This window comes from Pseudomonas sp. GW456-L12, assembly GCF_059424045.1.
The window spans coordinates 1-55,739 of record NZ_JBWKZA010000029.1 but is presented as its reverse complement, the minus strand read 5'-3'; the positions used below and the strand labels follow the sequence as shown (position 1 = coordinate 55,739).

53 protein-coding genes (1 of these 53 running past the window's edge) are annotated in these 55,739 nt (G+C 63.7%); 29 read left to right on the top strand and 24 right to left on the bottom strand.

Annotation, left to right across the window (positions count from 1 at the left end):
• Nucleotides 1-526, bottom strand: partial view of an N-carbamoylputrescine amidase gene (aguB, locus tag AC07Y9_RS26340; protein WP_102679872.1) — the 5' portion only. It extends 353 nt beyond the left edge of the window; 526 of the gene's 879 nt are visible here — the first part of the coding sequence; its start codon is at nucleotides 524-526; its stop codon lies off the left edge, out of view.
• On the opposite strand from aguB, the gene AC07Y9_RS26335 reads away from it, so the two are divergent.
• Nucleotides 525-788: a hypothetical protein gene (locus AC07Y9_RS26335; protein ID WP_146021762.1), complete on the top strand. Its 264-nt coding sequence runs from the start codon at nucleotides 525-527 to the stop codon at nucleotides 786-788. The two genes, aguB and AC07Y9_RS26335, sit on opposite strands and share 2 nt — an antisense overlap.
• Before the next feature lie 49 nt (nucleotides 789-837).
• Here the strand turns inward: AC07Y9_RS26335 and AC07Y9_RS26330 are convergent, their stop codons facing one another.
• Nucleotides 838-3,750: an aminotransferase gene (locus AC07Y9_RS26330; protein WP_102679873.1), complete on the bottom strand. Its 2,913-nt coding sequence runs from the start codon at nucleotides 3,748-3,750 to the stop codon at nucleotides 838-840.
• A 223-nt stretch (nucleotides 3,751-3,973) separates the two neighbouring features.
• Between AC07Y9_RS26330 and rfbB the strand changes: the two genes are divergently transcribed.
• From rfbB to AC07Y9_RS26295, 7 genes are read left to right on the top strand one after another with little or no spacing between them, the layout of a single operon-like run.
• Nucleotides 3,974-5,056: a dTDP-glucose 4,6-dehydratase gene (rfbB, locus tag AC07Y9_RS26325; RefSeq protein WP_102679874.1), complete on the top strand. Its 1,083-nt coding sequence runs from the start codon at nucleotides 3,974-3,976 to the stop codon at nucleotides 5,054-5,056.
• The gene (gene rfbA, locus AC07Y9_RS26320) at nucleotides 5,053-5,928 is read left to right on the top strand and encodes a glucose-1-phosphate thymidylyltransferase RfbA (RefSeq protein ID WP_102679875.1); all 876 of its coding nucleotides are present in this window, start codon (nucleotides 5,053-5,055) and stop codon (nucleotides 5,926-5,928) included. The genes rfbB and rfbA overlap by 4 nt, the downstream gene beginning before the upstream one ends.
• Complete coding sequence (gene rfbC / locus AC07Y9_RS26315) at nucleotides 5,925-6,470, top strand: dTDP-4-dehydrorhamnose 3,5-epimerase (RefSeq protein WP_009041723.1); 546 nt, start codon at nucleotides 5,925-5,927, stop codon at nucleotides 6,468-6,470. The genes rfbA and rfbC overlap by 4 nt, the downstream gene beginning before the upstream one ends.
• On the top strand, nucleotides 6,467-7,348 hold the full coding sequence (gene rfbD, locus AC07Y9_RS26310) for a dTDP-4-dehydrorhamnose reductase (RefSeq protein ID WP_102679876.1): 882 nt from the start codon (nucleotides 6,467-6,469) through the stop codon (nucleotides 7,346-7,348). Before rfbC ends, rfbD begins: the two co-directional genes overlap by 4 nt.
• 36 nt (nucleotides 7,349-7,384) lie before the next feature.
• Nucleotides 7,385-9,193, top strand: coding sequence for a sensor histidine kinase (locus tag AC07Y9_RS26305; RefSeq protein WP_009041721.1), 1,809 nt, complete (start codon nucleotides 7,385-7,387; stop codon nucleotides 9,191-9,193).
• Entirely contained in the window at nucleotides 9,190-10,590 is a 1,401-nt protein-coding gene (locus tag AC07Y9_RS26300) for a sigma-54-dependent transcriptional regulator (RefSeq protein ID WP_085533406.1), read from the top strand. Before AC07Y9_RS26305 ends, AC07Y9_RS26300 begins: the two co-directional genes overlap by 4 nt.
• Nucleotides 10,591-10,640: 50 nt before the next feature.
• Nucleotides 10,641-11,096 carry a YiiD C-terminal domain-containing protein gene (locus AC07Y9_RS26295; RefSeq protein WP_009041719.1) on the top strand — a complete coding sequence of 152 codons (456 nt, stop codon included), beginning with the start codon at nucleotides 10,641-10,643 and terminating at the stop codon, nucleotides 11,094-11,096.
• 132 nt (nucleotides 11,097-11,228) lie between these two features.
• On the opposite strand, the gene cysQ is transcribed toward AC07Y9_RS26295, so the two are convergent.
• Entirely contained in the window at nucleotides 11,229-12,056 is an 828-nt protein-coding gene (cysQ, locus tag AC07Y9_RS26290) for a 3'(2'),5'-bisphosphate nucleotidase CysQ (protein WP_062823984.1), read from the bottom strand.
• Between the two features lie 11 nt (nucleotides 12,057-12,067).
• Nucleotides 12,068-12,634 (bottom strand): ADP compounds hydrolase NudE, encoded by a 567-nt coding sequence (gene nudE / locus AC07Y9_RS26285; RefSeq protein WP_007931715.1) that lies wholly within the window; start codon nucleotides 12,632-12,634, stop codon nucleotides 12,068-12,070.
• Between the two features lie 89 nt (nucleotides 12,635-12,723).
• On the opposite strand from nudE, the gene yrfG reads away from it, so the two are divergent.
• Nucleotides 12,724-13,386 carry a GMP/IMP nucleotidase gene (yrfG, locus tag AC07Y9_RS26280; RefSeq protein ID WP_007931717.1) on the top strand — a complete coding sequence of 221 codons (663 nt, stop codon included), beginning with the start codon at nucleotides 12,724-12,726 and terminating at the stop codon, nucleotides 13,384-13,386.
• A gap of 119 nt (nucleotides 13,387-13,505) precedes the next feature.
• Here yrfG and lysM read toward each other — a convergent pair whose 3' ends face one another.
• Nucleotides 13,506-13,946, bottom strand: coding sequence for a peptidoglycan-binding protein LysM (gene lysM, locus AC07Y9_RS26275; protein WP_102679877.1), 441 nt, complete (start codon nucleotides 13,944-13,946; stop codon nucleotides 13,506-13,508).
• 138 nt (nucleotides 13,947-14,084) lie between these two features.
• On the opposite strand from lysM, the gene AC07Y9_RS26270 reads away from it, so the two are divergent.
• From AC07Y9_RS26270 to AC07Y9_RS26255, 4 genes are all read left to right on the top strand, one after another.
• Complete coding sequence (locus AC07Y9_RS26270) at nucleotides 14,085-14,972, top strand: LysR family transcriptional regulator (RefSeq protein WP_007931721.1); 888 nt, start codon at nucleotides 14,085-14,087, stop codon at nucleotides 14,970-14,972.
• 94 nt (nucleotides 14,973-15,066) lie between these two features.
• Entirely contained in the window at nucleotides 15,067-15,906 is an 840-nt protein-coding gene (fdhD, locus tag AC07Y9_RS26265; RefSeq protein WP_038582969.1) for a formate dehydrogenase accessory sulfurtransferase FdhD, read from the top strand.
• Nucleotides 15,903-18,251 (top strand): FdhF/YdeP family oxidoreductase, encoded by a 2,349-nt coding sequence (locus tag AC07Y9_RS26260; protein ID WP_102679878.1) that lies wholly within the window; start codon nucleotides 15,903-15,905, stop codon nucleotides 18,249-18,251. The genes fdhD and AC07Y9_RS26260 overlap by 4 nt, the downstream gene beginning before the upstream one ends.
• A 345-nt stretch (nucleotides 18,252-18,596) precedes the next feature.
• The gene (locus AC07Y9_RS26255; protein WP_102679879.1) at nucleotides 18,597-19,079 is read left to right on the top strand and encodes a glycine zipper domain-containing protein; all 483 of its coding nucleotides are present in this window, start codon (nucleotides 18,597-18,599) and stop codon (nucleotides 19,077-19,079) included.
• A 124-nt stretch (nucleotides 19,080-19,203) separates the two neighbouring features.
• Here AC07Y9_RS26255 and AC07Y9_RS26250 read toward each other — a convergent pair whose 3' ends face one another.
• The 10 genes from AC07Y9_RS26250 to hslO all read right to left on the bottom strand — a co-directional run bounded on the left by AC07Y9_RS26250 (nucleotide 19,204) and on the right by hslO (nucleotide 30,272).
• Complete coding sequence (locus tag AC07Y9_RS26250; protein WP_007931728.1) at nucleotides 19,204-19,635, bottom strand: acyl-CoA thioesterase; 432 nt, start codon at nucleotides 19,633-19,635, stop codon at nucleotides 19,204-19,206.
• Between the two features lie 67 nt (nucleotides 19,636-19,702).
• Nucleotides 19,703-20,935 (bottom strand): 3-hydroxyacyl-CoA dehydrogenase, encoded by a 1,233-nt coding sequence (locus AC07Y9_RS26245; protein WP_102679880.1) that lies wholly within the window; start codon nucleotides 20,933-20,935, stop codon nucleotides 19,703-19,705.
• A gap of 112 nt (nucleotides 20,936-21,047) precedes the next feature.
• Nucleotides 21,048-22,982, bottom strand: a complete 1,935-nt coding sequence (locus AC07Y9_RS26240) for a RecQ family ATP-dependent DNA helicase (protein WP_102679881.1) — start codon at nucleotides 22,980-22,982, stop codon at nucleotides 21,048-21,050.
• A gap of 209 nt (nucleotides 22,983-23,191) precedes the next feature.
• Nucleotides 23,192-24,316, bottom strand: coding sequence for a polysaccharide deacetylase family protein (locus tag AC07Y9_RS26235; RefSeq protein ID WP_102679882.1), 1,125 nt, complete (start codon nucleotides 24,314-24,316; stop codon nucleotides 23,192-23,194).
• Nucleotides 24,317-24,384: 68 nt separating this feature from the next.
• The gene (locus tag AC07Y9_RS26230; protein WP_102679883.1) at nucleotides 24,385-25,560 is read right to left on the bottom strand and encodes a tetratricopeptide repeat protein; all 1,176 of its coding nucleotides are present in this window, start codon (nucleotides 25,558-25,560) and stop codon (nucleotides 24,385-24,387) included.
• A 164-nt stretch (nucleotides 25,561-25,724) separates the two neighbouring features.
• Nucleotides 25,725-25,925, bottom strand: coding sequence for a bacteriocin immunity protein (locus AC07Y9_RS26225; RefSeq protein ID WP_102679884.1), 201 nt, complete (start codon nucleotides 25,923-25,925; stop codon nucleotides 25,725-25,727).
• Nucleotides 25,918-26,148, bottom strand: a complete 231-nt coding sequence (locus AC07Y9_RS26220) for a DUF7683 domain-containing protein (RefSeq protein WP_102679885.1) — start codon at nucleotides 26,146-26,148, stop codon at nucleotides 25,918-25,920. Before AC07Y9_RS26220 ends, AC07Y9_RS26225 begins: the two co-directional genes overlap by 8 nt.
• Nucleotides 26,145-27,347: a colicin E3/pyocin S6 family cytotoxin gene (locus AC07Y9_RS26215; RefSeq protein ID WP_102679925.1), complete on the bottom strand. Its 1,203-nt coding sequence runs from the start codon at nucleotides 27,345-27,347 to the stop codon at nucleotides 26,145-26,147. Before AC07Y9_RS26215 ends, AC07Y9_RS26220 begins: the two co-directional genes overlap by 4 nt.
• Nucleotides 27,348-27,648: 301 nt before the next feature.
• The gene (locus AC07Y9_RS26210) at nucleotides 27,649-29,190 is read right to left on the bottom strand and encodes a phosphoenolpyruvate carboxykinase (protein WP_009041703.1); all 1,542 of its coding nucleotides are present in this window, start codon (nucleotides 29,188-29,190) and stop codon (nucleotides 27,649-27,651) included.
• 179 nt (nucleotides 29,191-29,369) lie between these two features.
• Nucleotides 29,370-30,272: an Hsp33 family molecular chaperone HslO gene (gene hslO, locus AC07Y9_RS26205; RefSeq protein ID WP_007931739.1), complete on the bottom strand. Its 903-nt coding sequence runs from the start codon at nucleotides 30,270-30,272 to the stop codon at nucleotides 29,370-29,372.
• A 101-nt stretch (nucleotides 30,273-30,373) separates the two neighbouring features.
• On the opposite strand from hslO, the gene AC07Y9_RS26200 reads away from it, so the two are divergent.
• The gene (locus AC07Y9_RS26200; RefSeq protein ID WP_102679886.1) at nucleotides 30,374-31,174 is read left to right on the top strand and encodes a phosphatase PAP2 family protein; all 801 of its coding nucleotides are present in this window, start codon (nucleotides 30,374-30,376) and stop codon (nucleotides 31,172-31,174) included.
• A gap of 139 nt (nucleotides 31,175-31,313) precedes the next feature.
• On the opposite strand, the gene AC07Y9_RS26195 is transcribed toward AC07Y9_RS26200, so the two are convergent.
• Nucleotides 31,314-31,712, bottom strand: coding sequence for an RNA-binding S4 domain-containing protein (locus tag AC07Y9_RS26195; protein ID WP_102679887.1), 399 nt, complete (start codon nucleotides 31,710-31,712; stop codon nucleotides 31,314-31,316).
• 219 nt (nucleotides 31,713-31,931) lie between these two features.
• On the opposite strand from AC07Y9_RS26195, the gene rimB reads away from it, so the two are divergent.
• Both rimB and rimK read left to right on the top strand, forming a co-directional pair.
• Nucleotides 31,932-32,414, top strand: coding sequence for a retropepsin-like aspartic endopeptidase RimB (gene rimB / locus AC07Y9_RS26190; protein ID WP_007931742.1), 483 nt, complete (start codon nucleotides 31,932-31,934; stop codon nucleotides 32,412-32,414).
• Nucleotides 32,411-33,316, top strand: coding sequence for a 30S ribosomal protein S6--L-glutamate ligase (gene rimK, locus AC07Y9_RS26185; protein WP_007931744.1), 906 nt, complete (start codon nucleotides 32,411-32,413; stop codon nucleotides 33,314-33,316). The genes rimB and rimK overlap by 4 nt, the downstream gene beginning before the upstream one ends.
• 103 nt (nucleotides 33,317-33,419) lie before the next feature.
• Here rimK and AC07Y9_RS26180 read toward each other — a convergent pair whose 3' ends face one another.
• A complete protein-coding gene (locus AC07Y9_RS26180; RefSeq protein WP_009041700.1) occupies nucleotides 33,420-34,733 on the bottom strand; it encodes an ATP-binding protein in 1,314 nt (437 codons plus the stop codon).
• A 107-nt stretch (nucleotides 34,734-34,840) separates the two neighbouring features.
• Nucleotides 34,841-35,581: an osmolarity response regulator transcription factor OmpR gene (ompR, locus tag AC07Y9_RS26175; protein WP_007925257.1), complete on the bottom strand. Its 741-nt coding sequence runs from the start codon at nucleotides 35,579-35,581 to the stop codon at nucleotides 34,841-34,843.
• A gap of 360 nt (nucleotides 35,582-35,941) precedes the next feature.
• Here ompR and AC07Y9_RS26170 point away from each other — a divergent pair, with 360 nt between their 5' ends.
• The 9 genes from AC07Y9_RS26170 (at nucleotide 35,942) to AC07Y9_RS26130 (ending at nucleotide 45,240) form a co-directional block, all read left to right on the top strand.
• The gene (locus AC07Y9_RS26170; protein ID WP_102679888.1) at nucleotides 35,942-38,266 is read left to right on the top strand and encodes a Tex family protein; all 2,325 of its coding nucleotides are present in this window, start codon (nucleotides 35,942-35,944) and stop codon (nucleotides 38,264-38,266) included.
• Nucleotides 38,266-38,649, top strand: a complete 384-nt coding sequence (locus tag AC07Y9_RS26165) for a PaaI family thioesterase (protein WP_016702565.1) — start codon at nucleotides 38,266-38,268, stop codon at nucleotides 38,647-38,649. Before AC07Y9_RS26170 ends, AC07Y9_RS26165 begins: the two co-directional genes overlap by 1 nt.
• A 215-nt stretch (nucleotides 38,650-38,864) precedes the next feature.
• Entirely contained in the window at nucleotides 38,865-40,448 is a 1,584-nt protein-coding gene (gene gshA / locus AC07Y9_RS26160; protein ID WP_092418925.1) for a glutamate--cysteine ligase, read from the top strand.
• Nucleotides 40,449-40,677: 229 nt separating this feature from the next.
• On the top strand, nucleotides 40,678-41,655 hold the full coding sequence (gene tauA, locus AC07Y9_RS26155) for a taurine ABC transporter substrate-binding protein (protein WP_102679889.1): 978 nt from the start codon (nucleotides 40,678-40,680) through the stop codon (nucleotides 41,653-41,655).
• 94 nt (nucleotides 41,656-41,749) lie between these two features.
• A complete protein-coding gene (gene tauB / locus AC07Y9_RS26150; protein ID WP_053259265.1) occupies nucleotides 41,750-42,544 on the top strand; it encodes a taurine ABC transporter ATP-binding subunit in 795 nt (264 codons plus the stop codon).
• On the top strand, nucleotides 42,541-43,380 hold the full coding sequence (gene tauC, locus AC07Y9_RS26145) for a taurine ABC transporter permease TauC (protein WP_101336505.1): 840 nt from the start codon (nucleotides 42,541-42,543) through the stop codon (nucleotides 43,378-43,380). The genes tauB and tauC overlap by 4 nt, the downstream gene beginning before the upstream one ends.
• Before the next feature lie 214 nt (nucleotides 43,381-43,594).
• Nucleotides 43,595-44,434 (top strand): taurine dioxygenase, encoded by an 840-nt coding sequence (gene tauD / locus AC07Y9_RS26140; RefSeq protein ID WP_102679890.1) that lies wholly within the window; start codon nucleotides 43,595-43,597, stop codon nucleotides 44,432-44,434.
• A 135-nt stretch (nucleotides 44,435-44,569) separates the two neighbouring features.
• On the top strand, nucleotides 44,570-44,815 hold the full coding sequence (locus AC07Y9_RS26135; RefSeq protein ID WP_053259263.1) for a FitA-like ribbon-helix-helix domain-containing protein: 246 nt from the start codon (nucleotides 44,570-44,572) through the stop codon (nucleotides 44,813-44,815).
• A complete protein-coding gene (locus AC07Y9_RS26130; protein WP_007925281.1) occupies nucleotides 44,812-45,240 on the top strand; it encodes a type II toxin-antitoxin system VapC family toxin in 429 nt (142 codons plus the stop codon). The genes AC07Y9_RS26135 and AC07Y9_RS26130 overlap by 4 nt, the downstream gene beginning before the upstream one ends.
• 125 nt (nucleotides 45,241-45,365) lie before the next feature.
• Here the strand turns inward: AC07Y9_RS26130 and mgrA are convergent, their stop codons facing one another.
• The 4 genes from mgrA to AC07Y9_RS26110 all read right to left on the bottom strand — a co-directional run bounded on the left by mgrA (nucleotide 45,366) and on the right by AC07Y9_RS26110 (nucleotide 48,616).
• Entirely contained in the window at nucleotides 45,366-46,403 is a 1,038-nt protein-coding gene (mgrA, locus tag AC07Y9_RS26125; RefSeq protein WP_053259262.1) for an L-glyceraldehyde 3-phosphate reductase, read from the bottom strand.
• Nucleotides 46,404-46,987: 584 nt separating this feature from the next.
• Nucleotides 46,988-47,389 (bottom strand): type II toxin-antitoxin system HicB family antitoxin, encoded by a 402-nt coding sequence (locus AC07Y9_RS26120; protein ID WP_009041686.1) that lies wholly within the window; start codon nucleotides 47,387-47,389, stop codon nucleotides 46,988-46,990.
• A gap of 29 nt (nucleotides 47,390-47,418) precedes the next feature.
• Nucleotides 47,419-47,601: a type II toxin-antitoxin system HicA family toxin gene (locus tag AC07Y9_RS26115; RefSeq protein WP_007925285.1), complete on the bottom strand. Its 183-nt coding sequence runs from the start codon at nucleotides 47,599-47,601 to the stop codon at nucleotides 47,419-47,421.
• Between the two features lie 124 nt (nucleotides 47,602-47,725).
• Nucleotides 47,726-48,616, bottom strand: coding sequence for a LysR family transcriptional regulator (locus tag AC07Y9_RS26110; RefSeq protein ID WP_102679891.1), 891 nt, complete (start codon nucleotides 48,614-48,616; stop codon nucleotides 47,726-47,728).
• 138 nt (nucleotides 48,617-48,754) lie between these two features.
• Here AC07Y9_RS26110 and AC07Y9_RS26105 point away from each other — a divergent pair, with 138 nt between their 5' ends.
• The 3 genes from AC07Y9_RS26105 to AC07Y9_RS26095 all read left to right on the top strand — a co-directional run bounded on the left by AC07Y9_RS26105 (nucleotide 48,755) and on the right by AC07Y9_RS26095 (nucleotide 51,008).
• Entirely contained in the window at nucleotides 48,755-49,495 is a 741-nt protein-coding gene (locus AC07Y9_RS26105) for an SDR family oxidoreductase (protein WP_102679892.1), read from the top strand.
• 119 nt (nucleotides 49,496-49,614) lie between these two features.
• Nucleotides 49,615-50,511 (top strand): SDR family oxidoreductase, encoded by an 897-nt coding sequence (locus AC07Y9_RS26100; RefSeq protein ID WP_102679893.1) that lies wholly within the window; start codon nucleotides 49,615-49,617, stop codon nucleotides 50,509-50,511.
• A 239-nt stretch (nucleotides 50,512-50,750) separates the two neighbouring features.
• A complete protein-coding gene (locus AC07Y9_RS26095) occupies nucleotides 50,751-51,008 on the top strand; it encodes a hypothetical protein (RefSeq protein ID WP_053259255.1) in 258 nt (85 codons plus the stop codon).
• 40 nt (nucleotides 51,009-51,048) lie between these two features.
• On the opposite strand, the gene betT is transcribed toward AC07Y9_RS26095, so the two are convergent.
• Both betT and epsC read right to left on the bottom strand, forming a co-directional pair.
• Nucleotides 51,049-53,013, bottom strand: coding sequence for a choline transporter BetT (betT, locus tag AC07Y9_RS26090; RefSeq protein WP_173679779.1), 1,965 nt, complete (start codon nucleotides 53,011-53,013; stop codon nucleotides 51,049-51,051).
• A gap of 395 nt (nucleotides 53,014-53,408) precedes the next feature.
• Nucleotides 53,409-54,335, bottom strand: coding sequence for a serine O-acetyltransferase EpsC (epsC, locus tag AC07Y9_RS26085; RefSeq protein WP_009041677.1), 927 nt, complete (start codon nucleotides 54,333-54,335; stop codon nucleotides 53,409-53,411).
• A gap of 191 nt (nucleotides 54,336-54,526) precedes the next feature.
• Between epsC and AC07Y9_RS26080 the strand changes: the two genes are divergently transcribed.
• A complete protein-coding gene (locus AC07Y9_RS26080; RefSeq protein ID WP_102679895.1) occupies nucleotides 54,527-55,522 on the top strand; it encodes a D-cysteine desulfhydrase in 996 nt (331 codons plus the stop codon).
• Nucleotides 55,523-55,739: the final 217 nt, after the last annotated feature.

The following is a 55,739-nucleotide window of genomic DNA, read 5'->3' as shown; positions in this document are numbered from 1 at the left end:
AGAACAGAATCTGTGCGCCTTGCAGCGCCATGCTGCGGGCGCACTCGGGGAACCACTGGTCCCAGCAGATGCCCACGCCGATTTTCGCGTAGCGGGTGCTCCACACCTTGAAGCCGGTGTCGCCCGGATTGAAGTAGTACTTTTCGTGATAGCCGGGGCCGTCCGGGATGTGGCTTTTACGATAAATCCCGAGGTTGCTGCCGTCGGCGTCGATGATCGCGATGCTGTTGAAACGCGCCCGCCCGGCCAGTTCATAGAAGCTGATCGGCAGCACCACCTGCAGCTCCTTGGCGACTTTCTGGAAATGCGCGATGGCCGCATTGCTTTCCACTGGGGTCGCCAGCTGCAGGTAGTCCGGGTTCGGCTTCTGGCAGAAGTACGGGGCCTCGAACAGTTCCTGGATCAGGATGATCTGCGCGCCTTTGGCGGCGGCCTCGCGGACCAGCTTTTCCGCGGTCTCGATATTGGCTTCGAGGTCCCAGGAACAGGCCATCTGGGTTGCGGCGACGGTAACGATACGGCTCATGGATCATCTCCTGGGCAGCAGCAAAGGACCGAGGGTGGCATCGGTCGATGACAAAAAAGGGAATGGTCAGGCGCGGCTTGAGCCTGTCCTGATAGGGATGACTTTATATCCGATAAAAATCGACTTTAAAAGCCTAAAAACAACTCATAAAAAAATTAACCCCTATAAAAATCGATTATTATCGATATTTATAGGGGTTCAGGGGTGTCAGTGCGGACGCTATCGCGAGCAAGCTCGCCCCTACAGGGGCATGCCTTTCTAGGTAGGAGCGAGCATGCTCGCGATCCGAATGCAGGGCATTCGAGTGGGGCCTAGAGCCCCTCCTCCAGCACCTTGGCCAACATGTCGACAAAGAAATCGACGCTCTGGCGCGTGGTGACCATCGGCGGCTTGATCTTGAGAATGTTCAGGTCATCGCCAGTGGGCTGCATGAAGATCCCCAGCTCGCGCAGGCGATCGCACAGCAGGGCGGTCTCCTGCGTGGCCGGCTCCAGGGTCTGGCGATCGCGAATCAGCTCCAGGCCCAGGTAGAACCCCGAGCCATGCACCGCGCCCACCAGTGGATAACGCTCGATCAGGGCTTCGAGGCGCTGCTTGAAGTGGCCACCCACCACCTGGGCGTTTTCCCAGAGTTTTTCTTCCTGCATCACGTCCAGCACCGCCATGCCGATCCGGCAACTCACCGGGCTGCCGCCGGCCGAGGAGAAGAAATAACCTTCGGCCTCCAGCGCTTCGGCGATCTCCCGGCGGGTGATCACCGCCCCCAGCGGCTGGCCGTTGCCCATGCCTTTGGCCATGGTGATGATGTCCGGCACCACGCCCTGCTCTTCGAAGCCCCAGAAGAACGTGCCCATGCGCCCGTAACCGACCTGCACTTCGTCGGCGATGCACACCCCACCCTGGGCGCGGACCAGCGCATAGACCTGCTTCAGGTAACCCGGCGGCAGGGCGATGCCGCCGGCGTTGCCATACACCGGCTCGCAGATGAAACCGGCCAATTGGCGATTCTGCTCCGCCAGTTTGGCCAGGTTGTGTTCGACGCTGCGCACGTAGTCCGCGGTGCTGTCCTGGCCGCGGAACTCGCCGCGATAGGTATTGGGCGCGGTCACCGGATGCACCCAGTCCGGGCGGCTGCTCAGGGCCTGGGGGTTGTCGGCGATCGAGGTGGACACCGCATCCGCGCCCACCGTCCAGCCGTGATAGGCCTCCAGCACGCTGAGCAGGTCGCGCCCGCCGCTGTAGGCCCAGGCCAGGCGGATCGCCAGGTCGTTGGCCTCGCTGCCACTGTTGACCAGGAACACCCGGTCCATGGAGTCCGGCGCCAGCTCCAGCAAGCGCTCGGAGAACTCGGCAATCGCCGCGTAGTGGAAACGCGAGTTGGTGTTGAGCAGCGACCATTGGCGCGCGGCCTCGGTGGCCATCCGTGGGTGGCCGTGACCGAGCACCGCGACGTTGTTGAGCATGTCCAGGTAGGAACGGCCCTGCATGTCGATCAGGTGGTTGCGCCAGCCGCGCTCGATGCGTGGCGGGTCGACGTAATAGTGCTTCTGCGAACGGGCGAAACTGGCATCGCGGCGCGCCAGCAAGGCTTGCGAGTCGAGCTCCGGCTCGGCGTCGCAGGCCAGGCCCAGCAGCGCCGCCGGCGACGGGCACAGCGCCTGCCATGCCGCGGCCCGCGAGGGCGTGCAGAACAGCGGCGGATCGAGCTGCGCGCCACGGCACAGCTGGACCTTGAGCCCGCCATCCACTGCCCCCAGCACCTGGCCTTTGACCAGTGCCGCGCCGGCATGCACCGAGGGCGTGACGCCCCACAGCCGCACACTCAATTGCGGGCCATCGAGGCGCAACGCACCGTCGGTGGCGCGGTGCAGCACCCCGGCAAAAGGCGCTTCGACCGCCGTGCCCGACGGTACCTGCAACTGCACGTGCAACGGGAAGGTGTCCGGCTCGACGGCACTGTCCGGGCAGGTCCGGGACAGGCGGTACTGCCCGTAGCGACTGGCCGCCAATCCATGGGCCGCCGCGGCCTGCTGCAACAGCAGGGTATCAATCTCCGGCTGCTCCCAGTTGCCGGCCTCGAAATGCGGGCTGAGCACACCCAGGTCGATCAGGGCGAACTCACGCCCCACCAGGCCCGGCAGCAAGGGGGCGAAACCTTCGCCGGCGATGGCCGGCAGCGTCTGCCCTACCGCTCCGAGGATCGCCGCTTCCATCAATTCGAACGGCACCGAGGTGGCGACGCGGAAGATCTCCCATTCGTGGCTCAAGTTGTCGCGGCTGTATTGGTTGCCCGGGTCGATGCTCACCTGCTGTTCGCCACTGAGCACCAGCACCGCGGCGCGGGCCACGATCAGCGGCCACAGCGCCAGCAGCTCGGCCTGCTGCAGTGGGTTGACCGCGTGATAGGCGCGGACCGCCGGCAGGATGCAGAACGGATCGCCCTCGGCATGGTGCAGCAGCGCCGCGCAGGTCACCGACAGGTCAGTGATGCGCCAGGTGCGGATCAGGTCGCCGAAATCGATCACCCCCTGTACCTGCCAGTGGCGCTGGGCGTCACGCTGCCAGACCACGTTGTCGTCGGTGATGTCCAGGTGGATCGCCTGCACCGGCAACTGCTCGGCCAGGCGCTGCACACGACGCTCGGCCTGCTCGGCTACTTCGGCGATCAGGCGGCGTTGCTGTTCGTCGGCGATCACCGGCAACAGGTGATTGATCAGGCTATGGGCATGGCGCGCGTCCCATTGCAGGGTGCGTTCCAGGCCCGGGTGCTGGAAGTCCGCCAGGGCCAGGTCCATCTGCCCGCACAACCGGCCGAAGCCGGCTGCCAGCTCGGGGCCCAGGTGCTTGAGGTAGGTCAGCGGCTGGCCTTCGATGTAGTCGAGCAGGCGCACATGCAGCGCCTGGCCGTCGACTTCAAGGGACAACAGGTCGGCGCCGTTCTTCGCCGGGATCACCCGAGGTACGTGCAGCTCGGGGTGGCTGCCCAGGTGCTTGAGCGCCGCATGTTGCGCCTGCAGTTCCAGGGCGGCGTAGTCGCCACGGCAGATCTTCAGGACAAAACGCCCCTGGGGACTGTCGAGCCGGTAGTTGAGATCCTGCTGGCTGCCCAACGATTGCAGCGTGCCGCCAAGACCGTAGTGCACTTCGAGCAGGTCCAGCGCCTGCTGCGGGGTGACTTGCGGACCGGGCAGACTGGCGCGGTGAATCAACGTGGCGAGCAACATGGAACGACCCCTGGAATTATTGTCAGATGCGTATATCGCCACTGCGCCAGGCGTTACGCAACCCCCTGGCCCGGGCAGCCGACAAGGGCTGCACCGCCGCCGGGAAGGCAAACAGGATGCCAATACCCGGGCCAGACATCGGCGGCCCTTGCAGCGGCCGCTGGCTGCCGACAAGCTATGCTCCATTCGCGACTCCATGTCTTAGGGAAGAAGGCCTACCCATATGCGCATTCTCGTTACCGGCGGTGCCGGTTTTATTGGATCGGCGCTGATTCGCCACCTGATCCGCAACACCGAACACGAGGTGCTCAACCTCGACAAGCTGACCTACGCAGGCAACCTGGAGTCGCTTTCGAGTATCGCCGCCGACACCCGCTACGAGTTCGTCCAGGCCGATATCGTCGACCAGGCCAGCGTCAGCGCCCTGCTCGCGCGCTTCCAGCCCCAGGCGATCATGCACCTGGCCGCCGAGTCCCACGTCGACCGCTCCATCGACGGTCCGTCGGACTTCATCCAGACCAACATCGTCGGCACCTACAGCCTGCTGGAAGCCACCCGCGCCTACTGGCAGGCCCTGCCGCCGACGGAAAAAAGCGCCTTCCGCTTCCACCACATTTCCACCGACGAGGTGTACGGCGACCTGCACGGCGTCGACGACCTGTTCACCGAAACCACGCCCTACGCCCCCAGTTCGCCCTACTCCGCCAGCAAGGCCGCGTCCGACCACCTGGTCCGCGCCTGGCAGCGCACCTACGGCCTGCCGGTACTGGTCACCAACTGCTCGAACAACTACGGGCCGTTCCACTTCCCGGAAAAGCTCATCCCGCTGGTGATCCTCAACGCCCTGGCCGGAAAACCGCTGCCGGTATACGGCAACGGCCTGCAAGTGCGCGACTGGCTGTTCGTCGAAGACCACGCCCGCGCCTTGCTCAAGGTGGTGACCGAAGGCGTGGTCGGCGAGACCTACAACATCGGCGGCCACAACGAACAGACAAACATCGACGTGGTGCGCGGCATCTGCCAACTGCTGGAAGAACTGGCGCCACGCAAGCCCGAAGGCGTGCAGCACTACGCCGACCTGATCACCCTCGTCCAGGACCGCCCCGGCCACGACCTGCGCTACGCCATCGACGCCGGCAAGATCGAGCGCGAACTGGGCTGGGTGCCGCAAGAAACCTTCGCCAGCGGCCTGCGCAAGACCGTGCAGTGGTACCTGGACAACCAGGAATGGTGCCAGCACGTGCAGGACGGCAGCTACCAAGGGCAACGCCTCGGCTTCACTGACTTCAAGGATCTGATCGCATGATGAAAGGTATCGTTCTGGCGGGTGGCTCGGGCACCCGCCTGCACCCGATCACCCTGGGTGTGTCCAAGCAACTGCTGCCGGTCTACGACAAACCGATGATCTATTACCCGATCTCGGTGCTGATGCTGGCCGGCATCAAGGACATCCTGCTGATCTCCACCCCCCAGGACCTGCCGCAGTACCGCAACCTGCTGGGCGACGGCAGCCAGTTCGGGGTGCGCTTCAGCTACGCCGAACAACCGTCGCCGGACGGCCTGGCGCAGGCGTTCCTGATCGGCGAGCAATTCATTGGCGACGACCCTGTGTGCCTGATCCTCGGCGACAACATCTTCCACGGTCAGCATTTCACCGAGAAGCTGCAGAACGCCGCGGCGAAACCGTCCGGAGCGACGGTCTTCGGCTACTGGGTCAAGGACCCGCAGCGCTTTGGCGTGATCGACTTCGACGCACAGGGCAACGCCCTTTCGATCGAGGAAAAGCCCCAGCACCCCAAGTCCAGCTACGCCGTGACCGGGCTGTACTTCTACGACAACTCAGTGGTCGAGATCGCCAAGGCGGTCAAGCCTTCGGCGCGCGGTGAACTGGAAATCACCGACGTCAATAATGCCTACCTGCAACGCGGCGACCTCAGTGTCGAACGTTTCGGCCGCGGCTTCGCCTGGCTCGACACCGGCACCCACGACAGCCTGCTGGAAGCCTCGCAGTACGTGCAGACCATCGAGCACCGCCAGGGCCTGAAAGTCGCCTGCCTCGAGGAAATCGCCTACAACCAGGGCTGGATCAACCGCGAGCATCTGCTCGAACACGCCAAGTATTTCGGCAAGACCGGCTACGGCCAATACCTCTACAGCCTGGCGGGAGAAACCCAATGAAGGTCCTAGCCACCGAACTGCCCGGCGTGCTGATCATCGAACCCAAGGTCTTTGGCGACGAACGCGGTTTTTTCTACGAGAGCTTCAATGCCAAGGCGTTCGAAGAAGCAACCGGAGTGCGCACCCAGTTCGTCCAGGACAACCATTCGCGCTCGCAAAAGGGCGTACTGCGCGGCCTGCACTACCAGATCGAAAACACCCAGGGAAAACTGGTGCGGGTAGTCGCCGGCGAAGTGCTCGACGTGACGGTGGATATCCGCCGCAGCTCGCCGCACTTCGGTAAGTGGGTCGGGGTGCGGTTGTCCGCGGACAACCATCGCCAGCTGTGGGTACCGGAAGGCTTCGCCCATGGTTTCGTGGTGCTGAGCGAGTACGCCGAGTTTCTCTACAAGACCACCGACTACTACACCCCGGCGTCCGAACGCTGCATTCGCTGGGACGATCCGACCCTGGCTATCGACTGGCAACTCACAGGCCCGGCGCAGCTCTCGGCCAAGGATCAGGCCGGCAAATTGCTCAGTGAAGCCGAGCTGTTCCCATGAGTGGCCGGTTGAAGATCCTGATCAGCGGCCAGCACGGCCAGGTCTCCCAGGCCCTGCAACAGCGCCTGGGAAACCAGCATGAATTGATCGTGCCCGGGCGCGGCCTGCTCGACCTGACACGCCCGGACGCCATTCGCCAGCAAGTGCGCAGCCTGCGCCCGCAGTTGATCATCAACGCGGCCGCCCACACCGCCGTCGATCAAGCCCAGAGCGAGCCGGAGCTGGCCTTCGCGATCAATGCCAGCGCCCCCGGTGTGTTCGCCGAGGAAGCACGGGAACTGGGTATCCCACTGATTCACTACTCCACCGATTATGTCTTCGACGGCAGCAAGCAGGCCCCCTACACCGAAGACGATGAACCCAACCCGCTGAGCGTCTACGGCCAGAGCAAACTCGCCGGCGAACGGGCCATCGGCGCGGCAGGTGGTGAACACCTGATCCTGCGCACCAGTTGGGTGTATTCGAACACCGGCAAGAACTTCCTGCTGACCATGCAACGCCTGCTGCAGGAAAAACCGCACTTGCGCGTGGTCGCCGACCAGATCGGCGCGCCTACCTGGGCCGGCACCATCGCCGCCAGCACCGCCGCCCTGATCGAGCGCTGGCAGGCCGGCCAGCCAGGAGCCTGGGGGACCTACCACCTGACCGCTGCTGGCGAGACCTCCTGGTTCGGCTTCGCCCAAGCCATTGGCGAGCACCTGCTGGCCCAAGGCAAAGCCTGCGCGACCCTGGAGGCGATCCCCTCCAGCGCCTATCCGACACCCGCGCCACGGCCGCTGAACTCACGCCTCGATTGCCACCGCCTGGAGCGCGAGTGGGGCGTGCGCCAACCTGAGTGGCGCAGCGCATTGCACGAGTGTCTTGCCGGGCAGGGCTAGGCATAATGCGCCTGTACCCACAGGCGCATCGTCCCCATGACTCCACCTCTCCCCCGACGCCCCCGCTGGCGTAGCCTGGCTTTGCTGGCCCTGTGCCTGGCGCCGCTGCTGTGGCCGCTGGAGCACCTGGCCGAGCGTTATTACCGCAGCGAACTGGCGGGCCAGAACCGTCAGACCCTCGACCTCTACGTCGCCAACCTGCTGGGCACCCTGCACCGCTATGAGGTGCTGCCGCAGATTCTCGGCGAGCTGCCGGCGTTGCGTGCGGTCCTCGGCGCGCCGGACGACGGTGTGACCCAGGGCAACGCCAACCGCCTGCTGAAAAACATCAGTGCCCAGACCGGGGCCGAAGTGATGTACCTGATGGACACCTCCGGCAACACCCTGGCGGCATCCAACTGGGACAAGCACGACAGTTTCGTCGGCCGCAATTTCTCCTTCCGCCCCTATTTCAGCGAAGCCATGGCCGGGCGCCTGGGGCGTTTCTTCGGCCTGGGCACCACCTCGGCCAAGCGCGGTTATTTCTTCGCCGCCGCCGTGCGCAACGGCGAGAAAATCATCGGCGTGCTGGTGGTCAAGGTCGACCTGGACCATACCGAAAGTCTCTGGGGCAAGACCCCCGAGCAACTGGTGGTCACCGATCACAATGGCGTGGTGATCCTCACTTCGCGCGCGGAATGGCGTTTCCGCTCGACCCGCCCGCTGACTGAAGACGAAAGCCAGGCCATCGTCGCCATCCAGCCCTACCCGACCCGCGATCCACGGCCGTTGAACCTCGACTCCAACGCCTGGCTGACCCAGACCCGGCAGATCGACGAAACCGGCTGGAGCGTAAGCATCCTCGCCCCGCGTACCCTGATCGACCGCCCGGTACGCACCGTGGTGGCGGTGGGCGGCGCCACGCTGCTGGTCTTGATGCTGCTGCTCGGCTTGATGATGCAGCGTCGTCGCCACTACCTGGAGCGCATAGCCTTCGAAGCCAAGGCCCGGCGCGAATTGGAAATGCGCGTGGCCGAACGCACCAGCGACCTGGAAGGCCTGAACCGCCGCCTCAGGCAGGAGGTGCTGGAGCGCGAACACGCCCAGCAGGAACTGGTGCGCGCCCAGGACGACCTGGTGCAGGCCGGCAAGCTCTCGGCCCTGGGCACCATGTCGGCGAGCATCAGCCATGAACTCAACCAGCCGCTGGCGGCGATCCGCAGCTACGCGGAAAACGCCGAGGTGCTGCTGGACCACCAGCGCACCGAGGACGCCCGCGGCAACCTCAAGCTGATCAGCGAACTGACCGGGCGCATGGCCTCGATCATCGCCCACCTGCGCGCCTTTGCCCGCCGCGACCGCCACGCGCCGGAAAGCGTCGCCCTGCAACCGGCGCTGGACGATGCCCTGGCGCTGCTGGCCAAGCGCCGACGGGCGATGGAAGTGGAGCTGATCCGCGACCTGCCGGCGGCCACCCTGTGGGTCGAGGCCGGGGAGACGCGGTTGCGCCAGGTGCTCGGCAACCTGCTGGCCAACGCCCTGGATGCGCTGACCGAAAAAGGCCCGCCGCGCAAACTCTGGCTGAGTGCCGAATCCACCGCCACGGGCGTCAATCTGTACATTCGCGACAACGGCCCGGGCTTCTGCATGGAGGCCCTGGGCCGCGCCGGCGAGCCTTTCTACACCACCAAGACCCGCACCCAGGGCCTTGGCCTGGGCCTGGCGATCTGCGACACCCTGATGCGCGCCTTTGGCGGTGAACTGTCGTTCTCCAACCACCGCGAAGGCGGCGCCCTGATTACCCTGCGGCTGCGCGCCGGCGCGCCGGGAGTGAGCCTGCAACCGTCCGAGGACCGCAGCGTATGAGTACACCGATCACCAGCGACGTGCAGGTGGTGTTGATCGACGACGATCCGCACCTGCGCCAGGCCCTGAGCCAGACCCTGGACCTGGCCGGGCTGAAGATCCTGCCGCTGGGCGAAGCCCAGGGCCTGGCCGCGCGCCTGGAGCGCGACTGGCCGGGGGTAGTGGTCAGCGACATCCGCATGCCCGGCATGGACGGCCTCGAACTGCTCGGCGAACTGCACGGCCAGGACCCGGAGCTGCCGGTGCTGCTGATCACCGGCCACGGCGATGTGCCGCTGGCGGTGCAGGCGATGCGCGCCGGGGCCTATGACTTCCTGGAGAAACCCTTCGCCAGCGATGCCCTGCTCGACAGCGTGCGCCGCGCCCTGGCCCTGCGCCGCCTGGTGCTGGACAACCGCAGCCTGCGCCTGGCCCTGAGCGATCGCCAGGAGCTCAGCGCGCGGCTGGTCGGGCTCTCGGCGCCGATCCTGCGTTTACGTGAACAGATCGGCGCCCTGGCAGCGACCAAGGCCGACGTGCTGATCCTCGGCGAGACCGGCGCCGGCAAGGAAGTGGTGGCGCGGGCGCTGCACGACCTGTCGAGCCGGCGCAATGGCCCGTTCGTGGCGATCAACGCCGGCGCCCTGGCCGAATCGGTGGTCGAAAGCGAACTGTTCGGCCACGAGCCGGGGGCCTTTACCGGCGCGCAGAAACGCCGCATCGGCAAGTTCGAATTCGCCAACGGCGGCACGCTGTTCCTCGATGAAATCGAAAGCATGAGCCTGGATGTGCAGGTCAAGCTGCTGCGCATGCTGCAAGAACGGGTGGTGGAGCGCCTGGGCGGCAATCAACTGATCCCGCTGGACATCCGCATCATCGCCGCGACCAAGGAAGACCTGCGCCAGGCGGCCGACCAGGGGCGCTTTCGCGCCGACCTGTATTACCGCCTGAATGTCGCGCCGCTGCGTATTCCTCCGTTGCGCGAGCGTGGCGAAGACGCCCTGTTGCTGTTCCAGCATTTCGCCGACGAGGCCAGCGCCCGCCACGGCCTGCCGCCCCACGAACTGCAACCGGGACAGCGCGCCCTGCTGCTGCGCCACAGCTGGCCGGGCAACGTGCGCGAACTGCAGAACGCCGCCGAACGCTTCGCCCTCGGCCTGGAACTGGCCCTGGACAACAGCACGCCGGACGGCAGCCCACAACCGGCGCCGACGGTGGTCGAGGGCGGCCTGAGCGAGCAGGTGGAGAACTTCGAAAAGAGCCTGATCGCCGCCGAGCTGGCCCGCTCCCACAACTCGCTGCGCAGCCTCGCCGAAGCCCTGGGTATTCCACGCAAGACCCTGCATGACAAACTGCGCAAACACGGCCTGAGCTTCGGCGACAGCGGCGCCAGTTCGGGCGGCGACGATAGCGAGTGAGCGATGCCGACTAATCTTGTTAATGCACCATTTCACCACCGAGGCCCTGCATGAACCGCGACAGTCGTCACCTGGAATCCATCCTCCACCACGACATTCCCCTGACGCGGGACATGGGCCTGAAAGTGCTCGACTGGCACGCGCATGAGCTGCGCCTGCAACTGCCGCTGGAAGCCAACGTCAATCACAAGAGCACCATGTTCGGCGGCAGCCTGTATTGCGGCGCGGTGCTGGCCGGCTGGGGCTGGCTGCATCTGCGGCTGAAAGAAGCGGGGATCGACGACGGGCACATCGTGATTCAGGAAGGGCAGATCAATTACCCGCTACCGGTGACCAGCGACGCCACGGCCATCTGCGCCGCGCCGAGCGAAGAGGTGTGGCACAGGTTCCTGACCATGTATGAGCGCTACGGCCGCGCGCGGCTGATCCTGCACACCCGGGTGGTGAATGCCGACAGCGATGAAGATGCGGTGCGCTTTACCGGGCAGTACGTGCTGCACCGCTGAACCTGTAGCCGCTGGCGCAGCCTGCGATCGGCTGCGCAGCAGTCGTAAACGGCCAGCGCGGTGTGTCAGACGGAATATCGCCAGTCGATTCACAGCCGCTTCGCGCGCAGGCTGCGCCAGCGGCTACAAGGATCAGCCGCGCGCCAGCTCCAGCAGGCGCCCACGCCATGCGGCCTTGGCCGGTAGCGCCAGGAAGAAGCCATTGAGCAGCGACTCCCGCGCCGGGTAGCAGAACGGCGCGCCACTCAGATCCAGCACCTCGCCTCCAGCGCCCTCCAGCACGCCTTGGGCCGCCGCGGTGTCCCACTGCGAGGTCGGCGCCAGTCGCGGATAACAATCCGCCGCGCCTTCGGCCAGCAGGCAGAACTTCAACGAGCTGCCGATGTTCGCCAGCTGCAACTCGCCCAGGGTCGCGCTCAACCCGGCCAGCAGACGCTCCTGCTCGGGGCTGGTATGCCGACGGCTGGCGACCACGGTGAAGGCTTCGCCCGCCGTCAGGCTGTCACGCACGTGGATCGCCACCGGCGCCTGGCCCTTGTCCGCGCGCCAGGCCCCAAGGCCGGCGCCGCCGAAGTAGCAGCGACCGCTGGTCGGCATCGATACCACGCCGAACACCACCCGCCCGTCTTCGATCAGGGCGATATTGACGGTGAACTCTTCGCTGCCGGAGATGAACTCCTTGGTGCCGTCCAGCGGGTCCACCAGCCACCAGCGCTGCCAGCCGGCACGCACGTCCTGGGGAATGTCGGCGTCTTCTTCGGAGAGCACCGGGATGCTCGGGTCCAGCGCGGTCAGGCCTTGCACGATCAGGTGGTGGGCCGCCAGGTCGGCGGCGGTCACCGGCGACTCGTCGGCCTTGCTGGTGACGGCGACGTTGGCGCGCCAGAACGGCAGGATCGCTTCGCCCGCCTGCAAGGCCAGGTCGATCACCGGCGCCAGCAACGGATGGGGAAAATTCATCGATGGTTCACTCATGCTTGGAAGGCGCCGCGCTGGGTCAGCAGGTCGCGGGCCAGATACAGCGCGGCCAGGGCGCGGCCCTCGGTGAATTGCGGGTTCTGCGCCAGGCTCGACAGCTCGCGCAGGTTGATCTTGTCCACGCGCATCGGCTCGGGCTCGTCGCCCTCCAGCCGCTCTTCGTAGAGGTCGGTGGCCAGCACCACCTGGATCTTCTGGCTCATGTAGCCGGGGGACAACGACAGCTCGGTCAGGTGTTCCAGTTGCCGCGCGCCAAAACCGGCCTCCTCCTTGAGCTCACGCTCGGCGGCGGCCAGCACATCCTCGCCAGGCTCGATCAGGCCCTTGGGCAGCGACAGCTCGTAGGCGTCGGTGCCGCCGCAATATTCCTCGACCAGCACCGCGTGATCGGCATCGAGCATCGCCACGATCATCACCGCGCCATAGCCCGCGCCCTTGCCCACCAGGCGCTCGTAGGTGCGCTCCACACCGTTGGAAAAGCGCAACTGCACCGCTTCGACGCAAAACAGACGGCTGGTGGCGACGATCTCGCGGGCGAGTACGGTGGGTTTCTGGCGCATAAAAGGCTCCTTGGCGTGAACGCGCTACTATAACGCGGCTTTCCCGATTGTTTGTGTCGGATATCTTTCTACCGTTCGAGACGTTTTCCATGCCTTCACTGCCCTGGCGCGACATCGATACCGTTCTGCTGGATATGGACGGTACCTTGCTGGACCTGCACTACGACAACCACTTCTGGATGGAGCACCTGCCCCAGCGCTATGCCGAGCTGCATGGCGTCAGCCGCGCCATGGCGGAAATGGAACTGCAGCCGCTGTTCGAGCGTAACGCCGGACAGTTGCAGTGGTATTGCCTGGACTTCTGGAGCGCCGAACTGAAATTGCCGGTGCGCGAACTGAAGCTGGAGACCGCCCACCTGATCGCCCTGCGTCCGGACGCCGATACCTTTCTCGCGGCGATCAAGCAGGCTGGCAAACGCGTGGTGCTGATCACCAATGCGCACCGCGATTCGTTGTCATTGAAGTTGGAAAAAGTCGAGCTGGCGCCCTATTTCGAGCGTTTGATCAGTTCCCACGATTACGGCTTCGCCAAGGAGAACCCGCAGTTCTGGGATGCGTTGCAAGCGGATATCGGCTTCGATCCGGCACGCAGCCTGTTTATCGACGACACCCTGCCGATCCTGCGCAGCGCGCGGGATTTTGGCGTGGCTCATCTGTTGGCGGTGAGTGAACCGGACAGCCGCAAGGGGCCGAAGGACACGGCGGAGTTTGCCGCGCTGGGGGACTATCGAGCATTGATCGAAGGGTTGTAGAGCAATCCTGTAGCCGCTGCCGCAGGCTGCGATCGACCGTGAAACGGTCGTAGCGATGTTGATCGCCAAAGGTCCTTCGGACCTTATCGCAGCCTTCGGCAGCGGCTACAGACCGAGCATTACTCGGGAATGCGCAGTACCTGGCCCGGATAGATCTTGTCCGGGTGTGACAGCAGCGGCTTGTTGGCCTCGAAGATCTTGTTGTACTTGTTGGCGTCGCCGTACACGGCCTTGGAAATGGCGCTGAGGGTGTCGCCTTTTTTCACGGTGACGAAACGCGCGGCAGCCGCCACAGGGCCGGTGACGGTGATCTGGTCGTCGACGCTGCCGACACCTTCGATGTTGCCCACGGCCAGCAGAATCTTTTCCTTCTCTTCCTGGCTGGCCACTTCGCCGGTCACGACGACCTTGTCGCCTTCCACGGTAGCCTGGACGTTGGGGTTACCCAGGCCGACCTTGGCGATGTGCTCCTTCAGCTGTTCGCTCGCATTGGCGTTACCCGGCGTCAACAAATCGATAAGCTTTTCGCCCGCTTCTTTCACAAAGCTAAAAATACTCATGGTGCACACTCCTTGGGTTTAATAGGTCCAGACGCGAAAGACTAGACCAGCCTTGAGAGACGAGGTTCAAAATCGACCGATGACGCTGTGCACGGCAAGCACGCTAGAATCGCCTCCCCCCGCGCCCAGGAAGCGAAGATGGACATCAAGCAGCTGAAATTCCTCATCGCTCTCGACGAAACCCGCCATTTCGGCCAGGCCGCCGCGCGCTGCCACATCACCCAGCCGACCCTGTCCATGCGCCTGCGCAACCTCGAGGAAGAACTCGAGCTGCCGCTGGTCAACCGCGGCCAGCGTTTCGAGGGCTTCACCGCTCCGGGGGAACGGGTGCTGGCCTGGGCCCGCAGCGTGCTGGCCGCCTACGACGGGTTGCAGGCCGAGGCGGCCGCCTGTCGCGGCAATCTGGTCGGCACCCTGCGCCTGGGGGTGGTACCGCTGTCGAGCTTCGACCCGCTGCCACTGATGCAGCGCCTGCACCAGGCGCACCCGAACGTGCGCTTCGAGTTGTCGGCGCTCAGTTCCGAGCAGATCCTCGAACAGCTAGCGAGCAATCGCCTGGATATCGGCGTTTCCTATCTGGAGCGCCTGGACAGCGAACGCTTCGAATCCCTGGCCCTGGGCGAAACCCGCATGGGCCTGCTCTACGACCAACGCTTCTTCAGCTTCGGCGAGCAGCCCCTGAGCTGGGAGGCGGTGATCGAACTGCCGCTGGGCATGCTGACCAGCGGCATGCATTTTCGCCAGTCCATCGACCATAACTTCCACAGTCGCGGCCTCACCCCTCAACCGCTGCTGCAGACCGATGCCGTGCATCAATTGCTGCAAGCCGTACATGGCGGCCTGTGCTGCGCGATCATGCCGCTGGACGGCGGCCTGGAAGCCCTCACCGAACACCTGCGCCTGCAGCCCATAGCGGACGCCAACACCCTGGCGCACCTGGGCCTGATCATGCGCCGCAGCGCACCGCGCTCGGCCCTGGCCGAGGCGTGCTTCGCCCTGCAGCAGAAATCACCGAGCGAGTCTTGATCGACGGCGTCTATCGGCACATCAGTACTAGCAATTAGACGCGACACTTTGACGCGCTTAGTCTTAGGGCTGGATATTCCGCCGGTGATGCCCCATGAAACCCCAGCGCCCGGCTTGCGCGACGCCCACTGCGAAAACGCCCGCGCCCGCCGCCAGTCAGAACTATTGCTACAGCAACCTCGACCACACGGAATCGGCCAGCACCGCGCTCGCCGAGGAAGTTGCGCTGGCGATCGCCTATAACGGCATCAGCCAGGCCGTGATGCTGGTCACCCCCAGCGACCTGGAAGACTTCATCGTCGGCTTCAGCCTCGGCAGCGGCATCATCGGCGACGCCTCGGACATCTACGACCTGCAACTGAGCGGCAGCGGTTCGGCCCAGTACGCCCAGGTGCAGATCTCCAGCCGCGCCTTCTGGAACCTCAAGCAGCAACGCCGGCAACTGGCCGGCACCAGCGGTTGCGGCCTGTGCGGCGTGGAAGCCGTGGAACAGGCCCTGCCGGACCTCAAGGTGCTGCCCGGCGCGCCGTTGCCGCCCGCCCAATGGCTCGATGGCCTGCGCCAGCGCATCAGCGCCTTCCAGCCCCTGGGCCAGCACTCCGGCGCGGTGCATGCGGCGGTGTTCATGAACGCCCAGGGCGAGTTGCTGCTGGGCCGTGAAGATATCGGCCGGCACAACGCCCTGGACAAGCTGATCGGTGCGTTGATCCGCCAGAACATACCTACTGCCGGCGGCGTGGCCATCGTCACCAGCCGTTGCAGCCTGGAACTGATCCAGAAAGTCCTGCGTGCCGGCATCCAGACCCTGGTCAGTCTGTCGGCGCCCACCGGCCTGGCCCTGCAATGGGCACGCCGGCACAACCTCAATCTCATTCACCTGCCGCAAAAAAGTGCGCCACGGGTCTATAGCCCTGCGATGGAGAAACAAGCGTGACCACTCATCACCAAGCCGACCAGACACCCACCCCGCGCTACAAGCCCTACAAGGGCCCGGCCGGCGGCTGGGGCGCGCTCATCAGCGTCGCCCAGGCCTGGCTGACGAGTGACAACGCCCTGAAAAACCTGCGCATGATGCTCAAGACCAACCAGAACGGCGGTTTCGACTGCCCGGGCTGCGCCTGGGGCGATTCGCCGGAAAGCGGCATGGTCAAGTTCTGCGAGAACGGCGCCAAGGCGGTGAACTGGGAGGCCACCAAACGCCGGGTGGATGGCAAGTTCTTCGCCAAACACAGCGTCAGCTCGCTGCTGGAGCAGAGCGACTACTGGCTCGAATACCAGGGCCGCCTGACCGAGCCCCTGAGCTACGACGCCGAAACCGATCGTTATAAGCCCATCAGCTGGGAAGCGGCTTTCGCCCTGATCGGCAAGCACCTGCGAGCATTGCCCAGCCCGGACATGGCCGAGTTCTATACCTCGGGCCGCGCCAGCAACGAAGCGGCGTACCTGTACCAGCTGTTCGTGCGCGCCTATGGCACCAACAACTTCCCCGACTGCTCGAACATGTGCCACGAAGCCAGCGGCGTGGCCCTGGCGCAAAGCGTCGGCGTCGGCAAAGGCACCGTGACCTTCGACGACTTCGAGCATGCCGATGCGATTTTCGTCTGGGGCCAGAACCCCGGCACCAACCACCCTCGGATGCTCGAGCCACTGCGCGAAGCAGTGAAACGCGGGGCCCAGGTGGTGTGCATCAACCCGCTGAAAGAACGCGGCCTGGAACGCTTCCAGCATCCGCAGCACCCGATCGAAATGCTCACCAACGGCAACAAGCCGACCAACACCGCCTACTTCCGCCCGGCCCTGGGCGGCGACATGGCGGTGGTGCGCGGCATGGCCAAGTTCCTCCTGCAATGGGAACGCGACGCCCAGAAGACTGGTGCGCCGGCGGTGTTCGATCACGACTTCCTCAACGAACACACCGCCGCCGTGCTGGATTACCTGAGCGTCATCGACGACACCCCATGGGATGACATCGTCGAGCAGTCCGGCCTGACCCTGGTAGAGATCGAGCGCGCGGCGCGCATGTACGCCAAGGGCAAGAACGTGATCATGTGCTGGGCCATGGGTATCACCCAGCATCGCCACTCGGTGCCGACCATCCAGGAAATCGCCAACCTGATGCTGCTGCGCGGCAATATCGGCCGTCCGGGCGCCGGCCTGTGCCCGGTGCGCGGCCACAGCAACGTGCAGGGCGACCGCACCATGGGCATCAACGAACAGCCGCCGGTGGCCTTCCTCGACGCCCTGGAGCGGCGCTTCCAGTTCAAGGTGCCACGCGAGAGCGGCCATAACGTGGTCGAGGCGATCCACGCCATGCTCGAAGGCCGTTCGACAGTCTTCATCGGCCTGGGCGGCAACTTCGCCCAGGCCACCCCCGACAGCCCGCGGACCTTCCAGGCCCTGCGCAACTGCGACCTGACCGTGCAGATCAGCACCAAGCTCAACCGCAGCCACCTGGCCCATGGCAAGGAGGCACTGATCCTGCCGTGCCTGGGCCGCACCGACATCGACCTGCAGAGCGAAGGCGCTCAAGCGGTGACCGTGGAAGACTCCTTCAGCATGGTCCACGCCTCCAACGGCCAATTGCAGCCGCTGTCGCCACAGATGCGTTCGGAGCCGTCGATCCTCGCCGGCATCGCCGCCGCCACCCTGGGCAGCCATCCGGTGGACTGGAACTGGCTGGTGGCCGACTACAGCCGTATCCGCGACCTGATCGCCGACACCATTCCCGGCTTCAAGGACTTCAACCAGCGGGTAAAAAACCCTGGCGGCTTCTACCTCGGCAACTCGGCCGGCGCGCGGCGCTGGAACACTCCATCGGGCCGCGCCAATTTCCGCCCGAACCTGCTGCCCAAGGATCTGGTGCACGAACGCACCCGAGCCACCGGGCAGTTGCCGGACCTGATCATGCAGTCGATGCGTTCCCACGATCAGTACAACACCACCATCTATGGCCTGGACGACCGCTACCGTGGTGTGAAGGGCCAGCGCGACGTGCTGTTCGTCAACGAAGCCGACATCATCCGCCTGGGCTTCAAGCCGGGGCAGAAAGCCGACATCGTCTCGTTGTGGGATGACGGCCGCGAGCGTCGGGTCAAGGGTTTCACCCTGCTGGCCTTCGATATTCCGGCTGGCCAGGCCGCGGCCTATTACCCAGAGGTGAACCCGCTGGTGCCGCTGGAAAGCATCGGGGACGGCAGCTACACCCCGACCTCGAAGTTCGTCGCGATCCGCCTGGAAGCGGCCAGCGACAGCAGCTTGATCATGGCCCGGTCGGCCTGATCGACGAAATCGCTGGCCTTGTAGCCGCTGCCACAGGCTGCGATAAGGCGCGCAGCGCCTTCCAGGCCCTCAAGAGCAACGTCTCCTACGGAGCCGATCGCAGCCTGCGGCAGCGGCTACAGTCAGGAGGTTCCAGCGGCGGCGAAATCGCAGGCACAAAAAAGGCCACTTCCATCCAGAAGCGGCCTTTTCCAAGTAGCTACAGACTCGCAAAAACGGGATAAGTTCCCTACTAAAAACAATAAGTTACGAGATTGTGTACAACTCGTGCTATTCGTCGGATTTCGATTGTAAGCGCCTCAACACAGCCTCAGGATCGCGCCGTCATCCCTTTGAGGCTCCTCTATGAAGTTCTCCTCGATTCTCTTGTTGTCCCTTGGCCTGGTCAGCGGCGTCGCCTCTGCCGGCGGCACCACAGAAGCAGGTGTGGGCGGCGCATTGGGCGGGGTTCTAGGCTCGGTCGTCGGTCAGTCGATTGGTGGCAACACCGGTTCCACCATCGGTGCCGCACTGGGCGGCGCGGGCGGCAGTGCCGTGGGTGCCGACAGACGCAGCCGTGGCGAAGCCGCTATCGGTGGTGCGCTGGGCGCAGCCGGCGGTAACGTGGTCGGTCGCAGCGTGGGGGGCACCACTGGCAGCCTGATCGGCGCAGCCGCGGGCGGTGGTGTGGGTGGCGCACTGGGTAACCATATGGGCAACTCCAGTGATCGTGACGATCGCCGCTACCGCGACTACGACGATGACGACCGTCGCTACTACCGCGACGGCCATCCGGGTCGTGGCCATGCCTACGGGCATCGCAAGCACAAACGTCACTGGCGCGACTAAGACCTGAAACGGTCGCAACCCGCTGACACAAAGACCGCAGCCTGACGGCAGCTCCTGCCAGACAGGGTTCATCACCCCCGGGATGAACCCCAAGGAGCCGCCCGAGCTGCGGTCTTTTTTGTGCTTACACCAGCAAGCGTTCCAGCGCTCCACGCAGCCCGGCGGGAATCCCTACCGGCTGATTCGATGCCCGATCGACGAACACATGCACGAAGCGCCCCGCCGCGCAGGCATCGGTTTCCCCCGCCTTGAACACCGCCAGCTCGTACTGCACCGAACTGTTGCCCAGCTTGCCGACACGCAGGCCGATCTCGATCCGCTCGGGGAAAGCGATCGAGGCAAAGTAATCGCAGGCCGAGCTCACCACGAAGCCCACCACCTCGCCGTCATGGATATCCAGGCCGCCCTCCTCGATCAGGTAGGTGTTCACCGCCGTGTCGAAGAAGCTGTAGTAGGTGACGTTATTCACATGACCGTACACATCGTTGTCGTGCCAGCGCGTGATGATGGGCTGGAAGTGGCGGTAGTCGGTGCGTTGCGGCATGCGGTCGGTCATTGGCGGGTTCTCGAAGGCGAGGTGTCTGGAAAGCAACCATGGTGTGGTCGATCAGGCGACGCCTATTTCAACCGATGGCCCGATGATCGGCAAACCCTTTGCCAGCCTGCACCAGCTCGTCAATCAACCGCGCCGGCTTCCAGTGCGCGCCCGACTCGGCTTGCAGCCGCAGCAGCCCTTGCTGGATGGACACCAGCCCCTGCTGGTCCGCCCAGCTCATCGGCCCGCCCTTGTCTGCCGGGAAGCCATAACCGTTGAGGTACACCAGGTCGATATCGTGCGCCGAGCCGGCAATGCCTTCCTCGAGAATCTTCGCGCCTTCATTGACCAGCGCCAGCAGGCAGCGCTCAAGGATTTCCTCAGGACCGATGTCGCGACGGCGGTAGCCCAGGCCTTCGCTGACCTCCTGAATCAGGGCATCGACCTGTACATCATGCTCAGCCTGGCGACTGCCGGGCTCGTACTGGTAATAACCCTTGCCACTCTTCTGGCCAAAACGACCCGCCTCGCACAGGCGATTATCCACCTGCACTTCGTGCGCCTCCTGGCCCTTGCCGGCCAGCTGCCGGGCACGCCACTCCAGGTCGATGCCGACCACGTCGTACATGCGGAACGGGCCCATGGCAAAACCGAAGCCCTGCAATGCGGCATCCACCTGATAAGGGAAAGCCCCTTCCAGCAACATCTTGCGCGCCTCCAGCACATAGGTGCGCAACATGCGGTTGCCGATGAATCCAGGGCAGTTGCCGGACACCACACTGACCTTGCCCATGCGCTCGCCCAGCGCCAGCGCGGCCTCGAGCACCTGCGGCGCAGTCGCGGCGCCCCGCACGATTTCCAGCAGCTTCATGATGTGGGCCGGGCTGAAGAAGTGCAGGCCCAGCACCTGTCTTGGGCGCCGGGTGACCGCAGCGATGGCGTCGATATCCAGCGCCGAGGTATTGCTGGCGAGGATCGCCCGCGGCTGGAGCAGGCCATCGAGTTCGCGGAAGATTTGCTGCTTCAGCTCGAGGTTCTCGTAGATCGCCTCGATCACCAGATCCACATCGTGGATCGCCGGATAATCCGCCGCCGCGCTTATCCGGGCACGGCGCGCATCGGCCTCTGTCTGATCGATCCGCCCCTGACGCACGTTGTGTGCATAAGTCTCGGTCACCGCTGTCAGCGCCTGTTCGAGCATCTGCGGATTGTTGTCCACCCACTGCACCGCGACCCCGGCATTGGCCAGGCACATCACGATCCCGCGGCCCATGGTCCCGGCACCGATCACCGCGGCGCGCTGAATATCGATCTGGCTCATAGTGGCTCCCCTGTAGGTGGCTCAAAGACGCAAACCACCATAATCAGGCCTAGGGCATTTTTGAAATTTATTCCTGTGATGAGCGGCATTCAGCAGATGGATCGGGCAGGTATCAATCCTGGAGGTGATGTTCGGCCCAATCGCGTACTTCGGCGTAGGGGTGATCCTCGAGCACCGCAAAACCCGGGATCGACCGCGCCTTGAGCTTGGTGAACAGCGGCACGCTGATCCCACACAGGAAACGCGTCAGCCGTTCCGCCCCTGGAACCGTGCCGCTGTATTGGTGGTGCCTGTGGATAAATTCGCCACACAGCGCTTCGAAGTTTTTATCCACAAGCGCGGGCAAGGCTGGCGGCTCCGGCAGGCGGGCCACCTGGCCATGGCATACCGAGCAATGCCCGCACCGCTGCGGCGCCTGGTCGTCGCCGAAATACTGCGCCAGGCGATACCCAAGGCACTGCTCGGTGGCGAACAGTGCGAGCATCGCGTGGATCCGCGCGATCTCGCTGCTTTCGTGCTGTTTGAAGTAGGCATGCAGTTGCTGGCTCAGGGTCGCGGCATCGAAGCCCGTCTCCAGCAGGTTGTAGACCTCGGTCATCTGCTTGCTTTCCAGCTCGACCCAGCCCTTTTCCTGGAAGTAGTCCAGGGCCTTCACCACCCGGTTACGCTCGGCCTGATGCTGCTGATAAAGCGCGTCGAAATTCACTGTGGCCCAGGTCCGGGCACGGCTGGAGGTCTCGATGATCGCCGCCACGAAGTCCCGGCGCTCACCTTCGAAACGCGCCAGCAGCGCCTGCGGTTCCTCAAGGAACTTGAAGCGGTATTCGGCGAAGTAGGCGTAACGCGGCGCGATCAGGCCGCGCAGTTCCAGCTGCACCAGCAAGGTCTTGAGCGGCAGCTGGCGGATATTGCTCTGGTCCGCCAGCGGCCCCAACAGGAACTCCCATTGCCCGTCGGGCGCCGCACCCTGCAACTCGTCCAGCACACAACGAATGCCTTCCAGCTCCGGCGTGTCGCCGTAGACGAAGTTTTCCAGCACGTTGAGGCTGTCGCGGTTGGCCAGCACCAGGCAGTCCGAAGGTTGGCCATCACGCCCCGCGCGGCCGATTTCCTGGCTGTAGTTCTCGATGGATTTGGGCAGGTCGAAATGCACCACATTGCGGATGTCGCTCTTGTCGATGCCCATGCCGAAAGCGATGGTGGCGACGATGCAATTGGACTGGCCCGCCATGAACTGCCGCTGGATGGCTTCGCGCTGCTCATGGGGCAGACCGGCGTGATAAGCCTGGGCCTGGATGCCGTTGCGACTCAGATGCTCGGCGATGTGCTCGGCGGTTTTCTGCAAGGTGACATAGACGATGCTCGGCTGGCCGGGACGCTCGCTCATCCACTGCACCAGGCGCCGGCGCTTGTCCTGGCCGCGCACTGGCTCCACCAGCAGGTTGAGGTTGGGCCGGTAGAAACCGGTGGTCACCACATCCTGCCCGGCGATGGCGAATTTCGCCTGCATGTCGGCGATCACCTTGGGCGTGGCGGTAGCGGTCAGCAACAGTGCCTGGGGAATATTGAACTGGCGCTGGTAGTCCGGCAGCTTGAGGTAGTCGGGGCGAAAGTTATGGCCCCATTCGGAGATGCAGTGCGCCTCGTCCACCACCAGCAGGGAGATCCGCACCTGCTGCAGGAAGTTGCGAAAACGCTCGTTCTTCAGGCGCTCCACCGAGATCATCAGGATCTTCAGCTCACCGGAGCGCGCCCGCGCCATGACCTCGTTGGCGTCATCGCGGCTCTGCGCCGAATCGATGCTCGCCGCGGCGATGCCGTGTCGTTGCAGGAACGCCAGCTGATCCTGCATCAGCGCCAGCAACGGCGAGACCACCAGGGTCAGGTGCGGCATCAGCAAGGCCGGCAACTGATAGCACAGCGACTTGCCGGAGCCCGTGGGAAAGATCGCCGCCGCCGAGCGCCCGGCCAGCACCGCACTGACCGCCGCCTCCTGGCCGGGACGGAACTGTGGATAACCGAAGACCTGTTCGAGGGTGTTGTGCATGAGCTGTCACTCCTTTGACCGCTGACGTGCCTTGAAGCCTAGCGCGGCCAGTCAGCGGGTCGAGAAAAGGTCGGGAGGAAAAGGATACGGGATGATACAGGGGGACGGAGAGCGGCGTTCGACTGGGGATGACGCGGAGTTTTTCGGGGTGTATCGCAAGCCATCGGGCACCGGTCGATGCGCGATGGCTCGCGATAGAAATCGTGCTCTTAGCGCGTCGCGCGGCAATCCACCCACTTCACGCCATTGCTCTTGTTGGCGGCGATCAACGCCGGCACTGCGGCAGGCGCCTTGTTGTGAATGTCGTGGAACAGAATGATCCCTCGCCGCCACAGCAGCATCAGCGTCTGCACCCGCTGGCTCGCCGCGCTGGCGCTGATGCTCTTGCTCCAGTCCTGGGAGTCGACGCCCCAGAGCATCACCTTGATGCCCTGGGCCTTGAAGAACGCCGGGCTGTCACTCGAACGCTGGCCATAAGGGGGACGGAACAGCGGCTGGTAGTCATCCGGCAAGGTGCCGCGCACCAGGGTCGCGGAACGGGTGATGGACTGCTGCCATTCGCTCCAGGCGCTGTGGGACTTGTGCGTCCAGCCATGCAGGGCAACGCACTGGCCGCTGTACAACTCGCGCATCTGCGCCGGCGACGACTTGCGCAGACGCGCCTGGAACGGTTCGCCCAGGACGAAGAACAATCCATGCAGGTCGTTGGCCCGCAGCACGTTGGCCAGCGTATCGGTGTGACCGCCCGCGGCTGTCGGGCCGTCGTCGAAGGTCAGCAGAAACTGCCGGTCCGCCAATTCGTCGCCCATCAGCTCGGTGCTATCGAAACGCTCGATCTCACTGCTGATCTTCGGAAACAAGGCCGCCAGGCGCAGCTGTTCGTTCAGATACTGCTCATGAAACTGCCGGCTTGCCTGGGCCCAGGCGTCATAGGCCGGGCTGACCGTCCCGGTGAAGCCCTGGGCCAGTTGCCGCAAGTCATCCAGGTTACGCACCGGCGGGCAGAAGGCGGCACCTTCACAGTCCTGGCTGGCGCTGTGGTAACTGCTGAGCAGGCGTATCCAGAAACGATCGCGCACTTGCTCGACCGAATGATGGTCCAGCGCCTTGACGCCCAGGCGCTGCTTGAGGCTCGCATCGTCCAGCGCCTCGCTGGCCAGCAGGGCCTTGCCGAACATCAGGATTTCCGCACGCGAGGCGGTATCGAAACCCGCTTGCGTGGCCAGCGAACCCGGCCAGGTGCTGCGGTCGATAGTGGCGAACACCATCGGGCCGGCAGCCTGGGCAACGGCCGTCCACAGGGACAACATCAAAGCAACAACCAGAACCCGCATAACAACCTCCATAAATGCATAACGCGCCGTGGGACGGCGCGTTATGGGGGTCAATCAACACCCGTGAATCAACGGTTTTGCACACGCTCGATGGCTTTGTCGTACACCGGGTTGGCCTTCTGCTGCTTGGCCAACTGATAGTGACGCAGGGCATCGGCGAACTGGCCGGCCGCTTCGTAGATCCGCGCGATGTTGTAGTAGGAACTGGCGCGCACGGTGGCCGCCGAGTTGCCGCTGGCCAGGGCGATGGCCTTGCGGTTGGCCCAGATCGACTCGGCAGTGTTGCCGGCTTTCTGATAGGCCAGGCCGAGGTTGCTGTAGGCCTGACCGTAGCCGTTGTTCAGCTCGATGGCCTGACGGTAGAAGTCGATGGCTTGCTGCAGGTTACCGGCGTGGTAAGCCTCTTCGCCCTTGCGGTTCAGGGTTTTCGCATCGGCTTGCGCGCTGCTGCTGACGGCGACAGCGGCCACTTCCACTTTGTCGTCGAGCAGCGGCGATACTTCGTTCAGCACGTCCTGCGCGTCGACGGTCACGCCGCTGAGAGTGTTGATGTCCTGGAAGTCGCCATTGCCGGTCATGCGGAACACGGTCCACAGGTTACCGCTGCGGTCCTGCGGCACGTAGTAAGTGCGCACCAGCGACTGGCCCATGTACACGAACACCTTGGCCTGGCTGGCAGAGAGCTGGCGGGACGCCGGGCGGCTCTGGTTGCTGTAGTCATGCACCGCGTACACATAGCTTTCGCCGTAGTGTTTCTTTTCCAGGGTGATGGTTTCCGGGCCATAGCTGTCGACATCGTCGACGTCCAGGTGGGCGTCATCGCCTTGCTGGTTGCGAAAGTAGATGTTGTTGCCCGGGAAGATCATGTGCGAATCGAGATCGCTGGGGTTCGCGCCCCAGGTCAGCACCACGCGCAGACCGTCGAGGTTCTGCATCACCGGGCTGATGGCATAGGTCATACCGCTGCACGGGCACTTGACCACCAGGTTGGAATAGCCGGGTTTCTTGATGATCAGCAGGTTGCTGGGGCCATCGGCGAAGTCGGTGGTCAGGGTCACCTGGCCTTGAGCATTGGTACGACCGACCACGCTCTGCGCGCCATTGCGCTGCACCAGCACTTCGGCGTCGGCGATCTTCTGGTCCTTGACCACCGCACTCAGCACCTCGACCGGCAGCTGCTGCGCCGTCACCGAAAACGCCAATGCCCACAACGAAAAAATCGAAGTCACGCGAAACAATCGCATACCTAATTCCCTTTAAGTGTATGAAGTCGGCACCCAAAGGTACCCGGCAGATTTCGCGCGCACGATACACAGTTTTTTCGGGATTTGCTTGCTAATCCATTGGGAAAGATGGGGGCTGTGGGAATCCCTGAAGTTTGCTGAGGGGCCGGGATGGCAAAACCTTTTCAGACAGATTTGAAACCGGGCAAACCATTAGCCGCTCGCCACTCCTTCACTATCCGTGTGATGCCTTCGGACGAGTCATCGGCACCGTCCTCTGGGTAGAAAATCAGATCAGAGTCTGCTGAGTATTCGCTCAACTTTTGGAAATGGGGTACAAGCGCATCCACTTCTTTTTCAGTGCCCCTCCGAAAATACTCAGCCATTAGCTGTCAGTTGGAAATCATATGCACAGAGATCAAGTTTCTTCTCCGTGATCTTTTCAAACTCCACCAACTGCGCTGCACTCAGGTCATAGCCTTCCCAACCTTGAGGGTCCACTGTCCAGCCCATGATCTCTTTCACCCGCTCGTCACAGTCGGCCGGCAGTTCTATGTCAAAAACCAACATCTCGGTTTTCTTGTCAAAAGCCTCAACGAGAAACTTCATGGCTCTACGCTCCTTGCTTTGTCGACTGCTTTAGTTTGTTCACCAGTAAGCGGATCAAATTCGCCAAGATGGCGGCCGTGCTTGTCATACATTTCAACTGCGCCATGTTGAGAGTCCCATTCTAAAATGAGTCCTTTTGCCGTTTTCCATCGCTTACGCCGCCCACCACCTCCTTGGACAGAAGTTTTCCGCTTTGCCCTAATAGCATCAGGAAAGCCAGGCAAGGCGCTCGGTGCAGGAACATATCCTGATACCGGTGTGCTCAGCACAATGTACAGCGGCTGAACTCCAGACCCCGGCGGAAACACCAAAATAAAATCCCGATACTCCGGCGGATAAATTGGGCTGACGATGATCCGTTCCGCCGCTTCCGTCGGCGGGAAAACCCAGATCGGTGGTGTCTGTGGCGCCGCTTCCAGCGGTGGTATCCCTGCGGTGCTCAAGGGGTCCACCGCTGGAGTCCAGACAAGGCTGATGCCATCACCCAGATCGGCCACTTGCTGCTCATCACGAGCCTCAAACTCAGCCACCGGAATCATTTCCCACTCACGGCGACCCTGGGTGTTGAAACCGTAGCCCTTGAGGCTACCGTCGGCCTGCTGTTCAACCCGCAGGCGCAGACGGGTGCGGGCCTGTCTGAGGTTGCGCAGTTGTTCTTCGCTGTACATCGCGCCGTCGCCCAGGCTCGATGGAGCGAGCAAGGCCACCAGTCCCAACAACCCACCAGCCGCCACGCCCGAGGAGATCAGCCCCAAGCCACTGCCGGTGGTACCAGAACCCACGGAGACACCACCCAGGGTCAAGGCACCGAGATTGGCAGGCAGCGCGCCGCTAATACGCTTGAGGGGCACTCGCCCACCCGCCTCGACCTCGCGCCCACCCAGCAGCGTCAACGCGCCGTAATTCGCCACCGAATCAGTGGGTATGAAGCCCGTCGGGGTGACGTAGTCGATGATTGCGTTCGGCAGCTTGCAAGACTTGGCAAATACGCAACCGACGGGCGTTGGTTGCGATTCCACCTGTGTGGTCGGCAGCCGCTCTTCATAGGCCTGCTGACGAGCGAGCATCTGCTCGTAACCCTGCTGCGCCTCATCACGCTCGGCCAATTCGCTCGCAGTCATATCGCGCAGGCGACGATAACCACCGCCGTCAGCGTCGTAGTGCTGCCATACCTGGGACACATCCTTGTTGCGGGCCATAGTCCTTTGCTCGGTCGCCTGGGAAACCCCGGCCTTCAACCGGGGATCTCACGGTAACCAGTGCGAGGGGGCCCTGGCTGTCAGGCAAATCCGAGCTGGTCGAGCGACTTTTCTTTTTCGTTCATGCCCTGCGATTGGCCCTAAACGGTCTACGACAGGACACAAGGATTTACCCTACAAATCGCGTCGAATCTGGCTTATTGAACCGCCCGGACAAGCCGCCTAGTGTTTGAACAGGACTGAATGACGCCCACAAAAAAGCCGCCCCGAAGGGCGGCTTCTTGAACCACTTGCCCGATGCTTACAGCTTCGGACCAGCAGCCTTGATGGCGTCGCTCACGTCGAACTTCTTGAAGTTCTCGATGAACAGGCCGGCCAGGGCCTTGGCGGCCTCGTCGTAGGCGGCTTTGTCAGCCCAGGTGTTGCGTGGGTTGAGCAGGCCGGTTTCGACGCCTGGAACGGCCAGCGGCACGTCCAGGTTGATGGTGTCCAGGTGTTCGGTCTCGGCACCGACCAGAGCGCCGCTCTGGATGGCGGCGATCACGCCACGGGTGGTCGGGATGTTGAAGCGCTTGCCAACGCCGTAGCCACCGCCGGTCCAGCCGGTGTTGACCAGGTAGACCTTGGAGCCGAAGCCGCGGATGCGCTTGATCAGCAGCTCTGCGTAAACGCCTGCCGGACGCGGGAAGAACGGTGCGCCGAAGCAGGTGGAGAAGGTCGACTTGATGCCAGCGCCCGAGCCCATTTCGGTCGAGCCCACCAGAGCGGTGTAGCCGGACAGGAAGTGGTAGGCAGCTTGTTCTTCGCTGAGGATCGAGACTGGCGGCAGTACGCCGGTCAGGTCGCAGGTCAGGAAGATCACGGCGTTCGGTTCGCCACCGAGGTTTTTCTCGGAACGCTTCTCGACGTGCTCCAGCGGGTAGGCGGCGCGGCTGTTCTGGGTCAGGCTGCCGTCGGCGTAGTCAGCCTTCTTGGCGTCGTCCAGCACAACGTTTTCCAGCACGGCGCCATGCTTGATGGCTTTCCAGATGACCGGCTCGTTCTTCTCGGACAGGTCGATGCACTTGGCATAGCAACCGCCTTCGATGTTGAACACCACGCCCTCGCCCCAGCCGTGCTCGTCGTCACCGATCAGGTAACGGCTTTCATCGGCGGACAGGGTGGTCTTGCCAGTGCCGGACAGACCGAAGAACAGGGTCACGTCGCCCTCTTCGCCGATGTTGGCGGCGCAGTGCATCGGCAGCACGTCGGCGGCCGGCAGCAGGAAGTTCTGTACCGAGAACATGGCTTTTTTCATTTCACCGGCGTAGCGCATGCCGGCGATCAGCACTTTTTTCTGAGCGAAGTTGAGGATCACGCAACCGTCGGAGTTGGTGCCGTCACGCTCTGGAACGCATTCGAAGTTGGCAACGTTGAGCACCTGCCACTCGTCACGGCCAGCCGGGTTGTACTGGGCCGGGTTGATGAACAGGCAACGACCGAACAGGTTCTGCCAGGCAGTCTGGGTGGTCATCTTCACGGCCAGGTAGTGCTCGTCGGAAGCACCTACATGCACATGGGAAACAAAATGCTCTTGCGCGTTGTTGAACGCCTCGACGCGAGCCCACAGGGCATCGAACTTGTCGGCCGGGAACTTGCGGTTGATCGGGCCCCAGGCGATAGCGTCCTGGGTGCTCGGCTCTTCAACGATGAAACGATCGACTGGCGAACGGCCGGTACGGTGACCGGTACGAACAACCAGCGCGCCGGTATCGGCAAGCTCGCCTTCACCGCGCTTCAGGGCTTCTTTGACCAGATCATCAACACTCAGATCGGTGTACACGGCGTTATTGGCTTGCGTCATGAGGTTCCCCGTCGGCCAGTGGCCGAGTGCTCCAAACGTTTTGTAGTAGAAAGTCGTGCACTACTACCGCGAAAAAAGTGCGCCGGATTATGCCAGAAAAGCCCAAAAAGAGTAGGGCCCTCCCGTCAGAACGGCGTTAATCCGGCGCTTGCCAGGTGATTTACCTGCGCTGAACCGTTTTAGTGACGAGTATCTGACGGCGACTCGACACCCGCTCCGGCGAACAATTGGCTGATATCGGCCGCATCGAACAGGTAGCGCTCGTTGCAGAACTGGCAATCGATCTCGATGCTGCCGCCGTGTTCGACCACCAGCTTCTGCGCATCTTCCAGACCCAGACTGACCAGCGCATTGCCCGAGCGTTCCCGCGAGCAGCTGCAACGGAAGCGCAACGGCTGCACATCGAACAGGCGCACGGCTTCTTCATGGTAGAGGCGATGGAGCACGGTTTCGTTGTCCAGGCTCAGCAGTTCGTCGGCGGTCAGGGTGCTGCCCAGCGCGGTGATGTGCTGCCAGCTGGCGGCGCGCTCTTCTTCATCCTTGAGGCGGTCGGCCGGCAGTTGCTGCAACAGCAGGCCACGGGCGCGACGACCGTCGGCGTGCAGCCAGAAACGGGTGCCGACCTGCTGGGACATGACGAAATAGTTGGTGAAGCATTCCGACAGGGTGGCGCCATCCAGGTCGACGATGCCCTGGTAGCGCTGGCCGTGGGTCGGGTCGACGGTCAGGGCCAGCACGCCATTGGGCATCAGGTCGGCCAGGGTCGCATCCGGGGCGATCTGCTCCGCGTCGTAGCGGGCCAGGCCACGGATCTCGCGCTCGCTGGAGCACTCGATCATCAGCAATGGCACCGGGCCTTCGGAACGGGCCTGGAGGATCAGCAAGCCATCGAACTTCAGCGTGCCGACCAGCAGCGCGGCCGCCGCCATCAGCTCGCCGAGCAGTTGCGCGACCGGCTCCGGGTAAGCGTGTTTGGCGAGGACTTCGGCATAGCTGCGCTCCAACGCCACCAGCTCGCCGCGGGCGTCGCTGTCATCGAAGATGAAGCGTTGGGTGAAGTCGGTATCCGGCAAATGAGTCATAAGTTTGGGTATCTGAAGTGATGACAAAATGGTTACAAGATATGAAAATTGCGTTTTTTGCACTGTTACGGTGCGCGATTTTCTGCCATTGGAGGCATTTTATGAACAATCCGGGTTTGTTCCAAGCAAGGTGGAACCTCGGCAAGCTGGTGTTGTGCAATTTGCTCCCTCTGGCACTGCTGGGTTTCTGGTTATGGCCAAGCGGGCACATGCTGTGTGTGATGTTCGACGAATGGCTGTTCCACCTGCTGAATGCTCCCCTTGCGAGCAACTCCACCTGGCTGCATATCTGGGCCGTGGCCAGCCTGCGGCCTTTCGACGCGATAGTCGGGCTGATCCTGCTGACCCTTTTGATCCGCGGTGACTGGGTGTTCAAGGCCGTGGACGTGCGCCGGGCCTTTTTCGGCTTCCTGTCGATCCTGGTCTTGATGCTGATTATCCGCTTGTTGTTCTCCAGGCTCGCCGACGCCATGGGCTGGCAGCACGACAGCCCGTCGATGATGCTCCAGGATGCCGTGCACATGAGCGACTATTTCCCGCACTGGGAAAAAACCTGGGAGCTCAAGGACCGTTCCAGCCAGAGCTTCCCCGGTGACCACGCCTCGGTGCTGCTGATCTGGGCGCTGTTCATGAGTGTGTTCAGCCGCGGCGTCGGCCAATTCCTGGTGATCTGGGGCCTGACCCTGCTGTTCATGATGCCGCGCCTGGTGGCCGGCGCGCACTGGGGCCAGGACGACTATATCGGTGGCGTGCTGCTGGCGGTCTGGGCCCTCGGCTGGGGCTACTACACCCCGTACGCGGCCAAGGCCTCGGACTTCCTGCTGCGGGCAACCAACCCGCTGTTCAACCTGCTGGGCAAGCTACCGCTGCTGTCGCGCCTGAGCGTGGTGCGGGCGGCCTGACTCTTCGGATTTGCTGCTTGTCGCGGCTTTGCCGCGGATCGCGAGCAAGCTCGCTCCTACAGGGGGTTGAGCGGTGCACCGGCTGTGTAGGAGCCAGCTTGCTGGCGATTGAACCCGCAGGGTTCAGAAGGCCAAGGGTCTATTCGCTGCTGCGGAATTTGAACAGGTCGCGCCGCTGCTTCTTGGTCGGCTTGCCATCGGTGCTCACACCCAGGGCGCCGGCCTTGCGCAGGGCGGCGGCGTTTTCTCGCTTGGCGATGCTGGCTGCGGTTTCCGTATAAAGAGCCTGCGCTTGCGGCGCCCCACGACGCACGATCGACAGGGCCTGGACCACCACGGTGCGCTCGTCGAAGCCGGTGCGTATCTCATACTCGTCGCCGATCCTCGGTTCCTTGCCCGGTTTGCAGCGCTCGCCACGGTGGTGCACCTTGCCGCTTTCGATGGCGGCCTTGGCCAGGGCACGGGTCTTGTAGAAGCGCGCCGCCCACAGCCATTTGTCCAGACGGACCTTGTCGTCGTCTTCGGCTTTTTGTGCCATGGCATGTCCTCATTCTGAAATATTTTCGAACTGTACTACCGTTTCTCTCGTGCCATGAATTGCGATGGCTCGGTTTAGAATGCGAGGCTTCGCAGCAGCCCGTCCGGGCGCTGTGGATCCGGGCCTAGATATCTGTCGCCTTTTACCCATTATTCTGCGTGAATACCGCGAATTCGGCCGCTTGACGGTACGAGCGGGTTCCTCAGCGGTTGAGCACATTTGAAGACATTTGACCATTTGACCGTCGTGGGTCTGCGCGAGTGGGTGGCGCTTCCGGATTTGGGAGTCGCCGGCCTGCGCGCCAAGATCGACACCGGCGCCAGCACCTCCAGCCTGCATGCCACCGAGATCGAGCCGTTCGAGCGCGACGGTGAGCAATGGGTGCGCTTCAACGCGCACCTGGGCAGCGTGGTGCAGTTGCGTCACCGGCGTTGCGAAGCACCGCTGGTGGCGATGAAAACCATCAAGAGCTCCAACGGCCAGGCACAGGTGCGCTACGTGATCAGCACCACCCTGGCGCTCGGCGATCGGGTCTGGCGGGTGGAGTTCACCCTCGCCTGCCGCAAGGCCATGCGCTATCGCCTGTTGCTCGGTTCCAAAGCCCTGATCGATGGCCAGTTGGTGGTCAATCCAGGGATCAAATACGTTCAAGACAAACCGGTGTTCCCGGTGTCCACTACCTCTGCCACAGGTGTTGCATGAAGATCGCTGTGCTGTCGCGTAACCCGCGTCTGTATTCCACTCGTCGCCTGGTCGAAGCCGGCACCGAGCGTGGCCATGAAATGGTGGTGGTCGACACCCTGCGCGCCTATATGAACATTGCCAGTCACAAACCGCAGATCCACTACCGCGGCAAGCCGCTGGAAGGTTTCGACGCGGTGATTCCACGGATCGGCGCCTCGGTGACCTTCTACGGCTGCGCGGTGCTGCGCCAGTTTGAAATGATGGGTGTGTTCCCGCTCAACGAGTCGGTGGCCATCGCCCGCTCGCGGGACAAGCTGCGCTCGTTGCAACTGCTGTCCCGGCGCGGTATCGGCCTGCCGGTGACCGGCTTCGCCCACTCGCCGGACGACATTCCCGACCTGATCGAGATGGTCAACGGCGCACCCCTGGTGATCAAGGTGCTGGAAGGCACCCAGGGCATAGGCGTGGTGCTGTGCGAAACCGCCACGGCGGCCGAGTCGGTGATCGAGGCCTTCATGGGCCTGAAGCAGAACATCATGGTCCAGGAGTACATCAAGGAAGCCGGCGGCGCCGACATCCGCTGCTTCGTGGTCGGCGACAAGGTGATTGCCGCGATGAAGCGCCAGGCCAAGCCCGGCGAGTTCCGCTCCAACCTGCACCGTGGCGGCAGCGCCAGCCTGATCAAGATCACTCCGGAAGAACGCATGACCGCCCTGCGCGCGGCCAAGGTCATGGGCCTGAGCGTGGCGGGCGTGGATATCCTGCGCTCGAACCACGGGCCGCTGGTGATGGAAGTGAATTCCTCACCGGGCCTGGAAGGCATCGAGACCACCACGGGCAAGAACGTGGCGGGGATCATTATCGAGCACATCGAGAAAAACGGTGGCCCGAACATGACCCGGACCAAGGGCAAAGGGTAAGAGCAGCGGCAAGCTTTTAGCTGCAAGCTGCAAGAGAAAAGCGGGCCAGCGCAGGCTCTTCTCTTGCAGCTTGCAGCTTGCAGCTTATGGCTTGCAGCTGCCCCTAAACCGCATCCCTGGGCAGCAACAATCCCAACGGCAAGCGCACCCGCGCTTCCAGGCCGCCATCAGCGCGGTTGCGCAGTTCGACATTGCCGCCGTGCATCGAGGCGATCCGCTTGACGATGGCCAGGCCCAGGCCGGTGCCCTTGCCACCCCGGGCACGGTCGCCGCGGGTGAAGGGGTTGAAGATTGCCTCCAGCTCCGACGGGTCGATACCCGCGCCACGGTCCATCACACTCAGCACCACATAAGGCGCGCTGGTGTCGCCCGACACATAGGCCGCCACTTCGACTTCGGTACCCGCGTGGTTCAACGCGTTGCCGATCAGGTTGTTCAACAGGCGCTTCATCGACACCCGACGCAACGGGAACGGCGGGATCGGCTCCAGGCGCAAACGCACCTTTTCATCGTTCTGGTTGTAGGGCGCCGCCACTTCGCGCACCAGGTCGCTGAGATCGACCTCCTCCACCGATTCGTCGCGGCCGTCGCGGATAAAGGCCAGGAACTGGTCGAGAATCGCGTCCATGTCTTCGATGTCGCGGACCATGTCGTCGGTCAGGTCGTTGTGGCTGCCCATCAACTCCAACGACAGGCGCAGGCGGGTCAGCGGCGTGCGCAGGTCGTGGGACACCCCCGCCAGCATCAGCTCGCGTTCGCGCCCGGCCTGTTCCACATCCTCGGCCATCTGGTTGAAGGCGCGGTACACCTCGGTCATCTCGCTTGGCGTATCGCTGATCGGCAGGCGCACGCTGCGCCCCTGCCCCAGCTGCCGGGCGGCATAGACCAGGCGCTTGAGCGGCTGGTTGAGCTGGCTGACGAAGATCCACGCCGACGCCGTGGACAACAGGCCGATCGCCAGGAACCAGCCGAGCACGCTCCATATCTTCTGCCCCCGCAGTGGATGCGGATACAGCGGCACTTTCAGCCAGCCATCGCCCAGGCTCGGCGCGCGCACCCAGAGCGCAGGCGGCGCATGCATGCGCAGGCGCACTTCAGTGTCGGCGCCCAGTTCGGCCTGCATCTGCCGCTGATAGATCTCGCTGTAGGGCCAATGCTGCTCGCCCGCCGGCACACCGCTGCCGACCACCTTGATCAGCCCGGCGGCCTCGGCGATCTGGTCGCGGTTGGATTCGTCGGCGGCCCAATAGGCACGCAGGGTCAGGGCCACGCCGTGACTGTACTGGCGGTCCACCAGCACGTCCTCGTTCATCAGCAGATAAACCAGGGTCAGCGCCTTGGAGAACAGCACCACGATCAGCACCAGCCAGAGGGTGCGGGAGAAGAAGCTTTGCGGGAACCACAGCGGGGTTTTCATAAACAGCCATTACACGCTTTGCAGGAGCGAGCCGCGCTCGCAGAGTTGCGGAATGCGAGCGCCCGGGTCGTTTGCCGGCCCGGGCGCTCGCTCCTACAAATCATCGGTCACTTGGTGGTGGTGCCATCCGGCACGAACACATAACCCACGCCCCAGACCGTCTGGATATAACGCGGCTTGGACGGATCGGGCTCGATCATCCGGCGCAGGCGGGAGATCTGCACGTCGATGGAACGCTCCAGGGCATCCCACTCGCGGCCACGGGCCAGGTTCATCAGTTTGTCGCGGGTCAGCGGCTGGCGAGCGTTCATCACCAGGGCCTTGAGCACTGCGAACTCACCGGTGGTGAGCATGTGCACTTCGGCGCCGCGCTTGAGTTCGCGGGTGGCCAGGGACAGTTCGTAGTCGCCGAAGGTGACGTTTTCGTCTTCGCTGCCCGGCGCGCCCGGCACCGGGGCCGACTGGCGACGCAGCACGGCCTTGACCCGCGCCATCAGCTCGTCGGGGTTGAACGGCTTGGCCAGGTAGTCGTCGGCGCCCAGTTCCAGGCCCTTGATGCGGCTCAGCTCGTCGCCCTTGGCGGTGAGCATGATGATCGGGATCTGGTTGTTCGCACTGCGCAGGCGGCGGCATGCGGTCAGGCCGTCTTCGCCAGGCAGCATCAGGTCGAGGACGACCAGGTTGAAGACTTCGCGACCCAGCAGACGGTCCATCTGCTCGGTGTTGGGAACCGCGCGGGCACGGTAGCCCTTGCTGACGAAGAAGCGCTCCAGCAGGCTGCTCAGCCCGGGGTCGTCGTCAACGATAAGAATTTTTTCGCCTTCGGCAGTTTGTGCAGTGCTGCTCATCAGATGCTCCTTTTATCTCGGTGCGCATTATGGCGTAGCTGCCGTTATACGCACCGTGTGCATTGTTAGCAGATTTTTCCTCTACCGCCAGAAAACCCGCCGTCGGCCGCCAGTGGGCCGATACCCCCGAAGACTGGAACGCTGGTTATAATGCGCCGCCTTTTGTGTCAGGCAACGTCTGATCGTTACCGCCCGTGGCCACTTTTTATTTTTCCCGGCCAGGCAGTAATTGTTCGATTTCACGGGTCAACAGGCAGCCTTTTGATCCAGGCAGCGGCGCACGCCAGGCCGCTCAACCAGACTCGCCGAGGCCAATTTTCCGTGCCGGCGAGCCTGCTTCACAATTTGTCAGGTGGTTTTATGGACAGCATCAACAGCCGCATTGCCGAGGAACTCGGCGTACGCCCACAACAGGTCGAAGCGGCCGTCGCTCTATTGGATGAAGGCTCCACCGTGCCCTTCATCGCCCGCTACCGTAAGGAAGTAACCGGCAGCCTCGATGACACCCAGTTGCGTCATCTGGAAGAGCGCCTGCGCTACCTGCGAGAACTCGACGAACGGCGCATCAGCATCCTCGCCAGCATCGAGGAGCAAGGCAAACTGACCCCGGAACTTGCCCGCGACATCAAGCTCGCCGACACCAAGACCCGCCTCGAAGACCTCTACCTGCCGTACAAGCAGAAGCGCCGCACCAAGGGCCAGATCGCCCTGGAAGCCGGCCTCGGCGAATTGGCCGACGGCTTGTTCAACGACCCGAGCCTGACCCCGGAAAGCGAAGCCGCGCGCTTCGTCGACGCGGAAAAAGGCGTGGCCGATGTGAAGGCCGCCCTCGAAGGCGCCAAGTACATCCTCATGGAGCGCTTCGCCGAAGACGCCAGCCTGCTGGACAAGCTGCGCAACTACCTCAAGCAGGAAGCCACCCTCAGTGCCCGCGTGATCGCCGGCAAGGAAGAGGAAGGCGCCAAGTTCCGCGATTACTTCGAACACGACGAACCGCTCAAGAGCATGCCGTCGCACCGCGCCCTGGCGATTTTCCGTGGCCGCAACGAAGGCATCCTCAGCTCCGCGCTGAAAGTCGGCGACGAACTGCCGGGCACCATGCACCCGTGCGAAGGCATGATCGGCCAGCAGGTCGGCATCCAGAACCAGAACCGCCCGGCCGACAAATGGCTCGGCGAAGTGGTGCGCTGGACCTGGAAGGTCAAGCTCTACACCCACCTGGAAACCGACCTGCTGGGCGAGCTGCGCGACAACGCCGAAACCGAGGCGATCAACGTCTTCGCCCACAACCTGCACGACCTGCTGCTGGCCGCTCCGGCCGGCCCGCGCGCGACCCTGGGCCTCGACCCTGGCCTGCGTACCGGCTGCAAGGTGGCGGTGGTGGACGCCACCGGCAAGCTGCTGGACCACGCCACCGTTTACCCGCACGTACCGCACAACAAGTGGGACCAGACCATCGCCGTGCTGGCCGCGCTGTGCGCCAAGCACTCGGTGGACCTGATCGCCATCGGCAACGGCACCGCCAGCCGTGAAACCGACAAGCTGGCCGCCGAACTGATCAAGAAATACCCGGCCATGCGCATGACCAAGGTCATGGTCTCCGAGGCCGGCGCTTCGGTGTATTCGGCGTCGGAACTGGCCGCCAAGGAATTCCCCGACCTCGACGTGTCGATCCGTGGCGCGGTGTCCATCGCCCGCCGCCTGCAGGACCCGCTGGCCGAGCTGGTGAAGATCGATCCGAAATCCATCGGCGTCGGCCAGTACCAGCACGACGTGTCGCAGCTGAAGCTGGCCCGTGGCCTGGATGCGGTGGTCGAGGACTGCGTGAACGCCGTCGGCGTGGACGTCAACACCGCGTCCGTGGCGCTGCTGGCGCGGATCTCCGGCCTCAACACCACCCTGGCGCAGAACATCGTCAGCCACCGCGATGAAAACGGTGCGTTCAAGACCCGCGCCGCGCTGAAGAAGGTTGCCCGCCTGGGTGAAAAGACCTTCGAACAGGCCGCCGGCTTCCTCCGTGTGATGAACGGCGACAACCCGCTGGACGCTTCCGCGGTGCACCCGGAAGCCTACCCGCTGGTGCAGCGCATCGCCGCCGAGACCGGCCGCGACATCCGCTCGCTGATCGGCGACAGCGGTTTCCTCAAGCGCCTGGATCCGAAGAAGTTCACCGACGAGACCTTCGGCCTGCCGACCGTCACCGACATCCTCCAGGAACTGGACAAGCCGGGCCGCGATCCGCGTCCCGAGTTCAAGACCGCCGAGTTCCAAGAAGGCGTCGAAGACCTCAAGGACCTGCAACTGGGGATGATCCTCGAAGGCGTGGTGACCAACGTCACCAACTTCGGTGCCTTCGTCGACATCGGCGTGCACCAGGACGGCCTGGTGCACATCTCGGCGCTGTCGGAGAAGTTCATCAAGGACCCGCGTGAGGCGGTGAAGGCCGGCGACGTGGTCAAGGTCAAGGTCATGGAAGTCGACATCCCGCGCAAACGCGTCGGCCTGTCGATGCGCATGAGCGACACCCCGGGCGAGAAGATCGACGGCGCTCGTGGTTCGCGCCCAGGCTCGGCGCCACGCTCGTCGGGCAATAGCGCCCCGCGCAAGGAAACCGTGGCCGCGGCCCCGACCAACAACGCCATGGCGTCGCTGTTCGCCAACGCCAAGCAGTTGAAGAAACGCTGATGGAGATCCCGGCCGGCTTGACCGAAAGCGCGTTCAGCCAACTGCTCGGCTGCCGCCTGCAGCGTCTGGAGGTCGGTGAAGCCGACGTCGCCCTGACGCTGACGCCGCAGTTGCGCAATCGTGGCCAGAAGCTGCACGGCGGGGCGATCTTCAGCCTGGTCGACATTGCCATGGGGCTGGCCTGTTCCAGCTCCCACGGCTTCGACCAGCAGAGCGCGACCATCGAGTGCAAGATCAACTACATCCGCGCCGTCGCCGAGGGCGACGTGGTCTGCCACGCCCGGGTGCTCCACCCGGGCCGCCGCACCCTGGTGGTCGAGGCCGATGTGATGCAAGGCGACAAACTGGTCGCTAAAGCACAAGGCACGTTCGCTGTTCTATAGCCCCTCAACCTCGATTTGAGTTAATTTCGGCGCTGCACACACGGCGCCGGAGTTTTTTTGCGCGTGCAAGAGCCAGATCAAGGATGAAGCAATGGCGTTGCAAAGCGGGCCGGCAAGGCTCAACGACCAGGCGAAAACGCCAGTTTCAACTTCACCCTTGTAGACCGTCCTGCCCACCCCCATATTGGGGCGACTGACGCGTGAAGGAATCCAACTTGAGCGAACTTCTCAACCGCCGCCTGGCTCTGCTCGGCGAGCGCGCTAACCTCTCTCTGCTCGAGCAGTGCCTGCACGGTATCGAGCGCGAATGCCTGCGCGTGACCGGCGAAGCGCGCCTGGCACAGACCCCGCACCCGGAAGAACTGGGTTCCGCGCTGACCAACGAACAGATCACCACCGATTATTCCGAGTCACTGCTGGAGTTCATCACTCCGGCCCTGGCCGATCCGGCTGACACCCTGGCCAGCCTCGACAAGATTCACCGTTTCGCCTACAGCAAGCTCGGCAACGAGTACCTGTGGAGTCCATCGATGCCGTGCCCGTTGCCGGCCGAGGAAGACATCCCGATCGCCTATTACGGCACCTCCAACATCGGCCAGCTCAAGTACGTGTACCGCAAGGGCCTGGCCCTGCGTTACGGCAAGACCATGCAGTGCATCGCCGGGATCCACTACAACTTCTCCCTGCCGGAGCAGCTCTGGCCGCTGCTCAAGCAGGCCGAAGGCTTCGTCGGCAGCGACCGTGACTATCAGTCGTCGGCGTACATCGCGCTGATCCGTAACTTCCGCCGCTACAGCTGGCTGCTGATGTACCTGTTCGGTGCCTCGCCGGCGCTGGACGCGGGCTTCTTGCGCGGGCGCTCGCACCAGCTGGAACAACTGGACGCCGAGACCCTGTACCTGCCGTATGCCACCAGCCTGCGCATGAGCGACCTGGGCTACCAGAGCAACGCCCAGGCCGGCCTGACCCCTTGCTACAACGACCTGAACAGCTACACCGACAGCCTGCGCAAGGCCGTCGCCACGCCGTACGCGCCTTATGTGGAGATCGGCACCCACCAGGACGGCGAGTGGGTCCAACTCAACACCAACATCCTGCAGATCGAAAACGAGTACTACTCCAACATCCGCCCGAAACGCGTGACCTACACCGGCGAGCGGCCGATCCAGGCGCTGATGGCCCGCGGCATCCAGTACGTCGAAGTGCGCTGCCTGGACATCAACCCGTTCCTGCCGATGGGCATCGACGTGCAGGAAGCCCGCTTCCTCGACGCCTTCCTGCTGTATTGCGCGCTCAACGAGAGTCCGCTGCTGGAAAACAATGAGTGCGGCAACGCCACCTCGAACTTCCTCAAGGTGGTCAAGGAAGGTCGTCGTCCGGGCCTGCACCTGCTGCGCCAGGGGCAACTGGTGGAGCTCAAGGAATGGGCCGGCGAGCTGCTGGAAAAAATCGCGCCGCTGGCCGCCCTGCTCGATCGCAGCCACGGCAGCGATGCCCACGGCAAGGCGCTGGACGCCCAGTTGGCCAAGGTCAAGGATTCGTCCCTGACGCCTTCGGCCCAGGTCCTGGCCGCCATGCAGGAGCACAAGGAAAGCTTCAGCCAGTTTTCCCTGCGCCAGAGCCTGGCCCACGCCGAGTTCTTCCGCAGCGAGCCCCTGAGCAAGGAAGACCAGGCGCGTTTCGAAGAAGCCGCGCGCAGCTCCCTGCTGCAACAGGCCGAGCTGGAACGCAACGAAGTCGGTGATTTCGACGTGTTTGTCGGCTCGTACCAGGCGAGTATCCTGGCGATCAGTAACTGAGCTAAGCGCCTGCGGCGCTTTTCGCGGGCAAGCCTCGCTCCTACACAGTACCGTCCTGTAGGAGCGAGGCTTGCCCGCGATGGAGCGCAAAGCGCTCCCCTTCAAAAAAGTGCTCTCTTTAGAAGATTCCTCTTTTAAGCTAATTCTAAAAAGTTATTTATTTTTAAATTCTTAGATCATTTAGTCTCCTCCCACGTCCACACTTGGCCGCCTGTCGAGGAGCTTCATGATGAAAATGCACTTTCCCCTTCGCCTTCTGGCGGCCGTATCCCTGGCTACCGCGAGCTTGTTCGCCCAGGCAGCCGACGTCACCGTCGCCTACCAGACCACCGTCGATCCGGCGAAAGTCGCCCAGGCCGACGGCACCTACGAAAAGGCCACCCAGGCCAGGATCGACTGGCGCAAGTTCGACAACGGCGCCGACATCATCGCCGCCATCGCCTCGGGTGACGTCCAGATCGGCTACCTCGGCTCCAGCCCGCTGACCGCCGCGATCACCCGCAAGGTGCCGGTGGAAACCTTCCTCATCGCCACCCAGATCGGCGCCGCCGAGGCCCTGGTGGCCCGCGACGGGTCCGGGATCAACACGCCCCAGGACCTGGTCGGCAAGAAAGTCGCCGTGCCCTTCGTTTCCACCGGTCACTACAGCCTGCTGGCCGCGCTCAAGCACTGGAAAATCGACCCGGCGAAAGTACAGATTCTCAACCTCGCGCCACCGGCGATCATCGCCGCCTGGAAGCGCGGCGACCTTGACGCCACCTACGTTTGGGACCCGGCGCTGGGCGTGGCCAAGGAAAACGGCAAGGTGCTGATCACCTCCGGCGAACTGGCCCGGTTCGGCGCGCCGACCTTCGATGCCTGGATCGTGCGCAAGGACTTCGCCGAGAAGCACCCGCAAATCGTTACCGCCTTCGCCAAGGTGACCCTCGACACCTACGCCGATTACCGCAAGGACCCAAAAGCCTGGCTGGCTGAGCAGAGCAACGTCGACAAGCTGGTGAAACTCTCCGGCGCCAAGGCCAGCGACATTCCGCTGCTGTTGCAGGGCAACGTCTACCCACTGGCGGCCGACCAGGTCATCAGCCTTGGCGCGCCGACCACCAAGGCCATCACCGACACCGCGGTGTTCCTCAAGGAACAGGGCAAGGTCGAGGCGGTACTGCCGGATTACGCGCCGTACGTCAGCGCCAAGTACATCACCCACTGAAGGTCAGCCGCAGAGGTCGCCGGGCCCAGCCCGGCGCTTCTCGTACAGCGTCTCACCTCGACAAAGGCTGCATTTGAACAAGGAGCGCGCCGTCATGGCTTTGCTACAACTGGAGCGCATCAGCGCACAGTACCCCGGCGCCGCCGAACCGGTGCTGGCGGATATTTCCCTGACGCTTGGGCCCCAGCAGCTGCTGGTCGCCCTCGGCCCTTCCGGCAGTGGCAAGACTTCGCTGTTGAACCTGATCGCCGGTTTCGTCGAACCCAGCGCCGGACGCATTACCCTGGACGGCGTGCCAGTCGCCGGCCCGAGCGCCGAACGCGGCGTGGTGTTCCAGGACGATGCCCTGCTGCCCTGGCAGGACGTGCTGGCCAATGTCGGCTTCGGCCTCGAACTGGCCGGCATTGCCCGCGACCCGCGCGAAGCCCGCGCCCGGGAAATGCTCGCGCTGGTGGACCTGGCCGGCTTCGACAAACGGCGCATCTGGCAGCTCTCCGGCGGACAACGCCAGCGTGTGGGCCTGGCCCGCGCCCTGGCCGCCGACCCACGGCTGCTGCTGATGGACGAGCCCTTCGGCGCCCTCGATGCCTTCACCCGCGAGCAGATGCAGGAGCTGTTGCTGCAAGTCTGGCAACGCACCGCCAAGCCGGTGTTCCTGATTACCCACGACATCGAGGAAGCGGTGTTCCTCGCCACCGACCTGATCCTGCTGGCCCCCAACCCGGGGCAAATCGTCGAGCGCTTGAGCCTGGACTTCGGCCGGCGTTACGCGGCCGGCGAATCGGCCCGGGCAATCAAGTCCGATCCACGCTTTATCGAAACCCGCGAACACGTGCTGGCCCGGGTGTTCTCCCAACGCAGTGCCGTCTTGCGGCAGGAGCGCGCATGAACAGCTACGACCTCCCAGCCACCACGACCAAAGCCGCTAACCCGCACACCGCGGTGCCCCTGCGCCGCAGCCTGAGCACTCGCTGGATCAGCGTGCTGACCCTGGTCGTGCTGCTCGCCCTGTGGTGGGCAGTGACGGCCAGCGGCCTGATCGAACCGCTGTTCCTGCCGCCGCCTTCCGCCGTGCTGCAAAAGGGCTGGCTGCTGGTGACCAGCGGCTATATGGATTCCACCCTGTGGCAGCACCTGGGCGCGAGCCTCGGACGCATCGGCCTGGCCCTGGGTTTTGCCGTGCTGACCGCAATTCCGGTGGGCATCGCCATCGGCCACAACCGTATCGCCCGTGGCGTGCTGGACCCGCTGATCGAGTTCTACCGGCCGATTCCACCCCTGGCCTACCTGCCGCTGATCGTCATCTGGTGCGGCATCGGCGAGCTGTCCAAGGTGCTGCTGATCTACCTGGCGATCTTCGCCCCGATCGCCATCGCCACCGCCACCGGCGTACGCACCGTCGACCCGACCCGGCTGCGCGCCGCGCAGTCCCTGGGCGCGACCCGGGCCCAGCTGATTCGCCATGTGATCCTGCCCAGCGCCCTGCCGGACATCCTCACCGGCGTGCGCATCGGCCTCGGGGTGGGCTGGTCGACCCTGGTCGCCGCCGAACTGATCGCCGCCACCAGCGGCCTGGGGTTCATGGTGCAATCCGCCGCGCAGTTCCTGGTCACCGATGTGGTGGTACTGGGGATCCTGGTCATCGCCCTGATCGCCTTCGCCATGGAAATGGGCCTGCGCGCCCTGCAGCGCAAGCTGGTGCCCTGGCACGGCCAGGCCCATTGAAACCCCGGTAACCCTGTAGCCGCTGCCGAGCCCCAGCGAGGCGCAACCCGCCTGACGCGTTGTATCTGGAATACCGCGGCGCCAGGTTTTGCGAGCGCTTTGCGCTCGATCGCAGCCTCGCCAAAGCTCGGCAGCGGCTACAGAGGTAGCGGGCAAGACTTCTTACAGACAGAACTGACCACGCCGGCAATTCGGCGCTCCATTCGAGAACGACATGAGCCTGACCATCACCCCTTTAAGCTCCGCCCTGGGCGCCCAGATCAGCGGCGTCGATATCAGCCAGCCACTGGCCGGCGAACAGCGCGACATCATCGAGCAGGCGCTGCTCCAGCATCAGGTGCTGTTCTTCCGCGACCAGCCGATCGACCCGCAGCAACAGGCGCGCTTCGCGGCGAACTTTGGCAACCTGCATATCCATCCGATCTACCCCAACGTGCCGGAACAGCCGCAAGTGCTGATCCTCGACACCGCGCAAACCGACGTACGCGACAACGCCGTCTGGCACACCGACGTGACCTTCCTGCCGACCCCGGCCCTGGGCGCGGTGCTCAGCGCCAAGCTGTTGCCGGCATACGGTGGCGATACCCTGTGGGCCAGCGGCATCGCGGCCTATGAGGCGCTCTCGGAGCCGATGAAAAACCTGCTGCAAGGCCTGACCGCGACTCACGAGTTCATCAAGTCCTTCCCCCTGGAACGCTTCGGCAATACCCCGCAGGACCTGGCGCGCTGGGAAGAAGCCAAGCGGAAAAACCCGCCGCTGTCGCACCCGGTGATCCGCACCCACCCGGTCAGCGGGCGCAAGTCGCTGTTCGTCAACGAAGGCTTCACCACCAGGATCAACGAGCTGTCGGACAGCGAAAGCGAAGTCATCCTGAAACTGCTGTTCGCCCACGCCACCCGCCCGGAATTCACCATCCGCTGGCGCTGGCAGATCAACGACGTGGCCTTCTGGGACAACCGCGTGACCCAGCACTACGCGGTCGACGACTACCGTCCGCAACGCCGCGTGATGCACCGCGCGACGATTCTCGGGGATATGCCGTTTTTCCGATAACCGATACTCGCCAGCTTGCCCATGACGCAGGACTGGCGGGGGATTGCGGCATCACCAAACGACAAGTGGTTGCCCATCCTCGATGACACATAGCTATGCTATCAATGATTGCATTGATTTCATTCGGAGGAACCCATGGCCAGCCTGACAATCCGAAACCTGGACGACCACATCAAAGAGCGCCTGCGCATCGAAGCCGCCCACAACGGCCACTCCATGGAAGAAGAGGCCCGCTTGATTTTGCGCCGCGCCCTGAACAGAACAGCCGACAGCCAAGGCCTGGCCAGTCGTATCCGGGCACGCTTTGCCGAGGCCGGCGGAGCGAAGCTTGAGCTGCCCGAACGTACCGAGCCGGCACGCGTGGTGGATCTGGGCGAATGATCGTGCTCGACACTAATGTGCTGTCGGAACTGATGCGTCCCCAACCGGACGCATCGGTATTGCTGTGGATCGAAGCGCAACCTGTCGAAGACCTCTACATCAGCGCCATGACCATGGCCGAGATTCTTCACGGCATCGCGCGCCTGCCCCACGGCAAGCGCAAACAGATGCTCCATGCGTCGGCCCTGGCGATGTTCGAGGAAGATTTCATCGACCGCATCGTGCCCTTCGGGACCCAGGCGGCTCTTTACTACGCTCATCTGATTTCGCACCGGGAAAGCCTGGGGCGTCCGATCAGCCTGGTGGATGCGCAAATCGCGGCCATATGCCGCGTCCACGACGCGGCGATCGCCACCCGTAACGCCAAGGATTTCAGCGATACAGGGTTGATCGTTATCAACCCCTGGCTGCCGCTCGAAATTTGAACCCGGCTCTGTAGGAGCGCAGCTTGCTCGCGATGGCGGCATGCCTGACACAACACACCGCCGCGATCGCCGGCAAGCCCGGCTCCTACAGAAGCCGCGACAGCCTTACAACATGACGGCAGGTTCTATTCCGCGGTTGAAGGTTTCTCCCACAGATTGATCCCGCCTTCGCGGGCAAAACGATCGATCTCTGCCAGCTCTTCGGCACTGAAGTTCAGGTTCTGCAATGCGCCGACGTTCTCGACGATCTGCTCCGGCCGGCTGGCGCCGATCAGGGCCGAGGTCACCCGCGGGTCGCGCAGAGTCCAGGCCAGGGCCAGTTGTGCCAGGCTCTGGCCACGACGCTGGGCGATTTCGTTGAGGGCGCGCACATGGGCGAGGTTGGCCTCGGACAGGTGCGAGGCTTGCAACGAACCACCGCCCGGGCGGTTGACCCGCGCATCCTCGGGAATGCCGTTGAGGTACTTGTCGGTCAGCAGGCCCTGGGCCAACGGCGTGAAGGCAATCACCCCGGCGCCGAGTTCTTCGGTGGTGTCCAAAAGGTCCTTTTCCACCCAGCGGTTGAGCAGGTTATAGGCCGGCTGGTGGATCAGCAGCGGCACTTTCCACTCCTTGAGCAAGGCTGCGATCTCGCGGGTCTTCACCCCCGAATAAGACGAGATACCGATGTACAGCGCCTTGCCCTGCTGCACCGCGGTGGCCAGGGCGCTGGCGGTTTCTTCCAACGGGGTGTCCGGGTCGAAGCGGTGAGAATAGAAGATATCCACATAGTCGAGGCCCAGACGCTGCAGGCTCTGGTCGAGGCTGGCCAGCACGTATTTGCGCGAGCCACCGCCCTGGCCATACGGACCGGGCCACATATCCCAACCGGCCTTGCTGGAGATGATCAGCTCGTCGCGATACCGCTTGAAGTCTTCACGCAACAAACGACCGAAATTGATCTCGGCGCTGCCATAGGGCGGGCCGTAGTTGTTGGCCAGGTCGAAGTGATTGATGCCCAGGTCGAAGGCGGTGCGCAGCAACGAACGCTGGGTGTCGATCGGCGTGCTGTCGCCGAAGTTGTGCCACAGGCCCAAGGACAGCGCCGGCAGCACCAGGCCGCTGCGTCCGACGCGGCGGTAGGGGATGGAGTCGTAGCGGTTTTCGGCAGCAAGGTAAGTCATCGAATCCTCTCTTGGTCCTGAACGCCCGGGTTTAAGCGAATGCACATGGGTGTGGGGCAGCGCCCTTGCAGCATATGAATCAGCCAAACGCCAGAAAGTTGCCCAGCATACGCCCAGGCGCGCTCGCGGCCACTGCAGGAGTGGCCAATGACAGAAACGATCTGACACCCGCTGGCGGAACGCTCGAACGTGGCATTGGCACCGCGCTATTGCCCAAATCGGATGTTCGAAAACAGGAAATAGATATTACTGTTGAAATATTTAATTACGTACCACGTACCACAGTACGAAATCGTAGCTGGAGGGGAAGCTCAGCCGATGAAAATCCCGGCTAAATGACGCCGTCGACCGGAAGCCGGATCAGCGGACAAAACCCTGGAAACACAGGGCCCTGGCGGTGCTGCACCGCCCGGAAAAACCAGGAATGGCGGCATCGAACAAAGCGCTGCACCCGTTGTTTATAGACGCTAAAACGCCACCCTGCCGGGCCGAAACGAAGGGTTCCAAAGCCTGGGTGGTAGAGGAAAATATCGAGGGACAGATGCCAGGCATGCCCCCATGGGAACCATGGGGGCGGGCAATGCCTAGGCGGAGAGTTCGCGTAAAGCGGCAGCCGCGAGGAAGCCCGAACGCGAGCGGTAGCGCTGGTCGCGCTTGACGGTCTGGTCGATGCGTTCCAGCAATTGCTCCGGCAGGGTGGCGTTGAAGCGCACCGCCTTGCCGAAGTAAGGCGTGATGTCGAACTCGATCATGCCCCACACGCCACCGGCGTAATCGGGGTTGTCGATATGCACGTCGACTTCATGCACCTGGGGCAGCGGTTCACCATCGGCGACCAGGCCTTCGTAATGCAGCGACAGGGCCTCTTTCACATTCTCGAAGGCTTCTGCTGCGGTATGGCCGGCGGAAAAACAGCCCGGCACATCGGGGACGATCACTCCATATCCGGAGTCGGCATCCTTGTGCAGCACGACCGGGAATTTCATCTCGTTGACCTCTTCGTTCAAGGCCGGCCTCATTTCAGGCCCGCCTGTTTCAAGATGCTGTGGATCGTGCCCTTGGGCAGATCCGCATCCGGGTGGGGAATAGTGACCCGCCCCGGCTTGTGCAGATGCTTGTATTGGTGATGACTGCCTTTGACCGCGATCAAATACCACCCGTCCTCCTCGATCATCCTGATCAGTTCCCGACTGCGCATTGCCGTGTCCTTTCGATACGTCCCGAAAAGCCACCGTCCACAGTCAAAGGCGAACAATACACACTATACACATCCAGACAATCAATACAGAAAGCAGCGATGACCGGCGCTGCCCTGGCCCTTTTCAGACCGCCCTGGCAAAAACCTCCGCCAGCCAGTCGACGAACACCCGCACCCGCGGCGACATGTGGCGGTTGTGTGGGTACAGCACGGAAACCGGCATGGGCGGCGGCGGGGTATCGGTGAGGATCTCCTGCACCAGCCCCTGGGAAATCTGCTGTGCCATGCGGTAGCGCGGGCACTGGATGATGCCCAGCCCGGCCACGGCCGAGGCAGCATAGATTTCCGCGCCGAACACCGACAGCGCGCCCTCGATGGCGACTTCCCGCAGTTCGCCATCGACCATGAATTCGAACGGAAACAGCTTGGCTGTGGTGCGTGAGACGTAGTTCACCGCACGATGCCGCGACAGCTCGTCGAGGCTCGATGGCTCGCCGTACTTGCGCAGGTAGGCCGGGCTGGCGCAGGTGATCTGCTGCAGGTTGGCCACGCGCCGGCCGATCAGCGACGAATCGCCCAGGGTGCCGGCGCGCAACACGCAGTCCACCCCTTCGGCGATCAGGTCGACAAAACGATCGGCCTCGCTGATGGACAGCTCGATCTCCGGATAGCGCGCCATGAATTCGGGCAGGGCCGGAATCACGAAGTACTTGGCCAGGGTGCCATGCAGGTCGACCCGCAAACGCCCCTTCGGCGCCACCGTGCGAAACGCCAGTTCGGCCTCTTCCAGCTCCGCCAGCAGCTGTACGCAGCGCTGGTAATAGGCCTCGCCGTCGAGAGTCGGGCGCACGCGGCGGGTGCTGCGTTCCAGCAGGCGGGTACCGAGCCAGGCCTCGAACTGGTTGAGGGTATGGGTCAGGGTGGCGCGCGGCAGGTTCAGGTCCTCGGCGGCCAGGGTGAAGCTGCTGCGCTCGTAGATCCGCACAAACACCTTCATCGCTTTGACTTGATCCACGACGGGCTCCGGGGCTCATTGATTGTTGGCGATTATTGAACAGTCAAGCCAACTCTGGCGCATTTATCACCCTGGGTAAACATGTGAATCTGCTTCCACACCACAGCCAATCACTCGTTACCCAGAAGGAAATTCGCCATGACTACCCAGACTTCGAAAGTTGCCATCGTGACCGGCGCCTCCCGCGGCATCGGCGCGGTGATCGCCCGGCAACTGGCCAGCGAAGGCTTCGCCGTCGCCATCAACTACGCCAACAGCGCCAGCGAAGCCTCGGCCCTGGTGGTGGAACTGCGCCAGGCCGGTCACCAGGCCATAGCGGTCAAGGCCGACGTGGCCAATGCCGATGACGTGCGCCGCCTGTTCGACGAGACCGAAACCCAACTGGGCAAGGTCGACGTGCTGATCAACAACGCCGGCATCCTCAAGGTCCTGCCGCTGGCGCAACACACGGACGAACTGTTCGACCAGAACTTCAACATCCACGCTCGCGGCACCTTCAACACCCTGCGTGAAGCCGCGACTCGCCTGAACGGCGGCGGGCGCATCGTCAATTTCTCCAGCAGCACCGTCGGCATGAACCTGCCGGGTTACGCGGTGTACATCGCCAGCAAAGCAGCGGTGGAGTCCCTGACCCAGGTGTTCGCCAAGGAAATGCGCGGTCGCAATATCACCGTCAATGCAGTGGCACCGGGCCCGGTGGCCACCGACTTGTTCCTGCACGGCAAGAGCGAAGAGCAGATCCAGGGTTTCGCCAAGATGGCCCCGCTGGAGCGCCTGGCTCAACCCGAAGATATTTCCCGCGTCGTGTCCTTCCTGATCAGCCCTGATTCGGCCTGGGTCAACGGGCAGGTCCTGCGCGCCAACGGCGGGCTTGTCTGAGCCACCTCACCCACGGTCGAAGGAACCCTGGGCACCTTCGCCGGCTGGCTGTCCCACGCCGTACAACAACGCCTGCCCCGGCGTGCCTGAAACCACCCTCACCTGAAGAGATCAATGCCATGCAATCCGTCATCCTGATTACCGGCGCCTCCAGTGGTTTTGGCGCCCTGACCGCCCGCGCCCTCGCCGACGCCGGCCATATCGTCTACGCCAGCATGCGTGAAACCCTGGGCCGCAATGCGCCTCAGGTGGCCGAGGTGCGGCGCTACGCCGACGAGCACCGGGTCGATTTGCGCAGCGTCGAACTGGACGTCGCCTCCAGCGCCTCGGTCGAGGCCGGTGTCGCCCGGATAGTCGCCGACTGCGGCCGGCTGGATGTGATCATCCACAACGCCGGGCACATGGCCTTCGGCCCCGCCGAAGCCTTCACCCCCGAACAGTTCGCCCAGCTCTACGACATCAACGTACTGAGCACCCAGCGGGTCAACCGCGCGGCCCTGCCGCAACTGCGCAAGCAGGGCCGGGGACTGGTGCTGTGGGTATCCTCCAGCAGCGCCCGCGGCGGCACCCCGCCCTACCTGGCGCCGTACTTCGCGGCCAAGGCGGCGATGGACTCCCTGGCGGTGTCCTATGCCGGGGAGCTGGCGCGCTGGGGCGTGGAGACCTCGATCATCGTGCCAGGCGCCTTCACCCAGGGCACCAACCACTTCGCGCACTCCGGCGCCCCGGCCGACCAGGCCCGCGCCGCCGAGTACAACCAGGGCCCCTATGCCGGCGTGCCGGAGCAGGCACTCAACGGCCTGGCCACCCTGGAGCCGGCTGACGCCGATGTCGCCGAGGTCGCGAAGGCCATCGTCGAGATCGTCGGCCTGCCCTTCGGCTCCCGGCCGTTGCGCCGGCATATCGACCCGTCCCAGGACGGTGCCGAGATCGTCAATGCCATGGCCGACCGGGTGCGCGCCGAGATGTTTCGCCGCATCGGCCTGGAAGACCTGCTCAAGCCCGCCGTTCGCTGAAACAACGGCACCGATGGCCCGGGCACTCCCCGGGCCATCGCTGCTTTCCACCGGCTTATTCGCGGAGACACTCATGCCCCCGACCACCGACTCGCCCGTTTCGTCCAACACCCTGCTGATCCCGGCCTTCACTTTTCGTGGAGCAGGACGCCACTCCCTGGACCACACTCTAGGTCGGGAGCCTTGAACCGCCATCGACCCTGGACTCACCCCTGAATTCCGCCCGCGAGGACTTCATCATGCACACCGCGATCATCACTTGCTTCGGCCTGATTCTCCTGGCGCTGATGCTGTTTATCGGCGAAAAGCTCGGCCTCGGTCGCCAGACCCTGGCCTACAGTTTCGTCGTACTCTGGCTGGCGCTGACGGTGATCAACGGCGCGGTGGGGATGGTCCACGCCGGCCAGCCCCTGAGCACGGAGCTGGCGGTCGGCAGTGTGGTGTTCGGCGTGCCGGTGGCGGCGCTGGTGTTGTTCACGGTATTGGGCCGGGCCTGAGGCCCGCGATGACGGTGGCACAAACGCCACCGCCCCGCGATCAACGCACCAGGTGCAGGAACTGCATATGGCGTTCGTACTGGTCGAGGATGTCGTTGATGATCTGCTCCTTGGTGTAGCCCATCAGGTCATAGTCCTGGCTACCCTCGGCCAGGTGCACCTCGGCCCGGTAGTAACGCCGGTTGCGCATCTCCTTGGGCCCCATGCCGCCACGGGCGAAGGACGGGGTGAAGTAGCCGCGCATCTGCACCTGATAAACGAACGGATGCTGGTCGCCATGGCCGATTTCCAGGCTGACGTTGTCGTTGGCCGGGTCCGGCTGGGTGATCACGTTCAGGCCTTTCTCGACGAACACCGCGGTCACTTCTTCGATAGCCGGGCGCACCGTCTGATCGAGGAAGCGATAGACCTCGTCGCGCGACGGGAAATGTACCGCCTGGCTCAGGCGCTGGCGCCAGCCGCCCTTGCCGCGCCGCGAAGACGACGACACCGGCGCCAGCGAATGCAACTGGGCGATCTGCTTCTGCGACTCGAGGTAGAAGGCCTTGTGCAGCCCCCACATCATCAGCAGCAGGATCATCGAGAACGGCAGCGAGGTCAGCACCACCGCCGACTTCAGCGAGTCGATGCTGCCGGCGAACAGCAGCGCGCTGGTGACCAGCGCGGTCATCGCGCCCCAGAACACCCGCAGCCATTTCGGCCCGTCTTCATCGGCATTGCCGCCCTTGGCCGACAGGGTCGAGAGCACCACGGTGCCGGAGTCGGCCGAGGTGACGAAGAACACGAAGCTGATGAACACCGTCACGGCGATGACAGTCTTGCTCCAGGGGTAGGTTTCCAGCAGCAGGTAGAGGGTCATCGAGGGGTTCTCGATGGCCGACATGCCCAGCGCGCTCATGCCGTGGTTGAGCACCTGGTCGATGGCACTGTTACCGAAGATCGACATCCAGGCCAGGGTGAAGCCCAGGGGAATCAGCAGCACGCCGAACACGAACTCACGAATGGTCCGGCCACGGGAAATCCGCGCGATGAACAGGCCCACGAACGGCGACCATGCGATCCACCAGGCCCAGTAGAAGACGGTCCAGCCGCCCAGCCAGTCGCTGGGTTCGTTATAGGCGTAGAGGTCGAAACTCTTGGTCGGCAAGGCGCCGAGGTAATCGCCGAGGTTCTGGATCAGGGTGTTGAGCAGGTGCTGGGTGGGGCCGGCGAACAACACGAACAGCAGCAGCGCACAGGCCAGCAGCATGTTGATGTCGGACATCACCCGCACGCCCTTGTCGACACCGGACACCGCGACAATGATCGCCGCACCCATCATCAGGGTGATCAGGCCCACCTGGACCCACTGGGTGTGGGCGATGCCGAACAGGTAATCCAGGCCGGAGTTGAGGTGCAGCACGCCAAAGCCCATGTCGGCGCCGAGGCCGAACACCGTGGCGATGATGCCGAAGCCATCCACCGCGTAGCCGATGGGGCCATTGATGCGCTTGCCGATCAGCGGGTACAGCGCCGAACGCAGGGCCAGCGGCAGGTTATGCCGGTAGGCGAAATACGCCAGGGCCATGCCGACGAAGGCGAACACGCCCCAGCCATGCAGGCCCCAGTGCAGGAAGAGAATCTGCATGGCCTGGCGCGCCGCATCCGCGGTCCCGGCCTCGCCCTGGGGCGGTTGCAGCATGTGGGTCAGGGGTTCCGACACGCAGAAGAAGAACAGCGTGATGCTGATCCCGGCGGCGAACAGCATGCCAGCCCAGGACAGGTAACTGAATTCCGGTTCGTCGTGGTCGGCACCGAGCTTGATCTTGCCGTAGCCGGACAAGGCGGTGACCACCACGAAGATCAGGTACAGGGTCATGGCCAGCATGTAGTACCAACCGACCGTATTGGCCGCCCAGTTTTGCGCGGCCAGCAGCCAGGCGCCGGCCTGTTCCGGCAGGGCAATGACCACCAGGCCGAAGGCCAGGATAAAGCTCGCGGCGAAGTAGAACACCGGCGGATTCATGCGGATCAGGCCGCTGGCGGGAATGGACGATGCACTCATGAAACGTGCACCTCGAGGGGGTAAAACGCGGCTGAAAAGATCGGACTCAGCAAAGGTAAGCCTCCTGTTGTGAGCGGGCAGCGAGCTGCCGGTTTAACTTGAACAAGCGTTCAAGTTAAACACGGATAGGCGCGCAAGGACTAATCGCCGGGCTCGGCGGTCGCCTGATTTCGCAGGTTTTAGGAAAGGTCTGATGTGTCGCGGAGGGAATCGTTCAGCGTTAAATTATGCCGATCTCTGTAGCCGCCGCCGAAGGCTGCGCCAAGGCCCGCAGGCCTGCAAAAGACCCAAGAGCGGCGCCCCTCTCGGGGCGATCGCAGCCTGCGGCAGCGGCTACATAATGCAAGCACCCCGGCTTATTTTTGCGACCCATCGTCATGCTGCAGGTTGGCCTGGGTCAGGTTGCACCCGGCCGGCACGCTGCGGGTCAGCCAGACATTGCCGCCGATGGTCGAGCCCTTGCCGATGGTGATGCGCCCGAGGATGGTCGCGCCGGCGTAGATCACCACGTCGTCCTCGACGATCGGGTGGCGCGGATGGCCCTTCTGCAACTGGCCGTCCTCGTCCGCCGGGAAGCGCTTGGCACCTAGGGTCACGGCCTGGTAGATGCGTACACGCTCGCCGATGATCGCGGTCTCGCCGATCACCACACCGGTGCCGTGGTCGATGAAGAAGCTGCGGCCGATCTGCGCCCCCGGGTGAATGTCGATGCCGGTGGCCGAGTGGGCGATTTCTGCGCTGATCCGCGCCAGCAGCGGCAGGCCGGCGCGGTACAGATGGTGGGCCAGGCGATGGTGGATCACCGCCAGGATGCCCGGGTAGCACAGCAGCACTTCATCGACGCTGCGCGCCGCCGGGTCGCCGTGGTAGGCGGCCAGCACATCGGTATCGAGCAACACCCGCAGCCCCGGCAGGGCCAGGGCGAAATCCTGGATGATGCGGATGGCCCTGGCGTTGACGTCTTCGTCCGCCTCGCCGCTCTGGCGCGCGGCATAACGCAGTTCCAGGCGGGTCTGGGCGAGCAGTGCATTGAGGGCCGCGTCCAGGGTGTGGCCGACGTAGAAATCCTCGCTTTCCTCGCGCAGGTCCACCGGGCCCAGGCGCATCGGGAACAAGGCCCCACACAGCGCCTCGAGAATCTCGGCCATGGCCGCGCGCGACGGCAGTTCCCGACCACCCTGCTCACCACTGACCCGCCCGTTGCGGGTACGCCACTGGTCGCGGGCATCACGCAGTTGACCGACTATGGTCTGCAATTGCCAATGGCTGGAACGCTCGCTCACGATAAGACTCCTCACTCAGGCGGCCGGACGGTCTGGCCGCGTAAACGACGTCACTTTACGGTATGCGTCCCAGGCCAAATTAAGAACTAATTGTGCTGGCCTAAGTACCTTTTGGCATAAGCGATTGACGGTTGCCCCGGTAAATATCGCTGCCTATAGTCCCTGACACCTCTGACAACCTGTGCGGCCTCATGATCAAACGACAGCTCGACCGTTTTAACCGTCTCGACCTGCTGGGCGGCGCCACCGCCCTGGAAAAACTCGAACGCCTGTCCACCTGGCTGGGCCGCGATATCTACGTCAAGCGCGACGACACCACGCCGCTGGCCATGGGCGGCAACAAGCTGCGCAAACTCGAATACCTGGCCGCCGATGCGCTGGCCCAGGGCGCGGACACCCTGATCACCGCGGGCGCCATCCAGTCCAACCACGTACGCCAGACCGCGGCCCTGGCCGCCAAGCTCGGCCTCGGTTGCGTCGCCCTGCTGGAAAACCCCATCGGCACCGACGACGGCAATTACCTGGGCAACGGCAACCGCCTGCTGCTCGACCTGTTCGACGCCAAGGTCGAGCTGGTGGAGAACCTGGACAACGCCGACGAGCAGTTGCAGGCCCTGGCCGAGCGCCTGCGCAGCAGCGGCAAGCAGCCATACCTGGTGCCGATTGGCGGCTCCAACGCCCTCGGCGCACTGGGTTACGTGCGCGCCGGCCTGGAGCTGGCGGAGCAGATCAACAACAGCGGGCTCGACTTCGCCGCCGTGGTGCTGGCCTCGGGCAGCGCCGGCACCCACAGCGGCCTGGCCCTGGCCTTGAGCGAAGTGTTGCCGCAGTTGCCGGTGATCGGCGTCACCGTGTCGCGCACCGACGAAGCGCAACGGCCGAAGGTCCAGGGCCTGGCCGAGCGCACCGCCGAATTGCTCGGGGTGACGTTGCCGGAGAGCTTCAAGGTGGAGTTGTGGGACGAGTATTTCGCCCCGCGTTATGGCGAACCGAACGCCGGCACCCTGGCCGCGGTGAAACTGCTGGCGAGCCAGGAAGGCCTGCTGCTGGACCCGGTCTACACCGGCAAGGCCATGGCCGGCCTGCTCGACGGCATCGGCCGCCAGCGTTTCGACGACGGCCCGATCATCTTCCTGCACACCGGCGGCGCGCCGGCGCTGTTCGCTTATGCCGGCTCGTTTGCCTGAATACTGACCTGTAGCCGCTGCCGCAGGCTGCGCTCGGCGGCGCAGCCGTCGTAAAACCTGCATATGCGGCGTATCGGAAGAGACACGTTCGCCGGGTTTGCGCCTGCTACGTCGGAATGCCGCCCAAAACGATCGCAGCCTACGGCAGCGGCTACAGGGATGTATATTTATAAAAAGAATAACAATGTGAATTTATATTATTTTTACATCTATAAGC

Excerpts from the sequence above, each read along its gene's own strand:
- rfbD (WP_102679876.1), top strand. The coding sequence starts at position 6,467 with ATGAGTGGCCGGTTGAAGATCCTGATCAGCGGCCAGCACGGCCAGGTC.
- cysQ (WP_062823984.1), bottom strand. The coding sequence starts at position 12,056 with ATGAATTTTCCCCATCCGTTGCTGGCGCCGGTGATCGACCTGGCCTTG.
- AC07Y9_RS26300 (WP_085533406.1), top strand. The coding sequence starts at position 9,190 with ATGAGTACACCGATCACCAGCGACGTGCAGGTGGTGTTGATCGACGAC.
- tauA (WP_102679889.1), top strand. The coding sequence starts at position 40,678 with ATGAAAATGCACTTTCCCCTTCGCCTTCTGGCGGCCGTATCCCTGGCT.
- AC07Y9_RS26200 (WP_102679886.1), top strand. The coding sequence starts at position 30,374 with ATGAACAATCCGGGTTTGTTCCAAGCAAGGTGGAACCTCGGCAAGCTG.
- AC07Y9_RS26335 (WP_146021762.1), top strand. The coding sequence starts at position 525 with ATGGATCATCTCCTGGGCAGCAGCAAAGGACCGAGGGTGGCATCGGTC.
- hslO (WP_007931739.1), bottom strand. The coding sequence starts at position 30,272 with ATGACTCATTTGCCGGATACCGACTTCACCCAACGCTTCATCTTCGAT.
- AC07Y9_RS26080 (WP_102679895.1), top strand. The coding sequence starts at position 54,527 with ATGATCAAACGACAGCTCGACCGTTTTAACCGTCTCGACCTGCTGGGC.
- AC07Y9_RS26295 (WP_009041719.1), top strand. The coding sequence starts at position 10,641 with ATGAACCGCGACAGTCGTCACCTGGAATCCATCCTCCACCACGACATT.
- AC07Y9_RS26120 (WP_009041686.1), bottom strand. The coding sequence starts at position 47,389 with ATGAAATTCCCGGTCGTGCTGCACAAGGATGCCGACTCCGGATATGGA.
- rimK (WP_007931744.1), top strand. The coding sequence starts at position 32,411 with ATGAAGATCGCTGTGCTGTCGCGTAACCCGCGTCTGTATTCCACTCGT.
- rfbC (WP_009041723.1), top strand. The coding sequence starts at position 5,925 with ATGAAGGTCCTAGCCACCGAACTGCCCGGCGTGCTGATCATCGAACCC.
- AC07Y9_RS26240 (WP_102679881.1), bottom strand. The coding sequence starts at position 22,982 with ATGCACAACACCCTCGAACAGGTCTTCGGTTATCCACAGTTCCGTCCC.
- rfbB (WP_102679874.1), top strand. The coding sequence starts at position 3,974 with ATGCGCATTCTCGTTACCGGCGGTGCCGGTTTTATTGGATCGGCGCTG.
- AC07Y9_RS26095 (WP_053259255.1), top strand. The coding sequence starts at position 50,751 with ATGCACACCGCGATCATCACTTGCTTCGGCCTGATTCTCCTGGCGCTG.
- fdhD (WP_038582969.1), top strand. The coding sequence starts at position 15,067 with ATGAAACCCCAGCGCCCGGCTTGCGCGACGCCCACTGCGAAAACGCCC.
- AC07Y9_RS26130 (WP_007925281.1), top strand. The coding sequence starts at position 44,812 with ATGATCGTGCTCGACACTAATGTGCTGTCGGAACTGATGCGTCCCCAA.
- AC07Y9_RS26225 (WP_102679884.1), bottom strand. The coding sequence starts at position 25,925 with ATGGCTGAGTATTTTCGGAGGGGCACTGAAAAAGAAGTGGATGCGCTT.
- nudE (WP_007931715.1), bottom strand. The coding sequence starts at position 12,634 with ATGCGCCAGAAACCCACCGTACTCGCCCGCGAGATCGTCGCCACCAGC.
- yrfG (WP_007931717.1), top strand. The coding sequence starts at position 12,724 with ATGCCTTCACTGCCCTGGCGCGACATCGATACCGTTCTGCTGGATATG.
- AC07Y9_RS26215 (WP_102679925.1), bottom strand. The coding sequence starts at position 27,347 with ATGGCCCGCAACAAGGATGTGTCCCAGGTATGGCAGCACTACGACGCT.
- AC07Y9_RS26270 (WP_007931721.1), top strand. The coding sequence starts at position 14,085 with ATGGACATCAAGCAGCTGAAATTCCTCATCGCTCTCGACGAAACCCGC.
- tauB (WP_053259265.1), top strand. The coding sequence starts at position 41,750 with ATGGCTTTGCTACAACTGGAGCGCATCAGCGCACAGTACCCCGGCGCC.
- lysM (WP_102679877.1), bottom strand. The coding sequence starts at position 13,946 with ATGAGTATTTTTAGCTTTGTGAAAGAAGCGGGCGAAAAGCTTATCGAT.
- AC07Y9_RS26235 (WP_102679882.1), bottom strand. The coding sequence starts at position 24,316 with ATGCGGGTTCTGGTTGTTGCTTTGATGTTGTCCCTGTGGACGGCCGTT.
- AC07Y9_RS26165 (WP_016702565.1), top strand. The coding sequence starts at position 38,266 with ATGGAGATCCCGGCCGGCTTGACCGAAAGCGCGTTCAGCCAACTGCTC.
- AC07Y9_RS26245 (WP_102679880.1), bottom strand. The coding sequence starts at position 20,935 with ATGAGCCAGATCGATATTCAGCGCGCCGCGGTGATCGGTGCCGGGACC.
- AC07Y9_RS26195 (WP_102679887.1), bottom strand. The coding sequence starts at position 31,712 with ATGGCACAAAAAGCCGAAGACGACGACAAGGTCCGTCTGGACAAATGG.
- AC07Y9_RS26250 (WP_007931728.1), bottom strand. The coding sequence starts at position 19,635 with ATGACCGACCGCATGCCGCAACGCACCGACTACCGCCACTTCCAGCCC.
- mgrA (WP_053259262.1), bottom strand. The coding sequence starts at position 46,403 with ATGACTTACCTTGCTGCCGAAAACCGCTACGACTCCATCCCCTACCGC.
- betT (WP_173679779.1), bottom strand. The coding sequence starts at position 53,013 with ATGAATCCGCCGGTGTTCTACTTCGCCGCGAGCTTTATCCTGGCCTTC.
- AC07Y9_RS26330 (WP_102679873.1), bottom strand. The coding sequence starts at position 3,750 with ATGTTGCTCGCCACGTTGATTCACCGCGCCAGTCTGCCCGGTCCGCAA.
- ompR (WP_007925257.1), bottom strand. The coding sequence starts at position 35,581 with ATGAGCAGCACTGCACAAACTGCCGAAGGCGAAAAAATTCTTATCGTT.
- AC07Y9_RS26135 (WP_053259263.1), top strand. The coding sequence starts at position 44,570 with ATGGCCAGCCTGACAATCCGAAACCTGGACGACCACATCAAAGAGCGC.
- AC07Y9_RS26210 (WP_009041703.1), bottom strand. The coding sequence starts at position 29,190 with ATGACGCAAGCCAATAACGCCGTGTACACCGATCTGAGTGTTGATGAT.
- AC07Y9_RS26180 (WP_009041700.1), bottom strand. The coding sequence starts at position 34,733 with ATGAAAACCCCGCTGTGGTTCCCGCAAAGCTTCTTCTCCCGCACCCTC.
- AC07Y9_RS26105 (WP_102679892.1), top strand. The coding sequence starts at position 48,755 with ATGACTACCCAGACTTCGAAAGTTGCCATCGTGACCGGCGCCTCCCGC.
- AC07Y9_RS26220 (WP_102679885.1), bottom strand. The coding sequence starts at position 26,148 with ATGAAGTTTCTCGTTGAGGCTTTTGACAAGAAAACCGAGATGTTGGTT.
- tauC (WP_101336505.1), top strand. The coding sequence starts at position 42,541 with ATGAACAGCTACGACCTCCCAGCCACCACGACCAAAGCCGCTAACCCG.
- tauD (WP_102679890.1), top strand. The coding sequence starts at position 43,595 with ATGAGCCTGACCATCACCCCTTTAAGCTCCGCCCTGGGCGCCCAGATC.
- AC07Y9_RS26230 (WP_102679883.1), bottom strand. The coding sequence starts at position 25,560 with ATGCGATTGTTTCGCGTGACTTCGATTTTTTCGTTGTGGGCATTGGCG.
- AC07Y9_RS26170 (WP_102679888.1), top strand. The coding sequence starts at position 35,942 with ATGGACAGCATCAACAGCCGCATTGCCGAGGAACTCGGCGTACGCCCA.
- AC07Y9_RS26115 (WP_007925285.1), bottom strand. The coding sequence starts at position 47,601 with ATGCGCAGTCGGGAACTGATCAGGATGATCGAGGAGGACGGGTGGTAT.
- AC07Y9_RS26305 (WP_009041721.1), top strand. The coding sequence starts at position 7,385 with ATGACTCCACCTCTCCCCCGACGCCCCCGCTGGCGTAGCCTGGCTTTG.
- rfbA (WP_102679875.1), top strand. The coding sequence starts at position 5,053 with ATGATGAAAGGTATCGTTCTGGCGGGTGGCTCGGGCACCCGCCTGCAC.
- AC07Y9_RS26255 (WP_102679879.1), top strand. The coding sequence starts at position 18,597 with ATGAAGTTCTCCTCGATTCTCTTGTTGTCCCTTGGCCTGGTCAGCGGC.
- AC07Y9_RS26100 (WP_102679893.1), top strand. The coding sequence starts at position 49,615 with ATGCAATCCGTCATCCTGATTACCGGCGCCTCCAGTGGTTTTGGCGCC.